55 protein-coding genes (2 of these 55 only partly in view) are annotated in these 56,031 nt (G+C 59.6%); 34 read left to right on the forward strand and 21 right to left on the reverse strand.

Annotated elements, in window-relative coordinates:
* From ACP2AV_RS11230 to ACP2AV_RS11240, 3 genes are all read left to right on the forward strand, one after another.
* Positions 1 to 418, forward strand: partial view of a Phasin gene (locus ACP2AV_RS11230; RefSeq protein ID WP_426372810.1) — the 3' portion only. It extends 32 nt beyond the left edge of the window; 418 of the gene's 450 nt are visible here — the last part of the coding sequence; its start codon lies off the left edge, out of view; the stop codon is at positions 416 to 418.
* Between the two features lie 156 nt (positions 419 to 574).
* A complete protein-coding gene (gene phaR, locus ACP2AV_RS11235; RefSeq protein ID WP_426372812.1) occupies positions 575 to 1,129 on the forward strand; it encodes a polyhydroxyalkanoate synthesis repressor PhaR in 555 nt (184 codons plus the stop codon).
* Positions 1,130 to 1,156: 27 nt separating this feature from the next.
* Complete coding sequence (locus ACP2AV_RS11240) at positions 1,157 to 2,119, forward strand: LysR family transcriptional regulator (protein ID WP_426372813.1); 963 nt, start codon at positions 1,157 to 1,159, stop codon at positions 2,117 to 2,119.
* Between the two features lie 55 nt (positions 2,120 to 2,174).
* On the opposite strand, the gene ACP2AV_RS11245 is transcribed toward ACP2AV_RS11240, so the two are convergent.
* The 6 genes from ACP2AV_RS11245 to ACP2AV_RS11270 form a co-directional block, all read right to left on the reverse strand.
* Complete coding sequence (locus tag ACP2AV_RS11245) at positions 2,175 to 3,365, reverse strand: DegT/DnrJ/EryC1/StrS family aminotransferase (protein ID WP_426372814.1); 1,191 nt, start codon at positions 3,363 to 3,365, stop codon at positions 2,175 to 2,177.
* A 93-nt stretch (positions 3,366 to 3,458) separates the two neighbouring features.
* Positions 3,459 to 4,727: an NAD(P)/FAD-dependent oxidoreductase gene (locus tag ACP2AV_RS11250; protein WP_426372873.1), complete on the reverse strand. Its 1,269-nt coding sequence runs from the start codon at positions 4,725 to 4,727 to the stop codon at positions 3,459 to 3,461.
* Positions 4,727 to 6,082 carry a glutamine synthetase family protein gene (locus ACP2AV_RS11255; protein ID WP_426372815.1) on the reverse strand — a complete coding sequence of 452 codons (1,356 nt, stop codon included), beginning with the start codon at positions 6,080 to 6,082 and terminating at the stop codon, positions 4,727 to 4,729. Before ACP2AV_RS11255 ends, ACP2AV_RS11250 begins: the two co-directional genes overlap by 1 nt.
* Positions 6,079 to 6,786, reverse strand: a complete 708-nt coding sequence (locus tag ACP2AV_RS11260; protein WP_426372816.1) for a type 1 glutamine amidotransferase — start codon at positions 6,784 to 6,786, stop codon at positions 6,079 to 6,081. The genes ACP2AV_RS11255 and ACP2AV_RS11260 overlap by 4 nt, the downstream gene beginning before the upstream one ends.
* Positions 6,787 to 6,847: 61 nt before the next feature.
* Entirely contained in the window at positions 6,848 to 7,288 is a 441-nt protein-coding gene (locus ACP2AV_RS11265; protein WP_426372817.1) for a TerB family tellurite resistance protein, read from the reverse strand.
* 61 nt (positions 7,289 to 7,349) lie between these two features.
* Positions 7,350 to 7,955: a LysE family translocator gene (locus ACP2AV_RS11270; RefSeq protein WP_426372818.1), complete on the reverse strand. Its 606-nt coding sequence runs from the start codon at positions 7,953 to 7,955 to the stop codon at positions 7,350 to 7,352.
* 72 nt (positions 7,956 to 8,027) lie between these two features.
* On the opposite strand from ACP2AV_RS11270, the gene ACP2AV_RS11275 reads away from it, so the two are divergent.
* Positions 8,028 to 8,480 carry an Lrp/AsnC family transcriptional regulator gene (locus tag ACP2AV_RS11275; RefSeq protein WP_426372819.1) on the forward strand — a complete coding sequence of 151 codons (453 nt, stop codon included), beginning with the start codon at positions 8,028 to 8,030 and terminating at the stop codon, positions 8,478 to 8,480.
* Between the two features lie 108 nt (positions 8,481 to 8,588).
* On the opposite strand, the gene ACP2AV_RS11280 is transcribed toward ACP2AV_RS11275, so the two are convergent.
* A complete protein-coding gene (locus tag ACP2AV_RS11280; RefSeq protein WP_426372820.1) occupies positions 8,589 to 10,232 on the reverse strand; it encodes a CTP synthase in 1,644 nt (547 codons plus the stop codon).
* Between the two features lie 168 nt (positions 10,233 to 10,400).
* Entirely contained in the window at positions 10,401 to 10,754 is a 354-nt protein-coding gene (gene secG, locus ACP2AV_RS11285) for a preprotein translocase subunit SecG (RefSeq protein WP_426372821.1), read from the reverse strand.
* A 171-nt stretch (positions 10,755 to 10,925) separates the two neighbouring features.
* Here secG and ACP2AV_RS11290 point away from each other — a divergent pair, with 171 nt between their 5' ends.
* Both ACP2AV_RS11290 and ACP2AV_RS11295 read left to right on the forward strand, forming a co-directional pair.
* Positions 10,926 to 12,221 carry an adenylosuccinate synthase gene (locus tag ACP2AV_RS11290; protein WP_426372822.1) on the forward strand — a complete coding sequence of 432 codons (1,296 nt, stop codon included), beginning with the start codon at positions 10,926 to 10,928 and terminating at the stop codon, positions 12,219 to 12,221.
* Complete coding sequence (locus ACP2AV_RS11295; RefSeq protein WP_426372824.1) at positions 12,221 to 12,445, forward strand: DUF2842 domain-containing protein; 225 nt, start codon at positions 12,221 to 12,223, stop codon at positions 12,443 to 12,445. Before ACP2AV_RS11290 ends, ACP2AV_RS11295 begins: the two co-directional genes overlap by 1 nt.
* Before the next feature lie 61 nt (positions 12,446 to 12,506).
* Here ACP2AV_RS11295 and ACP2AV_RS11300 read toward each other — a convergent pair whose 3' ends face one another.
* The gene (locus tag ACP2AV_RS11300; protein WP_426372825.1) at positions 12,507 to 14,843 is read right to left on the reverse strand and encodes a hypothetical protein; all 2,337 of its coding nucleotides are present in this window, start codon (positions 14,841 to 14,843) and stop codon (positions 12,507 to 12,509) included.
* Between the two features lie 135 nt (positions 14,844 to 14,978).
* Between ACP2AV_RS11300 and ACP2AV_RS11305 the strand changes: the two genes are divergently transcribed.
* A complete protein-coding gene (locus tag ACP2AV_RS11305; protein ID WP_426372827.1) occupies positions 14,979 to 15,644 on the forward strand; it encodes a thiamine diphosphokinase in 666 nt (221 codons plus the stop codon).
* On the opposite strand, the gene ACP2AV_RS11310 is transcribed toward ACP2AV_RS11305, so the two are convergent.
* Positions 15,641 to 16,006, reverse strand: a complete 366-nt coding sequence (locus ACP2AV_RS11310) for a YbaN family protein (RefSeq protein WP_426372828.1) — start codon at positions 16,004 to 16,006, stop codon at positions 15,641 to 15,643. The two genes, ACP2AV_RS11305 and ACP2AV_RS11310, sit on opposite strands and share 4 nt — an antisense overlap.
* 445 nt (positions 16,007 to 16,451) lie before the next feature.
* Here ACP2AV_RS11310 and rpiA point away from each other — a divergent pair, with 445 nt between their 5' ends.
* The 6 genes from rpiA to ACP2AV_RS11340 all read left to right on the forward strand — a co-directional run bounded on the left by rpiA (position 16,452) and on the right by ACP2AV_RS11340 (position 22,585).
* Positions 16,452 to 17,237 (forward strand): ribose-5-phosphate isomerase RpiA, encoded by a 786-nt coding sequence (gene rpiA / locus ACP2AV_RS11315; protein ID WP_426372829.1) that lies wholly within the window; start codon positions 16,452 to 16,454, stop codon positions 17,235 to 17,237.
* 22 nt (positions 17,238 to 17,259) lie between these two features.
* Positions 17,260 to 18,618, forward strand: a complete 1,359-nt coding sequence (gorA, locus tag ACP2AV_RS11320) for a glutathione-disulfide reductase (protein ID WP_426372830.1) — start codon at positions 17,260 to 17,262, stop codon at positions 18,616 to 18,618.
* Positions 18,619 to 18,687: 69 nt separating this feature from the next.
* Positions 18,688 to 19,836, forward strand: coding sequence for an FtsH protease activity modulator HflK (hflK, locus tag ACP2AV_RS11325; RefSeq protein ID WP_426372832.1), 1,149 nt, complete (start codon positions 18,688 to 18,690; stop codon positions 19,834 to 19,836).
* On the forward strand, positions 19,836 to 20,711 hold the full coding sequence (hflC, locus tag ACP2AV_RS11330) for a protease modulator HflC (RefSeq protein ID WP_426372833.1): 876 nt from the start codon (positions 19,836 to 19,838) through the stop codon (positions 20,709 to 20,711). Before hflK ends, hflC begins: the two co-directional genes overlap by 1 nt.
* 1 nt (position 20,712) lies before the next feature.
* Positions 20,713 to 20,910, forward strand: a complete 198-nt coding sequence (locus ACP2AV_RS11335) for a DUF2065 family protein (RefSeq protein ID WP_426372834.1) — start codon at positions 20,713 to 20,715, stop codon at positions 20,908 to 20,910.
* Between the two features lie 259 nt (positions 20,911 to 21,169).
* On the forward strand, positions 21,170 to 22,585 hold the full coding sequence (locus tag ACP2AV_RS11340; protein ID WP_426372874.1) for a DegQ family serine endoprotease: 1,416 nt from the start codon (positions 21,170 to 21,172) through the stop codon (positions 22,583 to 22,585).
* A 90-nt stretch (positions 22,586 to 22,675) separates the two neighbouring features.
* Here ACP2AV_RS11340 and purU read toward each other — a convergent pair whose 3' ends face one another.
* The 3 genes from purU to ACP2AV_RS11355 form a co-directional block, all read right to left on the reverse strand.
* Positions 22,676 to 23,563 (reverse strand): formyltetrahydrofolate deformylase, encoded by an 888-nt coding sequence (gene purU / locus ACP2AV_RS11345; protein ID WP_426372836.1) that lies wholly within the window; start codon positions 23,561 to 23,563, stop codon positions 22,676 to 22,678.
* Positions 23,564 to 23,664: 101 nt separating this feature from the next.
* Complete coding sequence (locus ACP2AV_RS11350; RefSeq protein ID WP_426372837.1) at positions 23,665 to 24,447, reverse strand: FG-GAP repeat domain-containing protein; 783 nt, start codon at positions 24,445 to 24,447, stop codon at positions 23,665 to 23,667.
* Positions 24,447 to 24,770: a 2Fe-2S iron-sulfur cluster-binding protein gene (locus ACP2AV_RS11355; protein WP_426372838.1), complete on the reverse strand. Its 324-nt coding sequence runs from the start codon at positions 24,768 to 24,770 to the stop codon at positions 24,447 to 24,449. The genes ACP2AV_RS11350 and ACP2AV_RS11355 overlap by 1 nt, the downstream gene beginning before the upstream one ends.
* Before the next feature lie 114 nt (positions 24,771 to 24,884).
* Between ACP2AV_RS11355 and ACP2AV_RS11360 the strand changes: the two genes are divergently transcribed.
* Positions 24,885 to 25,235, forward strand: a complete 351-nt coding sequence (locus ACP2AV_RS11360) for an OB-fold nucleic acid binding domain-containing protein (protein WP_426372839.1) — start codon at positions 24,885 to 24,887, stop codon at positions 25,233 to 25,235.
* 87 nt (positions 25,236 to 25,322) lie between these two features.
* Here the strand turns inward: ACP2AV_RS11360 and purD are convergent, their stop codons facing one another.
* Complete coding sequence (gene purD / locus ACP2AV_RS11365; RefSeq protein ID WP_426372840.1) at positions 25,323 to 26,585, reverse strand: phosphoribosylamine--glycine ligase; 1,263 nt, start codon at positions 26,583 to 26,585, stop codon at positions 25,323 to 25,325.
* Between the two features lie 567 nt (positions 26,586 to 27,152).
* Here purD and ACP2AV_RS11370 point away from each other — a divergent pair.
* Together ACP2AV_RS11370 and xseA are read left to right on the forward strand one after the other, a co-directional pair.
* Positions 27,153 to 27,638: a hypothetical protein gene (locus ACP2AV_RS11370; protein ID WP_426372841.1), complete on the forward strand. Its 486-nt coding sequence runs from the start codon at positions 27,153 to 27,155 to the stop codon at positions 27,636 to 27,638.
* A gap of 50 nt (positions 27,639 to 27,688) precedes the next feature.
* A complete protein-coding gene (gene xseA / locus ACP2AV_RS11375; RefSeq protein ID WP_426372842.1) occupies positions 27,689 to 29,206 on the forward strand; it encodes an exodeoxyribonuclease VII large subunit in 1,518 nt (505 codons plus the stop codon).
* A gap of 4 nt (positions 29,207 to 29,210) precedes the next feature.
* On the opposite strand, the gene ACP2AV_RS11380 is transcribed toward xseA, so the two are convergent.
* Positions 29,211 to 29,582: a hypothetical protein gene (locus ACP2AV_RS11380; protein WP_426372843.1), complete on the reverse strand. Its 372-nt coding sequence runs from the start codon at positions 29,580 to 29,582 to the stop codon at positions 29,211 to 29,213.
* Between the two features lie 88 nt (positions 29,583 to 29,670).
* Positions 29,671 to 30,705 (reverse strand): alkane 1-monooxygenase, encoded by a 1,035-nt coding sequence (locus ACP2AV_RS11385; RefSeq protein WP_426372844.1) that lies wholly within the window; start codon positions 30,703 to 30,705, stop codon positions 29,671 to 29,673.
* Between the two features lie 122 nt (positions 30,706 to 30,827).
* Between ACP2AV_RS11385 and ftsY the strand changes: the two genes are divergently transcribed.
* Genes ftsY through ACP2AV_RS11405 form a run of 4 tightly spaced genes read left to right on the forward strand, consistent with a single transcriptional unit; the run spans position 30,828 to position 34,403 of the window.
* Entirely contained in the window at positions 30,828 to 32,186 is a 1,359-nt protein-coding gene (gene ftsY, locus ACP2AV_RS11390) for a signal recognition particle-docking protein FtsY (protein WP_426372845.1), read from the forward strand.
* A 6-nt stretch (positions 32,187 to 32,192) separates the two neighbouring features.
* Positions 32,193 to 33,095, forward strand: a complete 903-nt coding sequence (locus ACP2AV_RS11395; protein ID WP_426372846.1) for an EamA family transporter — start codon at positions 32,193 to 32,195, stop codon at positions 33,093 to 33,095.
* A gap of 1 nt (position 33,096) precedes the next feature.
* The gene (locus tag ACP2AV_RS11400) at positions 33,097 to 33,711 is read left to right on the forward strand and encodes an inner membrane-spanning protein YciB (protein ID WP_426372847.1); all 615 of its coding nucleotides are present in this window, start codon (positions 33,097 to 33,099) and stop codon (positions 33,709 to 33,711) included.
* A gap of 53 nt (positions 33,712 to 33,764) precedes the next feature.
* Positions 33,765 to 34,403, forward strand: a complete 639-nt coding sequence (locus ACP2AV_RS11405; protein ID WP_426372848.1) for a hypothetical protein — start codon at positions 33,765 to 33,767, stop codon at positions 34,401 to 34,403.
* A 10-nt stretch (positions 34,404 to 34,413) separates the two neighbouring features.
* Here ACP2AV_RS11405 and ACP2AV_RS11410 read toward each other — a convergent pair whose 3' ends face one another.
* From ACP2AV_RS11410 to ACP2AV_RS11430, 5 genes are all read right to left on the reverse strand, one after another.
* Positions 34,414 to 35,115, reverse strand: a complete 702-nt coding sequence (locus ACP2AV_RS11410; RefSeq protein ID WP_426372849.1) for a glutathione S-transferase N-terminal domain-containing protein — start codon at positions 35,113 to 35,115, stop codon at positions 34,414 to 34,416.
* Between the two features lie 24 nt (positions 35,116 to 35,139).
* Positions 35,140 to 36,051, reverse strand: a complete 912-nt coding sequence (locus ACP2AV_RS11415; RefSeq protein WP_426372851.1) for an alpha/beta fold hydrolase — start codon at positions 36,049 to 36,051, stop codon at positions 35,140 to 35,142.
* 598 nt (positions 36,052 to 36,649) lie between these two features.
* The gene (locus ACP2AV_RS11420) at positions 36,650 to 37,138 is read right to left on the reverse strand and encodes a luciferase family protein (RefSeq protein WP_426372852.1); all 489 of its coding nucleotides are present in this window, start codon (positions 37,136 to 37,138) and stop codon (positions 36,650 to 36,652) included.
* A gap of 176 nt (positions 37,139 to 37,314) precedes the next feature.
* Positions 37,315 to 38,127 (reverse strand): DODA-type extradiol aromatic ring-opening family dioxygenase, encoded by an 813-nt coding sequence (locus ACP2AV_RS11425; protein WP_426372853.1) that lies wholly within the window; start codon positions 38,125 to 38,127, stop codon positions 37,315 to 37,317.
* 54 nt (positions 38,128 to 38,181) lie between these two features.
* Positions 38,182 to 38,481 (reverse strand): hypothetical protein, encoded by a 300-nt coding sequence (locus ACP2AV_RS11430; RefSeq protein ID WP_426372854.1) that lies wholly within the window; start codon positions 38,479 to 38,481, stop codon positions 38,182 to 38,184.
* Between the two features lie 122 nt (positions 38,482 to 38,603).
* Between ACP2AV_RS11430 and ACP2AV_RS11435 the strand changes: the two genes are divergently transcribed.
* The 14 genes from ACP2AV_RS11435 to ACP2AV_RS11500 all read left to right on the forward strand — a co-directional run.
* Positions 38,604 to 38,954 carry a winged helix-turn-helix transcriptional regulator gene (locus ACP2AV_RS11435; RefSeq protein WP_426372855.1) on the forward strand — a complete coding sequence of 117 codons (351 nt, stop codon included), beginning with the start codon at positions 38,604 to 38,606 and terminating at the stop codon, positions 38,952 to 38,954.
* 91 nt (positions 38,955 to 39,045) lie between these two features.
* Positions 39,046 to 39,651 (forward strand): TetR/AcrR family transcriptional regulator, encoded by a 606-nt coding sequence (locus tag ACP2AV_RS11440; RefSeq protein ID WP_426372856.1) that lies wholly within the window; start codon positions 39,046 to 39,048, stop codon positions 39,649 to 39,651.
* Between the two features lie 666 nt (positions 39,652 to 40,317).
* Positions 40,318 to 41,451, forward strand: a complete 1,134-nt coding sequence (locus ACP2AV_RS11445; RefSeq protein ID WP_426372857.1) for an efflux RND transporter periplasmic adaptor subunit — start codon at positions 40,318 to 40,320, stop codon at positions 41,449 to 41,451.
* Positions 41,452 to 41,484: 33 nt separating this feature from the next.
* Positions 41,485 to 44,574 (forward strand): efflux RND transporter permease subunit, encoded by a 3,090-nt coding sequence (locus ACP2AV_RS11450; RefSeq protein ID WP_426372858.1) that lies wholly within the window; start codon positions 41,485 to 41,487, stop codon positions 44,572 to 44,574.
* A gap of 208 nt (positions 44,575 to 44,782) precedes the next feature.
* Positions 44,783 to 45,997, forward strand: coding sequence for a CaiB/BaiF CoA transferase family protein (locus tag ACP2AV_RS11455; protein ID WP_426372859.1), 1,215 nt, complete (start codon positions 44,783 to 44,785; stop codon positions 45,995 to 45,997).
* An 8-nt stretch (positions 45,998 to 46,005) separates the two neighbouring features.
* Positions 46,006 to 47,160, forward strand: a complete 1,155-nt coding sequence (locus tag ACP2AV_RS11460; protein ID WP_426372860.1) for an acyl-CoA dehydrogenase family protein — start codon at positions 46,006 to 46,008, stop codon at positions 47,158 to 47,160.
* Positions 47,161 to 47,285: 125 nt separating this feature from the next.
* On the forward strand, positions 47,286 to 48,140 hold the full coding sequence (locus tag ACP2AV_RS11465; protein WP_426372861.1) for an SDR family oxidoreductase: 855 nt from the start codon (positions 47,286 to 47,288) through the stop codon (positions 48,138 to 48,140).
* A gap of 38 nt (positions 48,141 to 48,178) precedes the next feature.
* Complete coding sequence (locus ACP2AV_RS11470; protein WP_426372862.1) at positions 48,179 to 48,985, forward strand: ABC transporter ATP-binding protein; 807 nt, start codon at positions 48,179 to 48,181, stop codon at positions 48,983 to 48,985.
* Entirely contained in the window at positions 48,978 to 50,897 is a 1,920-nt protein-coding gene (locus ACP2AV_RS11475; RefSeq protein ID WP_426372863.1) for an AMP-dependent synthetase/ligase, read from the forward strand. The genes ACP2AV_RS11470 and ACP2AV_RS11475 overlap by 8 nt, the downstream gene beginning before the upstream one ends.
* On the forward strand, positions 50,898 to 51,785 hold the full coding sequence (locus tag ACP2AV_RS11480) for a branched-chain amino acid ABC transporter permease (protein WP_426372864.1): 888 nt from the start codon (positions 50,898 to 50,900) through the stop codon (positions 51,783 to 51,785).
* 3 nt (positions 51,786 to 51,788) lie between these two features.
* Positions 51,789 to 52,862: a branched-chain amino acid ABC transporter permease gene (locus ACP2AV_RS11485; protein WP_426372865.1), complete on the forward strand. Its 1,074-nt coding sequence runs from the start codon at positions 51,789 to 51,791 to the stop codon at positions 52,860 to 52,862.
* A 12-nt stretch (positions 52,863 to 52,874) separates the two neighbouring features.
* Positions 52,875 to 53,687 (forward strand): ABC transporter ATP-binding protein, encoded by an 813-nt coding sequence (locus ACP2AV_RS11490; RefSeq protein ID WP_426372866.1) that lies wholly within the window; start codon positions 52,875 to 52,877, stop codon positions 53,685 to 53,687.
* A 40-nt stretch (positions 53,688 to 53,727) separates the two neighbouring features.
* Positions 53,728 to 54,966: an ABC transporter substrate-binding protein gene (locus tag ACP2AV_RS11495; RefSeq protein ID WP_426372867.1), complete on the forward strand. Its 1,239-nt coding sequence runs from the start codon at positions 53,728 to 53,730 to the stop codon at positions 54,964 to 54,966.
* 97 nt (positions 54,967 to 55,063) lie between these two features.
* On the forward strand, positions 55,064 to 56,031 hold the 5' portion of the coding sequence (locus ACP2AV_RS11500; RefSeq protein WP_426372868.1) for an ABC transporter substrate-binding protein. The gene runs 283 nt beyond the window's last position; only the first 968 of its 1,251 coding nucleotides appear in the window; it begins with the start codon at positions 55,064 to 55,066; its stop codon lies off the right edge, out of view.

Raw genomic sequence — 56,031 nt, forward strand, 5'->3', positions numbered from 1 at the left:
GAAAGACATGATGGGCGCTTTCCCTGTTGACATGAGCGCCATGCAGGAAGCGTTCAAGACGCAGGCTTCCTTCGGTGAAAAAATGTCAAAAGTCGCTCTGGAAGCTGCTGATAAATCGGCAGAAATTTCCGGAAAGTGGACTAAAGAAACGCTTGCTAAGATGGAAGACCTGACCAAGGTCAAGGCCGAGCCGACCGATTACACCAAAGCCATGACCGACTTTGCTTCGGCCCAGGCTGAAATCGTGACCGAAAAATTGGCTGCTTTTGCCGACGTTGCCAAGACGGTTCAGATGGAAACCATCGAACTGATGATGGCTGCTGGCAAAGATGTGGGCGAAGACATGACCGCTGCGGTCAAGAAATCGACTGCAGATATGACGGCTGCCGCCAAAAAGGCCACTGCCGCTGCCAAATAAGGCACGTAATTTGAGAGCATCGGTGTCCTCCTCCCTGCCGATGTGATCGCGAAAGAGCGGGCAATTCCAGCCCGCTCTTTCTTTTTTTCCGGCGCTGGCATAGGCTTTTCTGCAGCCGCTAACATTCGCGGCCCAGGGGAAAAAGGGAGGTCGAAGATGGCCGAAACAAACACGCCGCTTCTGATCAAGAGATATGCCAGCCGGCGTCTCTACAACACCGAGACGAGCGATTACGTCACGCTTGAAGATATTGCCGCTTTCATTCGCGAAGGCCGCGATGTTCAGATCGTTGATCTGAAGTCGGGTGATGACCTGACCCGCCAGTATCTACTTCAAATCATTGCCGAACATGAAAGCCGCAATTCCGAGAGCATTCTGCCCCTGGGTGTGCTGACGGACTTGGTGCGGTCATACACGTCCGAGGTTCAATCGGTGATGCCACAGTTCCTGTCTGCATCGTTCGACATGTTTCGCGAGAGCCAGGAAAAAATGATCGAGAACCTTGCAGGCGTCCCGGGGATAGATGCAATGCGCGTGCAGCAAGAAGCGTTCCTGAAGGCCATGACCGGCGGCATGCCGGCGATGAAAAATTGGAGCGCACCGACAATGGAAGAAGGCCATGCGCCTGAAACCGAAAGCGCCGAAGATCTGCAACAGATCAAGAAACAGCTTTCGGATCTGCAGGACAAATTGTCAAAGCTGGACAAGTAAACGGATCGGCGGCAAGGGGGCGGACGCATGGCGGATACATCCGGCCGCATTTCCCTGTGGGGGGTCGAGGTATTCCTGGCGACCGCCGAGGAAAAGAGCGTATCGGCTGCCGCACGCCGATTGGGTGCAAGCCCGTCAGCGATCTCGCAACAGATTTCAGGGTTGGAGGCCGCGCTGGGGGCCGAGTTGATGAACCGCCGCGAGCGCCCACTGACGCTGACGGCCGCCGGGGAAATCCTGCGTCGTCGCGGACAGATCATCGTGAACGAGGCCGCACAGATCAGGGCCGAACTGGGCGCGAATGACTTGTCGTCACTGACGCGAATGCGTCTGGGCATGATCGAGGATTTCGACGCAGATGTGTCGCCGCGTTTACTGCAAGAGTTGTCACAGAGTTTTGGGCGAACGGTGTTCCTGCTGGAAACCGGGCCGTCTCACCGGCTGTTGGATGCCTTGGACACGCGCGCATTGGATGTGGTGGTTGCGGCAGATATGGGGGCGTCTGCCGACTGGATGGAAGTTCATTCCCTGCTACGCGAGCCGTTCGTGGCAGCTGCGCCGCGCGGGGTCATCGACCCGGCGGCGGCGCTCGAAAGTTTGTCCAAGTTACCGCTGATCCAGTACACCCCGCGCCATCATATGGGACGGGTCATTGCCGATCATTTGGCGCGACAAAACCTGACGATGGCGCACCGGTTCGAATTGGACAGCTACCATGCGATCACGGCGATGGTGGCCAGCGGGCGCGGCTGGACGATCCTGACCCCGCTTGGGGTGGGGTATGCCAAACGGTTCATAGACGATATCGATGTGCTCCCTTTGCCCTTTGCGCCACTTGAGCGTACGATATCCTTGTCGGCGCGTCGGGATGTCTTGGGTGACATGCCCAGTCAGACAGCCCAGAGATTGCGCGCGCTCCTGCAGGAACATGTGGTCGATCCGATGGTCGCGCGCCACACATGGTTAGAGGGTGAGTTGCGCGTGTTGTGACGCAAGGGGCCGGCCCCTCGCGCCTCCGGGCTTCCTATTGACCTAGAAAAAGGGCTCAGGTGCCGTAGGCGCGCGCGGGCCCTTTGACATCTTCGGCCGCGGCCAGAAGCGCCGCCGCGATGAAATCCAGGTCGGGTGTCGTAAGCCGGGCAGGCAAACGCGTGTCGCAGGCTTTTTCCAGCATCGCGCGGGTCAGCGGCAAATCGGGCGTGGACCCGAGGAATTGCCAATTCCAGAACGCCCGGGCGTTATCTTCGGACAAGCCGAATACCTGTATGGCAACACCACGCGCCTTGGCCGCCTTTTGGAATGCTCTGGCTTCGGCCTGGGAAAAACCCTCGAGGTTGAACTGCAAGCTGTCGGGCGCGCGTTCTTCGGGGGGCAGCTTGTCTGGCACAATGAACCACGGGCTGTCATTCAAACGGGCCGCCACATAGTCGTGGTTGGCGCGGCCATCGCGCACACGGCGGGGCAATTCAGCCAGCTGAGGTCGCACTATGGCGGCGGACATGTTGCCCAAACGCTGATTGTAGAGCGGCAGTTTGTTTTGCCAGAACCGAAAGCGGTCCTGAACATGGCCGTGTTTCTTCCAGTTATGTTCGTAAGCGCCAGACATGATGATGGCCTTGGCGATGATTTCGTCGTCATCGGTGATCAGGATTCCACCCTCACCGGCGTTCAGCAGTTTGTAGCTTTGGAAACTGAAGCATCCGATCTTGCCGATCGTCCCGATGTTCGTGCCATGCCACTGCGTGCCGAGCGAATGGGCCGCATCTTCGATCACCGGTATGTTTCGGTCGTTTGCCAAGGCCATGATCGCATCCATGTCCGACGTATGCCCGCGCATGTGACTGATGATGATCGCCTGGATGTCATCGGTCAGTTTGGCTTCGAAATCGGCCATGTCGATGCGGTAATTGTCGGCGACTTCAACCAGTACGGGGATGCAGTCGGCGTGAACGACTGACGAAGGGACAGCGGCGAATGTGAATGCTGGGATCAGCACCTTTGCATCGCGCGGCAGGCCAAGTGCCTTCAGGGACAGGAACAGTGCCGCAGAACAGGACGAGACGGCAAGCGCATATTTGGCGCCAATCATGGCGGCGAATTCTTGTTCCAATAGCGTGACTGGTGCGTTTTCAGAGGTGTAGCGAAACAAATCGCCCGAGTTGAGCAATCGTTCGATTTCAGCGCGGGCGCCTTCGGGGATTGGTTCTGCGTCGTAAACATTGGGCGCTGCTGACATGTTTCACCTTTTCCAAAGTCTCTTTTAAGGAAACCTGTAAATTAGGCGCATTCAAATGCCAAAGGGTTTTTCGTTTCAATCTTGTAACAGCGCCTAGATGCCGAGGCGGTCGCGCATGCTGTACCACCACACGGCAAGGCCCAGCAGAGCAGGCGCAACCGGCCCTCCGGGGAATGGTGCCACTGGCAGGCGTGCCATCGTATCGAAATCCGTGACCTGGCCGCGAATGGCGTCTGCCATGATGCGCCCTGCCAGCGTGGCAATGGCGATCCCGTGGCCAGAAAACCCCGATGCACTAAGAATGTTCGGTGCAGGGCGCGCAAAATGGGGCAGCCGAGAGGCAGTGATGGCCAGGGTGCCCCCCCAGGCGTGTGTGATTGGTACCTGCGCAAGATGTGGATAGATGCGCGTCATGTTGCGGCGCACTTTTGTGGCGATGTCCTTTGGAAATCGTGCGCCATAGCTTTCGCCGCCACCAAAGATCAGACGGTTGTCAGGGCTCAGGCGCCAATAATTAACCACAAAGCGAGAATCATATGCGGCAAGACCACCTGTGAGGATCTGATCAGGATCGTCCAGCGGCGCGGTGGCGACCATGTAATTGTTGATCGGCAAAACATGGCGTGCAACCGGTTTGCAAAGATCACCAAGATATCCGTTGGTGGCCAGAATAACATTGTCCGCCTTGATCGGATAGCCGCCCGCACGCAGGGGATCAAGGCTGGCGCGCGAGGTTTCGAATATGCGCGCGCCGGCGGCGGTGGCCGCGCGTGCCAGACCCTGCGCGTAGCGCAGCGGATGCAAGTGCCCGGCACCATGATCGATCGACCCGCCGAAAAAGGCGTTCGACGGAATGTGGCCATGGATCGCATCCCGTGAGAGAACTTCGATGCGGTCGTACCCATACCGGTCGGCCAAATGCGCAGCGTGGGTGGCGGCGGAGCGCTGTTCCCGCGACGAGGACGCAGCAAAGGCCAGGCCTGCCCGCCATTGCACGTCCATCGCGTGGCGTTCGATCAGCGACAGGACCAGGGCCTTTGCCTCTTCGGCCAAATCCCATAGCCGGGCGGCATCAGCGGGGGCGAGCTGCTCCAATTCTTCCTGATCCAGCCGCTGCCCCGAATGCACCTGACCGCCGTTGCGCCCCGAGGCGCCGTGGCCGACGCGGGCGGCCTCGACCACCACCACATCCAGACCGGCCTGCGCCAGATGGAGCGCCGCCGACAATCCCGTATACCCCGCGCCGACGACGCAAACGTCACACGTCAGCGGCGCTGAGACCGCCGGGTGATCGGTTTTTGAAGCGGTTTCGGCATACCAGCTGGCCGGATGCGGCGCTGTCAGAAGGTCGGCCCAGCCCATCAGACATTCAAGAGCAGGTGCTCGCGCTCCCACGGGCTGATGACTTGCAGGAATTCTTTGTTTTCAAGCGCTTTTACGGCCGAATAGACCTCGCAAAATTCCTGTCCTATCACCGCGCGCAGGGCGTCGTCTGCGCCCAGCGTAACCAAAGCGTCAGCCAATGTATTGGGAACTTCATCCAGCGACGCATAGGCATCCCCCACGAAGGCCGGGCGGGGCGGGCGTTTTTCCTGCAGGCCCAGATAGCCGCAAGCCAGTGAGGCCGCGATGCCCAGGTAGGGGTTCACATCCATGCCCGGCAGACGGTTTTCGATGCGCCGGGCGTCCGGGCTGGACACGGGCACGCGCAGGCCCGTCGTGCGATTGTCACGGCCCCATTCGGTGTTGATCGGAGCAGCGAAGTCGCGCACGTAGCGCCTGTAGCTGTTCACGTAAGGCGCAAACAGCGCGATGGCGCCGGGGATGTGGTTTTGAAGACCGGCAATGAAATGATGAAACGTCTCGGTTTCGCTACCGTCATCTGACGAAAAGATGTTCTTGCCCGTGTCCTTGTCGACAAGCGAATGATGAATATGCATCGCTGATCCAGGTTCGTCCTGGATCGGCTTGGCCATGAACGTGGCAAAACAGTTGTGGCGCAGCGCGGCCTCGCGGATCAGGCGCTTGAAGAAAAAGATTTCATCTGCAAGCTTGACCGGATCGCCGTGGCGCAGATTGATTTCGATTTGCCCGGCGCCACCTTCTTGCAAAATTCCGTCGATCTCAAACCCTTGGGCTTCGGCAAAATCGTATATGTCATCGATCACGGGGCCATACTCATCGACCGCACTCAGCGAATAGGCCTGCCGTGCAGCTGCGGGGCGGCCCGTGCGCCCGATGGGCGGGATGACCGGTTGGTTCGGGTCGATATTCGGCGCGACCAGAAAGAATTCCATCTCGGGGGCGACGACCGGGACCAGCCCCATGTCGTCGAACAGGGCGACGACACGCTTGAGGACATTGCGCGGCGCGGTCGGAATGGGCTGGCCGTTTTGATCGATGATGTCGTGAATGACCTGCAATGTGACATCCGCTGTCCAAGGCGCGGCGGTGGCCGTGCTCAGATCGGGTAACAGGACCATGTCGGGTTCGGTGAATTCGAAATCATCTGTGGATAGCCAATCGCCGGTGATGGTCTGCAAAAAGATTGAGTTCGGCAGGTAAAAACGATCCTGTTTGAAGAACTTTGCCGCCGGCATTGCTTTGCCGCGCGCGATCCCCGAGAAATCCGCGACGATGCATTCCACCTCGTCCAGGCGGCGTCCGTCCAGGTAGGTTTGGGCGGCTTCGGGCAGTTGGGCTAGCAACTCGCTCATGTCATGTCCTTGGTCAGGGGCGTGGGCTTTGCGGCCAGCACGCGGGCGATAATATCGCCAAGCTGCAAATCGTCGACCGGGTCGGCGGCGGTGGACCGGGCGTCTTCGATCACCTTGCGGGGGTAGGCGGGATCATCCCCGCGCGCCGCCAGATAGGCCGTGATGACAGCGGGCGAGAATTCGGGATGCGGTTGGACGGTCAGAACATTGGTCCCGTACACCAAAGCCGCATGGCGTGTGAATCCCGACGCGGCCACGGTACGGGCCATGGGCGGCTTGTCGATGACCTGATCGTGATGAAAGGCGTTTAGGCGCAGATTGCCGATATTTTCAAAAGCATAGTTGCGCGCCCCAATCGCCCAGCCCCCGGCGAACTTTTCCACCCGTCCCCCCATGGCTTGCGCAATAATCTGATGGCCAAAACAAATACCGACCATCGGCAATCCAGCATCAAATATCGCGCGAATCAGCGCCTCTAGCGGGGGGATGAAAGCGTGATCTTCATAGACGCCATGGCGCGATCCAGTGATCAGCCATGCGTCGGCTGCGTCAGGTCCGTCCGGAAACTCTCCTGCTTCGACATCCCAGGTTGTGAAACGAAACCCGTGCCCGCCCAACAGGCGGTGAAACATATCATCGAATTCGCCCTGACTTTCGGCGACGGCCCGGGGCGGATGGCCGCATTCAAGAATGCCGACGTGCATGGAACACCAAAGTTATCAATGCTCGGACGCTAGTGCGCAGGCGCGACTGTGGCAAGAGGGATCAGCTGCCCGCTTCGACACGTTGGCGGGCCAAGGCGCTGTCGCGATCATTGATGCCAAGCAGGTTGGCAGCCAAACGCATCAGCTGGTCTTCGTTTTTGTCGCGCGCGCCATCTGCAAGAACGACCTGCCACATGGCTTCCAGAACGCCGGTGCGATCCGCCAGCGGAACCGCGTCTTTGATTGCGCGGGTAAAGCGCACCGTGTCCGGGGCTTCCGCTTCGAACGCCTCAGCTTCGACGCGCAGTTCCGCGGCCTGATGCTGGGACAATTGATAGCGTGCGGCGAGTGTATGTTCGATCTGCGCGATTTCGTCGGCGTCATAGTGGCCGTCCGATTTTGCAATGCGCACCAACAAGGCCGCCAGGGCCAGACGCGCGTCAGTGTCGGGCAGCGGGGCGGACCCGGGATTGGTCAGGCGGTTGAGCAATGAGGCAAACATGGCAGATCATATAGTCTGCCTTGTGCCCAGAGCCAAGTGCGACCGTGAAGCTGAGAACGACCTAAGTCATCAGCGTCGGAACGAGCGACCCAACCAGCAGCAATGCCATCGCCCCATTGAAAACGCGCAAGCGGGTGCGACTGCTCAGAAGACGACGGATTTGCGTTCCCATCAGGACCCAGGTGGATATGCACGGCAAGTTGACCGCGCCGAACGTCAGGGCGATCAGGATGATCGCCGCAAGCGAACGGTCGGCTGCATAGAGCGTTATCGCCGTCAGGGCCATGGTCCAGGCTTTCGGGTTCACCCACTGAAAGGCCGCAGCTTGCAGAAACGTGAATGGGCGCGTGGTGGCAGATACCGTGTCAGGCGGGGCGGCGTTCGCGATTTTCCACGCCAACCAAAGCAGATAGGCGACGGACGCAACCGTCAGAACCCGGTGCAACACAGGGAAGGCATCGAACAACTGCATCAATCCCAGCCCGACCAGAGCGACCATTGCGGTAAAGCCGATGGCGACCCCCATCATATGGGGCAGGGTCCGTCGGTATCCGAAATTGGCCCCGGAAGCCATCAACATCAGATTGTTCGGCCCCGGCGTGATCGACGAGACGAAGGCAAAGGCCATAAGAGAAGGCAAAGTTGACAGGGCGAACAAGCTTATCATGGCCGCATTATATGCGGTCTCACGCGCAATGTTGTTGTCAAAAGATGATGAAAGGGGCAAAAGATGCAATTAATGGCCGATATTGATCAAATTGACGAAAAAATATTGCGCGAACTCTCGCGCAGCGGCCGGATGTCCAATTTGGACCTATCCGATCGTGTGGGGCTGTCGCCCTCGGCCTGTCTGCGCCGTGTGCAGGAACTGGAGCGGACCGGGGTCATTCGCGGGTATCGCGCAATTCTGGACGGCGAACGTTTGGGGCATGGGTTTGTCGCATACATAACGGTCGGCCTGTCAGTGCATACGAAAGAGGTTCAATTGGGGTTTGAGCGCGCGATGGCGCGCGCATCCGAAGTTCGCGAATGCCACAATGTCACAGGCGCCTTCGAATACCTGTTGCGCGTCGAAACCGCTGATTTGCGCGACTATAAAAGGTTCCACACTGAGATTTTGGGAACCCAGCCGAATGTCAATTCCATTACCAGCTATATCGTGATGGGCAGCCCAAAGGACCAACGCGCCTGACCGGTCTTTTCACCTATCAGACGGAAACCCGGTCGGCACGCGTTCATATGCCCACCGAAACGCCGCCGCCGAAATGGTGTCGCAGGTTCCGGCGCGCTGGCTTCTGGCTCAGACGAGGCGCTCAACCTCTTTTGCCGCACGCACGAAATCAGCGAATAGCGGGTGCGGATCGAAGGGTTTGGATTTCAATTCCGGGTGGAACTGGACGCCGATGAACCACGGATGATCGGGGTATTCCACGATCTCGGGCAGGCGGCCGTCGGGCGACATGCCGCTGAACTTCAGCCCGCACGCTTCCAGTTGGTCACGATATTTCACATCGACCTCGTATCGGTGGCGGTGGCGTTCTTCGATGGTGGTCGTCCCGTAAGCGGCCGCCACCTTTGATCCTTCGGCCAATTCGGCCGTGTAGGCGCCCAGCCGCATCGTCCCGCCCTTGTCGTCGTCGACCTTTCTGGCCACCGTATGATTGCCTTTAACCCATTCCTTGAGGTGGTAAACAACAGGTTCGAAACGCTTTTTACCGGACTCGTGGTCGAATTCCTCGGACCCGGCGGTTGTCATTCCGGCCAGATTGCGTGCGGCCTCCACCACGGCCATCTGCATGCCCAGACAAATCCCAAGATAGGGGATTTTGCGTTCACGCGCGAATTGCGCTGCCTTGATCTTGCCTTCGGTCCCGCGTTCGCCAAACCCGCCGGGCACCAAGATTGCGTGAAAGCCTTCGAGGTAGGGCGCGGGATCTTCTTTCTCGAAAATTTCGGCGTCGACCCATTCGACATTGACCTTGACACGGTTGGCCATGCCGCCATGCATCAAAGCTTCTTTGATCGATTTATACGCGTCCGCGAGTTGGACGTATTTGCCGACAATGGCGATGTTCACGTCGCCTTCGGCGTTGAAGATGCGATCCTGCACATCGGCCCAGCGGGCCAGGTTCGGCTTGGGCGCCGGGGCAATGCCAAAGGCGTCCAAGACAGCCTGGTCCAACCCTTCGCGGTGATAGGCCATAGGGGCTTCGTAGATCGATTTGAGATCGGGAGCAGCAATCACGGCGTCCTTACGGACGTTACAGAACAAGGCGATCTTAGCGCGCTCTTTGTCAGGGATCGGCTGTTCCGAGCGGCAAACCAAGACGTCCGGCTGCAACCCGATCGAGCGCAGTTCCTTTACGCTGTGCTGGGTGGGCTTGGTCTTTAGCTCGCCGCTGGCCGCAATCCACGGCAACAGCGTGAGATGCATGAAAATGCACTGACCGCGTGGCTTGTCCTGTGCGAACTGGCGGATCGCTTCAAAGAACGGCAGCCCTTCGATATCGCCGACCGTACCGCCGATTTCACATAGCATGAAATCAACTTCGTCATCGCCAATGTCGATGAACTCTTTGATTTCATTGGTGACATGCGGAACCACTTGGATCGTTTTGCCCAGGTAGTCGCCGCGCCGCTCTTTTTCCAGGACGTTGGAATAGACCCGCCCCGAGCTGACCGAATCCGTCATCCGTGCAGGCACGCCGGTAAAACGTTCGTAGTGGCCAAGGTCCAAATCGGTCTCGGCGCCATCGTCAGTGACGAAGACTTCGCCGTGTTCGAACGGGCTCATCGTGCCGGGATCGACGTTCAGGTACGGGTCCAGTTTGCGCAGACGCACGGTGTACCCGCGGGCTTGCAGCAAAGCACCCAAAGCTGCCGAAGCCAGCCCTTTGCCAAGCGAAGAGACAACGCCGCCGGTGATGAAAACGTAACGAGCCATGATGGGCGGGGTCCCCCGTGAAATCTTAAAAAATGATCAGGTCACGGACCGAAAAATCCGTATCATCACGGGATTTGAGAGCTAACAGATTCGCTGCCCGCGCGCAACCAAACCTCAACATCCTGCGGGGCTCTCCCCGCAGTTAACTATTTGTAGTGAGTCATTTCGTCAGTCGGCGCGGGGCGGGATCAAAGCGCCATCGTCGGCCGAGGGCGGCAGCAGACTGTCAGCCGATGGAACAGCCGGTGTGTCAGCCGCCGGCGCATCGCCGACCCGGTCTATGACCGAGGATGAACCGCTCTTGTCTGCCGCTATCACGTTCAGTGTGATTGACGTCACGATGAAGGCAATCGCGAAAAGCCAGGTCAATTTCCCCAGTGCCGTCGCGGCGCCGCGCCCTGTCATTGCGTCGCCACCGCCGCCGCCCATACCCAACCCACCGCCTTCCGAGCGTTGAAGCAACACGATGCCGATCAGGCAAAGCGCAAGGATCAGGTGTATGACAAGGACGACGTTTTCCATGGACGGGTGCCTTTGACTGCGTTCGATGGCGGTATCTAGGCAATCGAGGCGCGCGCTGCAACCCCGAAGGCCGATCCGGGCAGACTTCACGCCGTTCAGAAAATTTGTGGTTTCGCGACTCTGCTTGGGCCGGTATACCGGCGCGGGTTTGCACCAAAGATAGGAACCATCATGGCCAATGTTGTCGTTGTCGGCGCCCAGTGGGGTGACGAGGGAAAAGGCAAGATCGTGGACTGGCTGAGCGAACGCGCCGACGTCATCGCTCGGTTTCAGGGTGGGCATAACGCCGGCCACACCCTGGTCATAGATGGCGAAGTCTTCAAATTGCACGCGCTGCCCTCGGGGGTTGTGCGCGGCGGCAAACTGTCGGTGATCGGCAATGGTGTGGTGCTCGACCCGTGGCACCTGCTGGCTGAGATCGACACGATCCGCAAACAGGGCGTCGAAATCACGCCTGACACGCTGATGATCGCGGAAAACACGCCGCTGATCCTGCCCATCCACGGAGAGTTGGACCGCGCGCGCGAAGAGGCGGCTTCGGCAGGCACCAAGATCGGGACCACAGGGCGGGGAATTGGCCCCTGTTACGAAGATAAGGTGGGCCGGCGGGCCATCCGCATCGCCGATCTGGCCGATGTGGCGACGTTGGAGGCACGGGTCGACCGGGCGTTGCAGCACCACAATCCGCTGCGCAAGGGGCTTGGGTTTGATGCCGTTGATCGCGACGATCTGATCGCCCAGCTCAAGGAAATCGCGCCCAGGATTCTGAAATATGCCGGGCCCGTCTGGAAAGTCATGAGCGACAAGCGCAAGGCTGGCAAACGCATCTTGTTCGAAGGCGCGCAAGGGGCGCTGCTGGATATCGACTTTGGCACCTACCCCTTTGTGACCTCTTCAAACGTGATTGCGGGGCAGGCCGCCACCGGCGTTGGCATTGGTCCGGGCGCGATCGATTACGTGCTGGGCATTGTCAAAGCCTACACAACCCGTGTCGGGGAAGGCCCTTTCCCGAGCGAGCTGGATGATGCAGATGGTCAGCGACTGGGTGAGCGCGGGCACGAATTCGGCACGACGACGGGCCGCAAACGGCGCTGCGGCTGGTTCGATGCCGCTTTGGTTCGACAGACCTGCGCCACCTCGGGTGTCAATGGTATCTGCCTGACCAAGCTGGATGTTCTGGATGGGTTCGAGACGCTGAAAATCTGTGTTGGCTACGATCTGGACGGCCGTCGGTTGGATTATCTGCCGACAGCTGCGGACGAACAGGCCCGTTGCACACCGATCTACGAAGAAATGCCAGGCTGGTCGGAGAGCACCGAAGGCGCGCGCACGTGGAACGCATTGCCTGCCAATGCGATCAAATACGTCCGCCACATCGAAGAGTTGATCGATTGCCCGGTCGCCTTGCTCTCGACCTCGCCCGAGCGGGACGACACAATCCTTGTCACCGACCCGTTTGCGGACTGATGGCGCTGTCGTATAAAGCGCGTCGCCGCTGGGCGTTGGTCATCCTGCTGGTGGGCCTGCCGATCTATATCGTCGTTGCGATCAAAGTGATTTCGCTGTTCGAACGTCCGTCGATCTTGTTGGAACTGGCGATTTATGTCGGCCTCGGGATCCTCTGGGCCCTGCCATTTCGCGCCATTTTCAAAGGCGTTGGGCAACAGGATCCAGACGAAGACGCCAAATGAAAAAAGGGCCGCGCAAGCGTACCTTGGCGCGGCCCTTTTCCGGCGATTGGCGTGACTGCAGTTATTCGCCTGCGAAGCGTTCTTCGGGCTTGAACCGTGTGTTATCGGCCACGACGAACTGCCCACGCTTGAGCTTCTTGATCTTGCCAGTCCGCAGCAGCGTTCCAAAAGACCGCAGACCGTCTTCGCGGGTGTAGCCTTCGTCCGCCTTCAGATCGGCAACCGTTTTCATGATCTGCGGTCGCGAGAAATGCGGCTGCCCTTCGACATAGGACGCGTAGGCGGCCGCAGCTTCCAGCAGGTCGGTCAGGTTCTCAGCGCCAACTTTGTCGGCGTAATCGGCAAAGCTGGCAGCATCTGCCACGGCTGTTTCCGACACTGCTGCCTGATCCAGATCGTCCTCGTAGTCGTTTTGCAGAACGAGATTTCCGGTGGATACGCGGCGCGGGCGCACCGGGCTGACGGGCGCAGCGGGTTCGTCCATGTCGGTGACATCTACGCGCTGTTCGCTGACCAGCATCAGCGGTGCCAAGCGACGTTCAGTTTTTTTGGCAGAAGCGGTTGGCCGGCTGGGCTGCACCACACGCGCCAGATCGTCAGCGAACCGCGACTTGACGCTTTCTTCCGAGCCCTGTTCGATAGCATCGTCGTCGGACCGGCGCGCCATGACTGCCGCTTTGAGATGTTGGATCGCAGAACGACGACGTGACCCTTCCGTATTGGAAAAGGCGCGATCGGTTTCTTCCATCAGTCGACCGACATTGCCGGTTTCATCGATCGGGTTTTCTTCGAGCAGTTTGGACCGGGCCACGCGATCTTCTTTGGCAAGACGCTCCGAAGGATCGTCAACGCCGCTCGCCGCGGCCAATTGCGCGATGAGATCGCTTTCCTCGTCAGCAGGTAGCGTGCCTTCGCCGAGCATTTCGGCGATTTGATCGCTGGCATCCCCGTCGCGACCGTCTTCTGGGGCGGCCAATTCGGGCATGTCTGCCCGGCGCATTTTCACAATGCGCGCACGCGCGCGGCTGACAAAGTCCGTCGCGACAGCATGAGAGGCGGTTTCCAGCGGGTCCGCCGGATCAGCGGCTTCTTGTTGGGGGGCTTCATCCGCTACTTCGGCGTGTTCCTGCGTGTCCAGGTCAGCGGTCGCATCACCCTCGGCGTCGATGGCAGATGTTTTCACATCGGCCCCGATATTGTGCATGTCTTCTTGTGCGATTGTGTCGATCAGCGTGTCGACAGAGATTTCTGCACCTGCGTCGCCCGCAGTGTCCTGCGCTTTGTCATCGCGCATCATGGCGGGTTCGGACAATTCGCTGGCAAGTGCGGCGAGATCGATTTCTTCGCCGTCGTCCATATCTTCAACATAGACGTCCTGTGCGGATGCGCCCGCATGCGCGATAACCGCATCGTCGAGGGCGTCGTCCTCTTCGGCCCCAATCGCATCATCTGCAGCGACGAAATCCGCTTCTGCTACGTCATCGTCTTCTACTTCGCCGTCGTCTGCGTTCAGCCTTGTGTCCAAATGTTCCGGGTCGGCCGCGACATCGAAGGTGTCGCTTTCAGTGGGCGAGGCTTCGGCCGAAATCGCGTTTTCCAGCGCAATGTCCAATTCCTCGGCCGCTTGTTCAGAGGCATTTTCATTGAAAACCTCTTGCGTGGGGGCGTCGGTTTGGTCTTCGTCGCTGAAATACTCTGACGCGCTGTCTTCTTCGTCATCGAAATAGTCTGCGGCGGTGTCGGCATCTTCATCGTCGAACATGGCCGCCAAGGCGTCATCTGGGCTGTCTACGGCATGTTCGTCTTCGGAATATGCCTGTTCGGGTGCGCTGGCGGACACGACTGCGCGAATGCGCGAAAGTTTGGCGGCGATGCTGCCATCGCTCAGTGCATCGCCTTGGGGCGCGTCGTCGATGATTTGCGTCTCAGCGTCAAAGAAAAGTTCGGGGTTGGCCGTGGTTTCCTCAGGCGGTTCCTGGGTTTGTGCAGACGCGTCAGGCTGGATTTGTTCTGCGGTTTTTGGAGCGGCCGCCGTCGGGGCAGCATCAGTTGCATCGCTTTGCGTCTTGTCGGCAGGTCCGCTTTGTGCGGCCGTGGCAAGCGCGGCAACGGAAGCGGCTGGCGCGCGCGTGTCGGCTTCGGGTTCCATCTGCCGCAGGTAGACAGCATTGTCCTGGACGCGCGATTCCACGCGGCGCTGAATTTCCTTTTCTGCGATCCGGTGCAACATCTCTGCGTCCGGCGTGGGCGGTTCGGCACCGAAGTACCGGTCTTCCGCCGCCAAATCGCGGAAATACTCCGAGATCGACTTCATCGTCGAAAACGGGTCGTCAAACCCTTCCAGGGTACATGAAAATGTCCCGTATGAGACGGTGAGAATCTTGCTCGTGCCTACCATCTTCTTTTCGCTTTCTCCCCCGATCCAGCAACATCTGGTTTACCATGTGCTGGTTCGCAAATAAGAACAAAACCGCGGAAATTGCGGTATTTTTTCCGGGCAGGAATGTGGCGCGTTTCCATTTTGGGGACATTCATGCACAATTTCGACATAATTCGACACTTTTTGGCGCCCGTAACGCTCATTGGCGCCGGGGAAGCTTGTCACAATGTGATTACTGAATGCTTGATCCACGCGAAAAACGTTGTGGCAGCAGACGGGGGCGCGCGCATCGCCCTGTCCGCCGGGGTGATTCCCGACGCTGTAATCGGTGATTTCGACTCGATTTCAGCGGCAGATATGGCGCAAATCCCTGCGGATCGATTGTTTCGCATTCCAGAACAAGACAGCACGGACTTCGACAAGTGCTTGGCGCGGATCAAAGCGCCGCTGATCCTGGCTGCGGGGTTCCTGGGTGCGCGCAGTGACCATGCGTTGGCCGCGTTCAATACGTTGGTTCGCGCGCAGGCGATGGTGATCCTTGTCGGGCCCCACGATGTGGCGCTGCATCTGCGCGGTGGGCGGCGGTATTGTTTCAATTTGGTGGATGGCGCGCGTGTGTCGCTGTTTCCCATGATGCCTGTCTGCGGAACTAGCAACGGATTGGCTTGGCCGATCGACGGCATCAAGTTTGCCCCCGGCGGGCGGATCGGCACGTCGAACAGGGCGGACGGGCCGGTGGAAATCGCGATGGATGGGGATGGGATGATTGCGCTCTTTGACTTTTCCGATCTGCACCGGGTGCTGACGGCATTGGGCTAGGGGCGGGCGCCCGACGGCCGGGTCAGCACAAACAGGGCCGCGCCGCCCAGGCATAGCCCCTGGATGACGAGCAGGATCGGCTTGAGCCCCATTGCCAACGACAGGGCGAAAACCGCAATCATCGCGCCAACCCCGAGCGCCTTGGCCCTCGGAGCAATGGCGCCCTCTTCTTCCCATTTGCGGATTGGGGGGCCCAGATGCCCATGATCGATCAGCCAGATCCGGGCGCGAGGCGAGCCTTTGGAAAAGCAAAACGCCGCCAAGATCAAAAGCGGGGTGGTCGGCAACAGCGGTAACACGATGCCGATCACGCCAATCGCGACCGACAGCCAGCCTGCCGCCATGTAAAAATGCCTGCTCATATCTGTCTCATATACGATCTGCATTTCCAAAACACTGCCCGAAACGCCGGATAGGCCCAAATCGCGTCCAGTGTATCAGGCGGCAAAGCCGTATTGCGGTGGAACGTGGGGCAGTGATCGACTGTCGCAGGACAAAGCCGATGCTTGGGTGGCTTTGTCCGGTGGTGGGTTGAAATCGCGGCCGTGGCCTTGGAACCCGGCAACCAGGGTCGCGCGGGACCGCAGGGGGCTGTGATCTGCCAGTATCCTGCCCACGATTGTCGCACGCAACATGCCCGCACACCGCGCAGCCTGTTTCGGCGTCAGGATGGGTCCGGTGGGGTCATGATGCAAGATAGGGTGAGCGCGGGCATTGTAAAAGTCTTGGAAACATGACCCGTTTTGCGCTCGCACGCCACGGCGATCTTTCCTATAACCACGCTCACATCTGCTCAGGAGCCTCGCCATGTCGCAAAACCTTTCCCCCATCGACACTGCCAAATTCGTGTCCGCCAAGCGCGCGGTCGAATTCGTCGAGGACGGGATGAAACTGGGGCTGGGCACCGGATCGACCGCCGCATGGATGGTGCGTTGCCTGGGCGAGCGTGTCCGTGAAGAGGGGCTGCAAGTCAGCGGGGTGCCAACATCGACCCGCACCGCTGAATTGGCCCGCCAGCAAGGGATCAAGGTGATCAGTTTGGACGAGGCCAAGTGGCTGGACCTGACGATCGACGGGGCCGATGAATTTGACCCCGAGCAGAACCTGATCAAGGGTGGCGGCGGGGCGCTGCTGCAGGAAAAAATTGTCGCAACGGCCAGCGACCGGATGCTTGTGATCACGGATGCCAGCAAACAGGTCGACTGTCTCGGTGCCTTTCCGCTGCCGATCGAAGTGATCCCATTTGGCTGGCAGACCACCAAGATGTTGGTGGAAGAGTTGCTGGGATCAATGGATGTCCTGGGGCATTCGGCCAGTCTACGCATGAATGGTGACAGCGCCTTTGTGACCGACGAAGGCAATCACATCCTGGATCTGCACCTGCATCGTATCGGCAACGCGCGCCAATTGGCGATGGTGCTCAACCAAGTGCCGGGCGTGGTCGAAAACGGGTTGTTCATTGACGTCTGTGACGTGGTTGTGATCGGCCACGGGGATGGCAAGGTTGAAACGCGTGACATAAATGCGGGAACGACGGAAGAAGAACAAATTGATCTGATCGAGAGCAACAACATTTTTTCCGATCTCGATTAGCGCACACAGAGGGGAACACGACATGGCCTTTGACTATGATCTCTTCGTTATCGGCGGTGGATCGGGCGGCGTGCGCGCGGCACGGATCACTGCAGCCGACGGCCACAAGGTGGCGCTGGCCGAAGAATTCCGCATGGGCGGGACCTGCGTCATCCGCGGCTGCGTTCCCAAAAAGCTGATGGTGTTCGCATCGGGCTATGCGCGCAGCATGGCCGAGGCCAAACAATACGGCTGGGACGTGCGCGTGGGGAAATTTTCCTACGCCGACTTCCAATCGAAACTGAAAAAAGAGCTGGAGCGTCTGGAAGGCATCTATACCAAGAACGCCGAAGGCGCCGGGGTCGAAATTTTTCACCAGCGCGCCGTGGTCAAGGGACCGCATGAGGTCGAGCTGGCTGATGGCTCGGTGAAATCGGCCAAGCATATTCTTGTGGCGACTGGCGGCACGCCCTTCGTTCCGGACACGTTCGAAGGGCACGAACTGGCCATCACATCGAACGACGTGTTCGACATCAAGAAGCAGCCCAAAAGCATTCTGATCGTTGGCGGCGGGTACATCGCCTGCGAATTTGCCGGTATCTTTAACGGTCTGGGCATTGAAACGATCCAATACTACCGCGGCGCGCAAATTCTGCGCGGGTTCGACGATGAATCGCGCGGCATGATTTCCGAGGCAATGATCGCGCGCGGCGTTTCCCTGCACGTGGGTCGCGATGTCGAACGGCTGGAAAAGCGCGACGACCAGATTTTCGTCAAGGCCACTGACGGGCATGAATGCGTGGTTGACCATGTGCTCTATGCCACAGGGCGCAAACCCAACACCAAGGGCTTGGGCCTGGAAGACGCCGGCGTCAAACTGGGCCGCTGGGGCAAGGTTGAGGTCGACGAGTATTCGCAAACCAATATCCCGTCGATCTATGCGGTGGGCGACGTGACCGACCGGGTCAACCTGACCCCTGTCGCGATCCGCGAAGCCGTGGCTTTTCACGAAACCGTCTTCAAGGGCAACCCGACCAAGCCCGATCACACGCTGATTCCGACGGCGGTATTCACCCAGCCCGAATACGGCACCATCGGCATGACCGAAGAACAGGCCCGCGACGATCGCCCGATCCAGGTCTATACGGCCGCCTTCCGTCCGATGCAGAATGCCTTTATCGGCAACGACGAACGCGTGCTCTTCAAGCTCATCGTTTGCGCCGAAAGCCGCAAAGTGCTGGGTGCGCATATCATCGCGCCCGGCGCGGGCGAAATGATCCAGGTTCTGGGCGTGGCCATAAAGATGGGCGCGACCAAGGAAGATTTCGACGCCACGATGGCGGTGCACCCCACCATGGCCGAGGAAATCGTATTGATGAAGGAACCGGTGCGAAAGGCTTGAACCTCAACGCGTTTATGCCCATTTCTACCGGAAACACAAAGCCAGGCGACCAGAAAGGAACCAATACCTATGGCCAGCAACAATGGCGGCCCCTGGGGGGGAGGCGGCGGAGGCCGCAGACCCGGGGATGACGAAAACCAGGGTCAGCGCCCCAATGGCGGCGGCAACCAGCCCCCGCAGATCCCCGAGATCGACGAGATCATGAACAAGGGCCGCGAACAATTGCGTGTGCTGATGGGTGGCAAGGGCGGTGATCGCCGTGGCACCGGCGGCGGCAATGGCGGCGGTGGTCCGAAATTCAACCGCTCAACCCTCGGGTTGGGGGTCTTGGCCTTGTTTGCCCTGTGGGCGTTCAATTCGTTCTATACCGTGCGGCCAGAAGAGCAGTCGGTTGAACTGTTCCTGGGCGAATTTTCGTCCGTGGGTCAGCCGGGTCTGAATTTCGCGCCATGGCCTGTTGTCACCTATGAAAAGGTGCTGGTCACCAATGAACGGACTGAAGACATCGGCGTTGCGACCACGTCGACCAGTCAGGCCGGTCTGATGTTGACGACGGATGAAAACATCGTGGATATCGACTTTCAGGTTGTCTGGAACATCAGCGACCCGGCGCAATTCCTATTCAACCTGCGCGACCCACAGGCGACGATCCGCGCTGTGTCGGAATCGGCCATGCGCGAAATCATCGCCGCCAGTGAACTGGCGCCGATCCTGAACCGTGATCGTGGTTTGATCGCGTCGACAGCGCAGACCCTGATCCAAAGCACACTCGACAGCTACGATGCAGGCATGAATGTGGTGCGGGTCAACCTCGACAAGGCCGACCCGCCGCGCGAAGTGATTGATGCGTTCCGCGAAGTGCAGGCGGCCGAGCAGCAGCGCGACCGTCTGCAACGCCAGGCAGACGCTTACGCCAACCGCGTTTTGGCTGGCGCCCGTGGTGAAGCGGCCCAGATTTTGGAAGAAGCCGAAGCATATCGCGCCAGCGTTGTGAACGAAGCCGAAGGTGAAGCCAGCCGTTTCCTTGCGGTTCTTGCGGAATATAAGCAAGCCCCGGAAGTGACGCGCAAACGCCTTTATCTTGAAACGATGGAGCAGGTGTTCGGGGGGGTCGACAAGATCATCCTGGATGAAGGGGCCGAAAGCAGACAGGGCGTTGTGCCCTACCTGCCGCTGAACGAGCTGCGCCGAAGCACCGACACCGGAGGGTCTAACTGATGCGTACCGTATCCGTCCTGGCGATTGCCGTTATCGTCGCCATCATCGTGGCCTTGTCTTCGATCTTCATTGTCGATGAACGTGAAAAAGCACTGGTCCTTCAATTTGGACAGATCAAGGCCGTCAAAGAAGAGCCGGGCCTGGGCTTCAAGATCCCATTGATCCAGGAGGTCGTGAAATACGATGACCGTATCTTGTCGCTGGACACCGCCGAAATCGAAGTGACGCCGTCCGATGGACGCCGCTTGGTGGTTGACGCCTTTGCGCGCTTCCGCGTCGCAGACGTGGTGCAGTTCCGCCAAGCCGTCGGGGCTGGGGGTATACGCGCTGCTGAAAGCCGGCTGGATTCGATCCTGAACGCGCAGATCCGCGAGGTTCTGGGTGAAACGGATGTCACGTCCAACACGATCCTGTCGTCCGACAGGGCTGCTCTGATGACCCGGATTCGCGATCAGGCCCGGGCCCGGGCCCTGCCGCTGGGGGTCGAAGTGGTCGATGTGCGTCTGAAACAGACGAACCTGCCGCAGCAGAACCTTGGCGCCACGTTCGACCGGATGCGGGCCGAGCGTGAACGCGAAGCCGCCGACGAAATCGCGCGCGGTGAAGAAGCAGCCCAGAGGGTACGCGCCCAAGCAGACCGGACGGTGACCGAACTGGTGTCCGAAGCGAACAAGAACGCCGATATCACGCGCGGTGAATCTGATGCCGAACGCAACCGGATTTTTGCCGAAGCGTTTACACAAGACCCCGAGTTCTTTGAATTCTACCGGTCGCTGACAGCGTATCAACGCGGTCTGCAAGGGTCGAACACGTCGATGGTGATTTCGCCTGACAGCGAATTCTTCGACTACCTGAAATCGGATCAGGGGCGATAACATGGCGCTTCTGATCCTGGGATTGGGATTGGTGCTTGTGATCGAGGGGCTGGCGTTCGCGCTGGCCCCTTCGCGTTTGGAAGACGTAGTTCGGGCGATTGCCGATATGCCAATCGGCACGCGCCGGGCCATAGGTCTGGGCGCCATGGCGTTGGGGCTGGGCCTGTTGATCGCGGCCCGTTCGATGGGCGCATTTTGATCATCACGCCCGTGTCACGTCCATTTGAGCCGGCGCGATAGGGTTTGCGTTGTGCCCCGGGGTTCCTATCTTATTGTCAGACACGGCTGAAAATGGCTGGTCCGGCAGCGCGATCCGAGGCAATTTGTTCACGGCACCGGGCTATCTGCAGACGGGCGGGACCCGAGACCTCAGAGGAGAATTGAGTGTGAAACACCAGCAAATCGCAACGATAGAACCACAGACCCTGCAACGCGGCCCCGTGCGCCTGTTCATGGTCATGAGCATCGGTGTGATCCTGAGCCTTGCGCAGGCCACTATGGGCTATGCACGCGGCGCGCCGGACAGTTTTGCCGATCTGGCCGATCAGGTCAGCCCGGCTGTGGTCAACATCACCACCGCCACAATGGTCGCGGCGCCCACCGGCCCCAACCTTCCCAATTTTCCCGAAGGTTCGCCCTTTGAGGATTTCTTCCGTGACCTGTTGCCCCCCGGACAAGGTGACGGCAACGGCGATCAGCGCCGCAACCGCCGAAGCCAGGCGCTCGGTTCAGGGTTTGTGATTTCCGAAGACGGGTACATCGTGACGAACAACCACGTCATCGATGGCGCCGACGAGATCGAGATCGAGTTCTTTTCAGGCGAGACACTGGATGCCGAATTGGTCGGCACCGACCCAAAAACCGATATCGCGTTGCTGAAGGTCACCAGCGATGAGCCCTTGGCCTTCGTCCAGTTTGGTGACAGCGAAGCGGCCCGCGTCGGTGACTGGGTCATGGCAATGGGCAACCCGTTGGGCCAGGGGTTCTCGGTCTCTGCCGGGATCGTGTCGGCGCGGGGCCGTGCGCTATCGGGCACGTATGACGATTACATCCAGACCGATGCCGCCATCAACCGCGGCAATTCGGGCGGGCCACTGTTCAATATGGACGGACAGGTTATCGGGGTGAACACGGCGATTCTGTCACCCAATGGCGGATCGATCGGGATCGGCTTTGCCATGTCTTCGCGCGTCGTCACCACCGTGGTCGAGCAGCTCAAGGAATTCGGTGAAACCCGCCGGGGCTGGTTGGGCGTGCGTATTCAGGATGTCACTGACGATGTCGCCGAAGCGATGGGGCTGGCCAGTGCTGCCGGTGCCCTGGTCACGGATGTACCGGAAGGGCCTGCCGCCGAGGCTGGCATTCAAGCGGGCGATCTGATCGTCAAATTCGACGGGCGCGAGGTGGAAAATGTCCGCGAGCTGGTGCGCCAGGTCGGTAACACCTCTGTTGGCAAATCGGTGCGCGTGGTGGTCCTGCGCGACGGCAAGACCATGACGCTGAACGTCACGCTTGCGCGCCGCGAAGAGGCGGAAAACCAACCCATCCCGACCTCGGCCCCGGCCGGTCAACCGATGGAAAAAGAGGTGCTGGGCTTGACCCTGTCGCCCATGACGGACGATCTGCGCGAGCAGCTTGGCCTGAGCGGAAGCGTCGACGGGCTGGTGGTGCGAAATGTGGCCGAAGATGCCCAAGCCTATGAAAAAGGGCTGCGGGCGGGTGACGTCATCACCGAAGCGGGCCAGCAAAAGGTCGCCAGCGTGGATGATCTTGAAGACAGGATCGACGACGCGAAGGACGCGGGCCGCAATTCGCTTTTGTTGTTGGTCAACCGGTCAGGTGACCCACGCTTCGTGGCGCTGAGCATCGACTGACCCTGTCCACACGACCTGTCAAATGGAATGGGCTGCCCTTGGGCAGCCCATGCTGTTTTGTTCACAACGATTGATCGGCGCGCCGCCGGATCAGCCCATCCGCTCTGACGCATACCCACCGGGCGAGGCGGGAAATACCACGGTCTTGGTGCCATTCAGGAACACCCTGTGGTGGATGTGGGCATGGATCGCGCGCGAGAAGACCTGCGCTTCAACGTCTCGCCCCAAGGACACGTAATCGGCAGGCGATTGGGCGTGGGTGACACGCACGGTGTCCTGTTCGATGATCGGCCCTTCATCCAGATCGGCCGTCACGTAATGCGCCGTCGCCCCGATCAACTTCACGCCGCGTTGGAACGCCTGTTTGTAAGGGTTGGCCCCCTTGAACGATGGCAGGAACGAATGGTGGATGTTGATGATCCGGCCGGACATTTTCCGGCACATGTTGTCGGACAGAATTTGCATGTAGCGGGCCAGTACGATCAACTCGGCGCCGGTGTCTTCGACCACCTGCATGATGGCGGCTTCGGCCTCGGGCTTGTTCTGCGGTGTGACCTTGATGTGGTGGAAGGGGATGTCGTGATTCACGACGAGCTTCTGGTAATCCATGTGGTTGGAAATCACCGCCACGATGTCGATCGGCAGCGCGCCGATCCGCCAGCGGTAGAGCAGATCATTCAGGCAGTGCCCGAACCGGCTGACCATGATCACCACTTTCATCTTTGTGCTTTCGTCGTGGATGGCCCAGGCCATCGCGAACTGTTCGGCCACGGGGGCGAACCCCTGCACCAGCGCCGCGTCATCCAGCCCTTTTTCCGACACGAAGCTGACGCGCATGAAGAACTGATCGGTTTCGGGATCGTCGAACTGCGCGCTGTCGGTGATGTTGCAGCCCATATCGGCCAGTTTGGTCGAGATCGCGGCCACGATCCCGCGGCGCGAGGGGCAATTGACGGTCAAGACATGGCTGGTGGTCACGGGGTGGTCTCCTGTTGCTGCAGCCTCTTACAGCGCGCGCGCGGGCATTTCCAGCCGGTTCCAGCGGGTTGCACGGTGGGATCGTCAGCCTTTTGTCGCGATCAGCGCTGGCACGCAAGGTAGGGGGCAAAGCTGGTGCGATCCACATAGGGCCCTACGGCGCGCGTTTGCAGCCCGTCCCGTGTCAGACGCGTTTGCATGACCGACCGCCAGTTTTCATCTGCCGTGTAAATCACCGGACCTTTGCCGCAGTTGGTGACACCGCCCTGAATGAAGGCATCGCCAATGCGGTGGTTGGTCAGGCCCGTCAGGTTGTCGACCTCGCTCAGGATTGGGCCGCTGTCAGTTTGGGTGTACGACACAACCCGCAGCGTCTTGGCCAGGTGCGGTTGCTCTACATAGGCGATGTCAATGCGCCCGTCGGCATCGAAATCTGCAATCCCGACAGGGGCCAGCCAGCGATTGGTCTGCCCGATGGGGCGCGTGCTGGCCAGGTCCGCGTTGGCCAGATCATACACAGTCAGAGACGCCCCATCGCCCGGACTGCTGACAATAGTCACGATATCCGGCAATCCATCGCCCGACACATCGACGATCCGAGGGGCGATGTCTTCGAAGATCAGGGGGACGGGGATGCCGATTGACGCTACCGGGCCCGGCAAGTTGAGGGCCGATTGCCCAATGGCGGTGGCCGACAGCCCAAGGCTGGTCCATTCTTGCGTATTGCCCAACACGTTGTGGCCATAGGCCCGGTCGCGCTGCTGTGCGCCATAGCAGACACGGGTCAGGTATATGCCGTCGCCCTGCGTGCAGCCCCTGTCCTGCGCCGCCAGCGCGCCAGGCAGCGCGACCGCCAGCGCAAGGGCCCGCGCTAATGTGCGCATCAGATCTGTTTTTCAGGCAACTGCACGACCAGCCCGTCCAGATCGTCGGTCACCTTGAGCTGACAGGTCAGGCGCGAACGTACGGGATCGGGTTCATAGGCAAAGTCGAGCATGTCTTCTTCCATGGGATCCTTGGCGGGCAGTTTCTCCACCCATGCCGGATCGACGTAGACATGGCAGGTCGAACAGGCGCAGGCCCCGCCGCAATCCGCGTCGATGCCCGGAACGCCATTGTCGCGCGCGCCTTCCATGACGGTCAGGCCATTGGCCACGTCGATTTCATGCTTGGTTCCGTTGTGCTCAATATAGGTAATCTTGGCCATGGGTGCCTCGGTATCAATTCGCTCGTGCAGGCACATAGGCCATTGTGGCCGAATTTGCCAGTGTTGCGATGGGGGCTTGTGCATACGGCAAGGTGTTCATACTTTGTTCCCCAAATGGTGACCCTTTCCCCGCATGACTGGCCGCGCCCGCCGCAGGCCATTCCGCATGTGCTGCTGGATCGCCCGCCGCAGGGCGCGCGGGTGACCGTGGCAGGGTTGGTGTTGGTGCGTCAGCGGCCCGGCACGGCCAAGGGGGTGATCTTCATCACGCTTGAGGATGAGACGGGGATTGCCAACGTGGTGGTCTGGCGCGCGCTCTACGAACGGTTCCGGCGCGCGGTGATCGCCGGGCGGATGCTGCGTGTCACCGGCAAGCTGGAGCGCCAGAACGAAGTGACCCATGTGATCGCCGAACAGATCGAAGACATATCCTGGATGCTCGACAGTCTGGTCGAAGACCCGTAACCCGGCAGAGCGCCTGCGGCGCACTGGATGAGCGCCTTGCGGCGCGGATCGGGGCGGCGTCGTGTGGCGGGCTGGCGGCAGGGCCCTTTATAGGGCGCGCCAGCCAATATCGGTGCGGTAGAAGCCCTCGGGCCAATCGATCCGACTGGTCATGTCATAAGCACGATCGCGGGCCTCTTGCAGCGTAGCGCCGCGCGCCGTGACATTCAGCACCCGGCCGCCGGTGGCGACGATCTTGCCATCCCGCTCGGATGTGCCGGCATGAAAGACCATGTGCGCGCTGTCTTCGGGCAGATCTGACAGGCCCCTGATTTCCGTCCCTTTTTCGTAAGCGCCCGGATAGCCCTTGGCGGCCATGACCACGGTCATCGCGTGATCGTCGGCCCAATTCACGCGTGCCTCATGCAGGCGGCCTTCGGCGCAGGCCAACAGGTGGTCAAGTACCTGCGCACCAAGGCGCAGCATCAAGACCTGGCATTCGGGGTCGCCGAACCGGGCATTGTATTCCACAAGCCGCGGTTGGCCGTTCTTGATCATGAACCCCGCGTACAGCACGCCCTGATAGGGTGTGCCGCGTTTGGCCATTTCAGCCACCGTAGGTTTTACGATTTCGTCCAGCGCCTTTTGGGTGACTGTATCCGTCATGATCGGCGCGGGCGAATAGGCGCCCATCCCGCCGGTGTTGGGGCCTTCATCGCCGTCATAGGCGCGCTTGTGATCCTGCGCCGTACCCAGTGGCAGAACATTTTCGCCGTCGCTGAGCACGAAGAAACTGGCTTCTTCGCCCTCCATGAATTCCTCGATCACCACTTCGGCCCCGGCGCTGCCAAATTCGCCGGCGAACATGTCGTCGATGGCGCCAAGCGCGGTGGCCATATCCATGGCCACGATCACGCCCTTGCCGGCGGCCAGGCCATCTGCCTTGATGACGATGGGCGCGCCTTGGTCTTGCACATAGGCGCGGGCGTCTTCGGCGGTGTCAAAGCGGGCATAGCTGGCGGTTGGCGCGCCGCAGGCATCGCAGATTTCCTTGGTGAACCCTTTGGATGCTTCAAGCTGCGCCGCGGCCTGGCTGGGGCCGAAGGTCAGCACGCCCGCGTCGCGCAATCGGTCAGCCACGCCGGCCGCCAATGGCGCTTCTGGACCGATGATGACAAAGCTGATCGCATTGGCCTCGCAGAACTGGACCACCGCGTCACCGTTCAAAATGTCCAAACTGGCGCACTCGGCGATTTTGGCGATGCCTGCGTTGCCGGGGGCCACGATCAGCTTGTCGCACTTGGGGTTTTGCATGACCGCCCACGCCAGCGCATGTTCGCGCCCGCCGCCGCCGAGGATCAGGATATTCATGGTCTCGCCCCTTTTTCGCCGAAGTCATCGGGCAGGGTCTAGGATGCCGGAAAGACAAGGGCAAGCGCGATGAGCGAGCAAACGCAGATCAAAACGTGGCAGAGTGCCTCTGTCCCCTGGGCCAAGGCCCGGTTGGCCCATAGTCCCGGCGCGGGTGGAAGGGCGCATATTGGCGGCGCCCGCGAAAGGTGTGCCTGCCCAAAGCTACCGCGCGCGAGGGTTCTGTGATGTCCCGCCGGTGCTGGACCCTGATTGCGTCCATCGGCGCAGGCGTTTGCTGGGGGCTTGGGGGGCGGAATTTTCTGGCGATACCGCCGGGCATGATCGGCGTTGGCGGTTTCTTCATCAAGTTCAGTCAACATCCCGGCAGCAATCGGTCGAAAAGAACCGCGTTTGGCGAATGGTGAACGGATTGGACGAATTGGGACTAGGACGGGGCGCGCGCCTGGATTTGCAACTGGGGGCGGGCCTGTGACGCGCGCGAGCAGGCCAAGCGCGCCAGAGCATTGGCGGCGAATCCGAACCGCGCAGTTGCCCGGCGAAGGGACCATACCGTTTCATCAGCGATTGGCCCAATTCTGCGGCATCCCGGACAAAAAGGCCAAGACGCTAGAGCTGGAATATCGCCGATTCCTATATCTGTCGGCGCGGGTGAGCCAGCGAATCGAACCGGACGCGTTGGTGCGAATGGCCTGGACCTTGCACGCGCGCCATCCCGAATACACCGCTTTTTGTCGCGATACGCTTGGCATTGATCTGCCCCATCGACCGATGCCGCAAGGCGCGGCCTTTGGCGCGGCCCGCTTGCGGGCGCGCGACCAGTATGCCGCCGAGTTTGGCGCGCCGCCCCCGGCCTCGTTCTGGGGCGGATGCGGTGCGCGTTTGCCCGGCAAGCTGGACTTGGGCGTTACTGCAGCCCTTTTTGTTTTTGGCAGCTTGATCATATCTTTGGCAGGTTCGCCCTGGCCCTATCTGGGCGGGGCAATCGTGCTGGGCACCGCGGTCCATGCGGTTTTTGTCGGCGCCCGGGCCCTGCGGCGCCAACGCGCCTGACTGGTCCGGACCCTCTGGCCTATTGCAGTACCCGTGGATAGGGTGCGCCCATGAGCGAGCTTTTAGATGATGGCCCGACGGGCAACACCCCTGAATTTTCGGTCTCCGACCTCTCGGGCGCGGTCAAGCGTCTGATTGAAGGGGAATTCGCCCATGTCCGCGTGCGCGGCGAAGTTGGGCGCACAATGCTGGCGCGAACAGGCCACATGTATTTCGACCTCAAGGACGACAAGGCGGTGATCGGCTGCGTCAGCTGGAAAGGGCAGGTGGCCAAAATGGCGCATCGCCCCGAAGAGGGGATGGAGGTCATCGCCACGGGCCGGATGACCACCTATGGCCCGCAGTCCAAATACCAGTTGAACGTCGAACGCATCGAACCGGCAGGGGCGGGCGCGCTGATGGCCATGCTGGAAGCGCGCAAGAAGGCGCTTCAGGCCGAAGGGCTGTTTGCCGCCGACCGCAAGCAGCCGCTGCCGTACCTGCCCGAAGTGATCGGGGTGATCACATCACCCAGTGGGGCGGTGATCCGGGATATCCTGCACCGTCTGCGCGACCGGTTTCCGCGCACGGTTCTGATCTGGCCGGTCGCGGTTCAGGGTCAGGCCTGCGCGCCAGAGGTTGCGCGGGCAATCGCGGGTTTCAACGCGCTGACGCCCGGCGGCGCTTTGCCCCGGCCCGATCTGTTGATCGTGGCGCGCGGGGGCGGGTCGGTCGAAGACCTGTGGGGCTTCAACGAAGAAGCTGTGGCGCGGGCGGCTGCGGCATCGGAAATCCCGCTGATCTCGGCCGTGGGTCACGAAACCGACACCACTTTGATCGATTACGTGTCAGACCGGCGCGCGCCTACGCCGACGGCGGCGGCTGAAATCGCCGTCCCGGTGCGCGCTGAACTTTTGGCCTGGACTGTCGAGCAGGGCGCGCGGCTGAGCCGGGCGCTGACCGATGGGGTCGCGCGACGGCGCCAACGGCTGGGCGATCTGTCACGTGGCTTGCCGCGGGTGGACACGCTGCTGGATAATCCGCGCCAGCGTCTGGACCGGGCTGACGAACGGTTGCGCGCCGCGCTGGCTGCGCGGGTCCAACGCGAACGCTTGCGATTGGGCGAAGCCAGCGCCGGTCTGCGACCAGCGGCGATGCAAGGGCGGATCGATCGCCAGAAAGATCGTCTGAGCGGGGCGGCAGCACGGCTCGATCCGGCGCGTCTGTCGCAATTGCATCAGCGGCAGGCTGACCGGTATGGCGCAATGGCGCAGAATTTATCGCGGGTAGCCACCGGGCGGCAAGACCGTCTGCGCGACCGGCTGGAGGCCCTGGAGCGGATGCGCCAGTCGCTGGGGTATGTCAAAACGCTCGAACGGGGCTATGCCGTGGTGCGGGTCGGTGACCAGGTGATCACCACGCAAGCGGAGGCGGCGCGCCGCGCGCGGCTCGACATCGAATTTTCAGACGGGCGGTTGCCGGTCATCCCCGAAAGCGGCACGCCGCCAACGTCAGGCGGGCCAACGGCAGCGAAACCGCGCAAGCCCAAGACGCCGAAGGATACGCCCGATCAGGGCAGCTTGTTCTAAACGCTCACGATCCCCACAACGGCCCTTCGCATTCCAGCGGCTTGTCGCGCGGCACGGCGCGGTAGTCAGCTGGATCGTCGTCGCCGACGAAACGGGCGGTCATCGCGGCCCCATCGGCCTGGAACCGCCAGCATTGAGGCGTCAGGTACTCTTCATAAACGAAGCAGATGTCGTCATTTCGTGGGCGCCAATAGCCGAACTTGCACTCTTCGCCGGCAAAGGCCCAGTGCACATTGTAGCCGGTCAGGTAGGTTTCGGTGCCATAGAATACACCGTTCTTGAAGTAATCGAAAGACTTGCCCACGACATGGGCCTGAAACGCGTCCCCCGAAAGGGGCGGGGCCGCGTGGGACGCAAACGGGGCGCCCCATGTCATGGTGACCGCCAGCACGAGCGCTATCGTTTTGAGCTTTCTATGTTCGATTGGATTCGCCTCGCATTTCCATCATGTTGGATTCGATTTGTCAGGGGCCGGTCAAAGTCTGGGCGCGCGCGACACGCGGGTCCATCACGCGCCGCCAAACCGGAGGGATCAGGGCTAGCGTCGCCATGGCCGGAAGTGATTTGGGCAGCAGCGGCGCATCGTCGGGCAGGCCAAGCTGCGGATAGGGCGTCGATGGGCGGGCATGATGATCGGAATGGCGCGGCGCGGCCAGCATCATAAGTGTGGTGAACCAGTGCGGCGCGTTCCAAGAATGACGCGGCCCGACTGGTTCTGGCTTGCCCGAAGGCAGCATGGCCCGGCGCAACCCATAGTGCTGAACATAGTCCGACAGCAGCAGCTGTGATTGGGCATGCCCGCACAGCCCCACATAGGCCAGCAGCACCGCTGGCCCGCAAAACGCGGCCAACAGGATCAACGCCAGCGCGCCGCCGACGTAGAGCGCATAGGGGTTGTGCCATCCGCTGCGGCCCGCGCGCACCTGGCGTGTGCGTTCGGCGCGCAACCCTTCGCGGAACGATCCGATCCAGGCGCGCGGGACCCAGGCGTAATAGCTCTGGCCCATGCGCGCGGAATTGGGATCCGCCGCGGTGGCGACATGGACATGATGCACCAGTGGATGCGCCGAGGTGTGATGCCCGAATAGCAGCGAGATATAGACCCACTTGCCCAGAGCGTGCAGCATGCGCGATCCGCGGTGAATCAGCTCATGCGCGTTGGCGTTGGAGACCTGACCCAAGAACAGGCCAAAGGCGAAAAAGGCAGCGATGCGTTCGGGCCGCGTCAGACCGGTTTCGCCTGCCACAGCCCAGGCGCCCAGGGCCAGTAGCGCAAAATGGGAAAGGGCCAGGATGACGGATAGCCTGTCGGCCCAAGCGGTGGTCGTTTCTGGTTCGGCCTGTCCGGGCAGTGCGGTGAATTCGTCGGCCAGAAACGACAGCGTCGTGATGTAGATCAGCGCTGCCCAAATCCACCCGCCACCAAAGAGTGCGCCGAGGGCCAGAAGCGGCACCATGGCCAGGCTGGCCAATGCAAAAAGTGGGACACGGTAGAACATAGCTTGCAGTCTAAGCAGCGGCGCGGGCGGCGAAAACCGCAAACTGCCGCGCCTGCGCAAACGTGAATGTGGACTTCCATCGGCTGGGCTTTGCGCTTAAGTGACAAGCACTGGAGGCATGCATGGCATTTTTCACAAAGCTCAAGGACCGGCTGTTCAAATCCTCGTCGAAACTTGAAGAGGGGCTCGAGGCCATCGTCAGCGATGGCGGGACGGAAGAAGAGGTCGAGGCGCTCACCCCGAAAGACGCGCCCGACGCTGGCATTGACACCGACGTGCCGCAGGATGTTCCTGAGCCTGAGCCTGAGCCTGAGCCTGAGCCTGAGCCTGAGCCTGAGCCTGAGCCTGAGCCTGAGCCTGAGCCTGAGCCTGAGCCAATTCCCACCCCGGTCACCCCGTCGCCCGCGCCGACCGAAGTGCCTGGCACGGCCCCGCCCGAGGTGCCGCAGCCCGAAGTGCCTGCTGAATTGCCCTCTGAGGCACCGGCTGAAGCGCCGACCCAGCCGCCACAGGAAATCCCTGTCGAGCGGCCCACCGAATTGCCCACCGAAATGCCCGTTAAAGACGCCATTGCAAGCGTCGCCACGCCTGCTACCAAGCCCGGCTTGCTGGGGCGGCTGTTGCGCCGGGACCAGAAAACCGTTGTACGTCGCGAATTGGACGACGACATGCTCGAACAGCTCGAAGAGCTGCTGATCCAAGCCGACATGGGTGTCGATACCGCGCTGCGCGTGACGGCCAACATGGCCGAAGGCCGGTTTGGCAAAAAGCTGTCAGTGACCGAGATCAAAGACCTTCTGGCCGCCGAGATCGCCCGTGTGTTGGAGCCGGTGGCCAAGCCGATGCCCATTTTCCCCAAGACCCCGCAAGTGGTGCTGGTGGTCGGCGTGAACGGTTCGGGCAAGACAACGACGATCGGCAAACTGGCCAGCCAGTTCAAAGCGGCAGGCAAGTCGGTTGTGATCGCGGCGGGCGATACATTCCGCGCGGCCGCCGTCGAGCAGCTCCAGGTCTGGGGCGAACGGGCAGGCGTGCCGGTGATGACAGCGCCCGAGGGCAGCGACCCGGCCAGCCTGGCGTTCGATGCGATGGAACGGGCCGAGCGCGAGGGCGCGGATCTGCTCATGATCGACACAGCCGGGCGCTTGCAGAACCGGCAGGATTTGATGGAAGAGCTGGCCAAGATCGTGCGTGTCATTCGCAAAAAAGACGAATCAGCCCCGCATAATACGTTGCTGGTGCTGGACGCAACGACGGGGCAGAACGCAGTGACGCAGGTGGAAATGTTCCAAAAGCTGGCCGATGTGTCGGGTCTGGTCATGACCAAATTGGATGGCACGGCCAAAGGCGGCGTGCTGGTGGCGCTGGCGGACAAATTCGGTCTGCCGATCCATGCTATCGGGGTGGGCGAACAGATCGACGACTTGCAGCCGTTTGATCCACAGGATTTTGCCAATGCCCTGACCGGCCGCGACGGCTGACCGGATATGAGCGAATGGCTCATGGCGTTGGAAGGCACCCCGGACGGGCATGACCTTGCTCTGTGGTTGGCGCTGGTGGCGGCGTTCCTGCACGCGTTGTTCGGCGCACTGCAAAAGGGGCGCCACGACCCGTGGTTATCGCGCGGCGCGATCGACGCGTCTTATTCGTTGATGGCGATGCCATTCGCGCTGTTCGTCGTGCCATGGCCCGAGCCGCACATGTGGCCGATTTTTGCCGGCGCCATCGTGCTTCACTTTGCCTACAAAATTGCCCAAGGCGTTACCTACAGCCTTGGCGCCTTTACGGTTGTGTACCCGGTCGTGCGCGGCACGGCGCCTCTTTTCGCAGTGATCGGGGCAGGGCTGGTTTTTGGTGAGCGGTTCTCGCTGCTGCAGTGGCTGGGTGTGGGAGTTCTGTTGGCGGGGACCTACGGGCTGGCCGTCTATAACCTGCGCACCATTCGTTTGCAGCGCGAGACCCTGGTGCCTGCCCTGGTCTGGGCCGTGGTCACCGGCATGTTCGTCGCCGCCTATACCACCTATGACGCCTACGGTATTCGCGCCACCGCGAACCCGTTCACCTTTCTTGCGTGGTTCTTTTTTACCGACGGGCTGATCCTGCCATGGTTGGTCGCGCTGCGCTGGCGTCGCATGTCGGACAGACCGGCGCTTGGGCCGCTGGCCGCGCGCGGGATCCTGGGCGGGGTGACCGCCTTTGCCTCGTTTGGTGCGATCATGATGGCCACGCGGCTGGACAGCGTAGGCGAAGCGGCGGTTTTGCGCGAAACCTCGACAGTTTTTGCCGCGCTCATTGGGTGGGTGGTCTTGAATGAACGGGTCGGGCCACGCAGATTGACACTAATGACGATGATCGCGTTGGGCGCGGTCATCGTGGAGTTTGGAGGATAGTGTGACCGACACGCCTGAAAAGCCCATCTCGGCCGGCCTGAAATCAGCCTTGGAACTGGGGCCGCTGCTTCTGTTTTTCGCCGGCTACATGCTGCTGAAAGACCGCGAATTCACCATCGGCGCGGAAACCTATTCCGGGTTCATCGTGATCACGGCCGCGTTTATTCCATTGCTTGTCGCTTCGACACTGATCTTGTGGCGCCTGTCGGGAAAACTGAGCCCCATGCAAATTTTGACCCTGGTGTTGGTGATCGGCATGGGGGGGTTGTCAGTCTGGTTGAACGATGAGCGGTTCTTCAAGATGAAACCCACCATCCTTTATGTGTTCTTTGGCGCGGTGCTGGGATTCGGGTTGACGCGTGGGGAAAGCTACCTTCGGGTTGTAATGGAAGGGCTGATGCCACTTCAGCACGAAGGGTGGCTGATCCTGACCCGCCGGTTCATGGCGTTCTTTTTCGCCTTGGCCGTAGCTAACGAATTGATCTGGAGAAATTTTTCCACGGAACTTTGGGTCAACTTCAAGATTTTCGGCCTGACTATCGCGATGTTCGCGTTTTTCCTTAGTCAGAACAGACTGTTTTCTGCATACGCGGCAGAAGACGAAAATGGCGTATAACAGCCACCTTTCTGCCCGAAATCGTGGTTAACTTTAGCGTCATGAAAAGGATCATGACACTCTATTGGCAGGCTCTCGGGCATTACATGCCGTCCATCTGCGGACGTAAGATTGTCGGGCTGACTCTGTTCGCATGCGTCTTTCTAGGCGCGCAAACAGATATCGGGATCGAATCCTCGGGGGGGATTCATCCTTTGGTTGCCGCAACCACCGTGTATATCCTGTTCATGACCTACGCGAACCTGAGCCGGGTCAAGGGCCTCGTGCTTCGGTTGGAACGGACGATGCGCGATGCCATACTGGCGACAATCGCAGTGTTTGCGGGTGTCTCGGCGGGTGCGCTGATCCTTACCAATTCGGAACTTCTGGCAATGCGCTATTTCACCATGGCCAGCATCGCCTATGCAGTGGTGTACGCCTATGGCTTTGTGAATCGCACCATGTTGACCGATTATCTCAGTTGGCCCTGGAGCGGGCTGACACTGGGCGTGCGGCGCGCCGGGATCATCATGGCTTTGACCTATGTGCTCAGTGCCATTCTGTCTGAATACATGATCGCGAATGGGTCAGTAGGGGCGTGGGCGCTTATGCGATTGGCTTGGCCGGTCGCAGCCCTGCGACTGGGCCATGCCCTGATCGTTGCCGACCAGCTATGGCTGCGCCGAACATCTGCCGCGGTGACGACCGCCTGATCCTACCGCGCTATCGTTTGAACAGGACGTCTTGCGCGGCCTTGTCCTTTGCCAGGTCGCTGCGGTTATCGGCGGCCAGCGCACGTCCCTTTTGAACGGCGGGGCGGGCACCCACGGTGTCCAGCCAGCGTTTCATGTTTGGTTTGTCTTCGAGGGTCTGTTGCTGACCTTCCCACAGACAGGCCCAGGGCCAGATCGCCATGTCGGCAATCGTGAAATCGCGACCGGCGACATATTCATTGTCCGCCAGTTGGCGGTCCAACACACCGTAGAGCCGCGCGACCTCATTGCGGTAGCGATCCTGCGCGTAGGGCAAATCGTTTGGCGGGTCCATCGCCGGGGCGTATTTCAAGAAATGATGCGCCTGGCCGGCCATGGGGCCCAGCCCGCCCATCTGCCACATCAGCCATTGGTCCACCGCGATGCGATCGCGTTCGTTGGGGCCGCAGAATTGCCCCGTCTTGCGCGCCAGGTACTGCAGGATTGCGCCGCTTTCAAAGATGGAAACCGGCGCGCCATCCGGCCCGTCCGGGTCAATAATGGCGGGCATGCGATTGTTGGGCGCGATCCTTAGGAAATCTGGCGCAAACTGCTCGCCCGCCGCGATGTTGACCAGGTGCACGTTGTAGGGAAGGGCCATTTCCTCCAGCGCGATAGAGATTTTCCAGCCATTCGGTGTTGGCCAATAGAACAGATCGATAGGGTGCGTCATTTGAAAGCCTCCTTTGCAATGCGATCAGAATGACGGTTTGCGCAGGATCGGCAAGGGGGGGATGCGCCGGGCACGCGGTATCAGCCGGGACCAACGTCGTTCGGTCTGGTCGGGCAGGTGGCAGGCAAGTAGCGCCAGAGGCAAGCGCGCAGGTTCGCGCAAGAAGGCACTATAGAACTTGAACAGGCCCGGGCGCAGATAGGCCGACCAGTGGCAAATGCGGCGATCACTTGCCCCGATCACGAACCCCATGTCGCGCAAAAGGTCCAGTGTCGTTGGGCAGTCGATCTGGACATCCAGCCAGCGCGGGTCGGGCCGCGGCAGGCCCGCGCCCAGCGTGCGCACCGATGATCCGGGACGCACCAAGGTTTCATACGCCGCATCGAAAAGATCATTTTCGCGGCTGGTGACATTCAACACATCGATCCCACGTGCGCCCGGCGCGCCCAAAGCGGCCTGTGCGGCGTCCTGCATTTCAGCGGCCGCCAACAGAACCATGCGCCCGATGCGCCCGCTGCGAATTTCCGACAATGCAGACAAGGCCACCCGGGTGCCCAACGAATGTGCAACGATATGGACGGGCCGGTCGATCTGGTCGATCAGGCCGGCCAGCGCCTGGCCCGCCCCGATTGCAGCGCGGCGGGCGGACCAGATCGTGCCGCGCGCCTCCCATCCAAGGGCAATGCAGAGCCCTTCGTCGGGGTCCGACTTGCCAAACCCCAAATGTCGCGGCCAGCTGATCGCTTTGCGGCACCGTGATGTTGGCGACAGAGACAGAATATGTTCGTGGGGGGTGGTCGGGCCTGAAGGTGAAAATTTGTAGCCGTGGATCAGTACGATTACCGGTGCTCCGGCTGGAATGGCGCTCAGCGTGCCGCCTAAATCGGCGTCGAGGGTGGCGACATCGCCTTGGACATTTGCGCGGATCAGCGGCATTGGGGTGGCTCCCACAACATCTTGTGGTTGGGTGGTAGCCCGAGCATACGACACCGGCGTGAAGTCCCGGTTACAGCACCGTGACGGGTCAACCAACAAATCGTAAACCGGCCCGTCCGGTGGTGTACAAATTTGCTCGCCAAAATGGTTGGTAACCCGGGCAGAGGCTTTTCATACCGGCCGCAAAAGCTTTATTAAACAGTCACTTGAACGGAGCCGTTGATTACAGCGCCGCTACAGATTTGGGCAGCCATCAGAAGGTTGTCGTGGGCTGACCAGCCTGCCGCAGCCGGCGGCCATCCCGGACATCCATCGGTACAGAGATCGGTACAGAGATCGGTACAGAGAAATGGCCGGGCCACGGGTGACAGCGATCGTACTTGGATCCCTGGATCGAAAACCTGCAAAGGCATCTTCGCACTCAGCAACAGCGACATGACACCAGTGCGCTAACCGATTTATCCCACAGACCTCAGCGCTTTCCTACGGGTTCTACCCAGCTGGATACATTCGCGGAACCAGGCCGCATGTCCCGTCACCCGTGCTGCCGCGCCGCACGAAAGATGCACGACGGCAGCGCACCTTGACGGCGCGGACACTAAATTACCAAGTCCGCGACGCGACCGAGTTTGCCGCAGGCGAAATCATAAGACAGTTGCAAAAGGCCAAGAGCGGTTTCGATTTCCGCACTGTCCCTTGGGGCGTAGACCATGACCGCAGTTTTGGGGATCATACCGGCCGAGGCCATTGGATGCGGCTCGGCCCAGCCCAGTTCGATGATCCGTGGCACGGCATCCTCGGGCAGCATCATATGCATGCTACCGTCTTGCGGTGGGTGAATGTGGGCGAATTCACTGCCGATCATGAAAGCCTCGCGGCAAGCGCATCCATGCCCGTGTTCAAGGCAGAGCGCCTCGGCACCGGGCACCGAAATTCGTGACGGCTGGCGGGTGACAAAGGGAAAGTCAAAGGCGCGGTCCTTGAACGCCCGATAGGCCGCAGCATCAGGGTTCTGGCTGACCTGTGTGTGCGGGGCACACGGCGTCGTGACGGGCGTTGGTCCACTGCGTGGCGGAATTTTCAACATGTTGGTGCATCCTTCATCTGGCAATCCTTGGTCGGTCAGGTCGGGAATTCTGTTCGTTAAACAGTGGCGAGCCGACTACGGCTTTTCCTTGGTCCGGCTTTCCACGCCGCATGTCGCGGCGTGGCCCCTTGCCCGGTGTTGTTGGACATGGCGCCTATCACCGTCACACCCGCCAATCACCCGAAGCGAAACGCGCTTTCAACGGCGCCGAGAACCCGATCTTCCAAGGTTTTCTCGCCGATATCAAAGCCCGCTGCGCCTGCCACGACATGCAGCGGGATCAGGTGCTCTTCGCGTGGGTGCGCATCACGCCCCCCCGGCGCCTCTGACCAGCGCGCCAGCCTGCGGTTGCGTTCATCGGGATCGGGGCAGGTCACTGCCTCGGCCAGCCAGGTGTCGAACTCTGTGCCTGCGGTGTCGCCGCGCGGCCCGCCGCGCATGCTCTGCATCATTACGCCCATGTTGTGATAGGTGTTGCCGCTGCCGATAATCAGCACCCCTTCGTCGCGCAGGGGGGCAAGGGCCTGACCCAGTGCGATATGGCGTTCGGGGTCTAGATCACTGGCCAGCGACAGCTGAACACAAGGAATGTCGGCATCGGGAAAGGCGACCTTGAGCGGTACAAAGATTCCGTGATCAAAACCGCGCGTGGTATCCTTGGCCACGGCAAGCCCGGCGTCGCGGATCAAGTCGTGAACGCGGTCCGACAGCGCCGGATCGCCGGGGGCCGGCCAGGTTAGTTCATAGGTGTGCGGGGGAAACCCGCCATAGTCGAACAGCAGGGGCGGGGCGGCGTTGTGTTGCACGGTGAATGCGGGTTCCTCCCAGTGGCCCGAAATCACCAGAAGCGCTTTCGGACGCTCGGGCAGCGTGTCGGGCAGGCTTTGCAGGTACTTGCGGTGCCGGTCCCATTCGTCAGGTGGGTTCCAGTCCATGAAAAAGCAGGGGCCGCCCCCATGCGGAATGAAATGAGTTGGCATGCGGGTCATGTCAGATGGTCCTTCCTGTTTCTTGTGAATTGCGGGCGATGAACCGCAAAACGTTCAGCGCGCTAACCCGTTGGATGTAGTGTCTAGCCAAGGTTGTGCCATGAGGCGACTAGACGGCGCGGACGCGGTTTTGAGACGCCGATGAGACGACATGCGCGCCCAAGGCCACCCGAATTGGTGGCCAGCCAAGATCGTCAGAGCGGCAAGCGGCCAAGTCAGGTCGCCAAGCCCGCTTTCGGGCATGCGCGCCAGCATCGGATTGGCCGCGATGCCGGAAATCGCCCCTTCAAGGCAGACCAAACCTGCGAAACCTGTCGCAATCCAATACGTGGTATTTACGGCCCAGTCGCTCATGCCACATCTCCTTGTCCGCCAGAAAAACCTGAGCGTTGTTCGCTTTTCGAGGAATAGTTGAGCTATTACGCAAAACAAAGTAGGAACGGAAAAGTAACTACGACGCGAGAGAGGGGATACCGATGAACAAGACCCCACCACAGTGCCCGATGGATTCGATCCTGCGTCTGCTCATGGGGCCGTGGACAACCTACATAATCTGGGTCCTCAGCGATCAGGGGCCGAAAAGGTTCGGGGCGCTGAAACGTGCCGTGCCAGGCATATCGACACGCATGCTGACCGAACGTCTGCGGATGCTTCAGGGCGCCGGCGTTATCTGGCGCGAACAGGCCGAAACGATCCCGCCCGCCGTCACTTATGGCCTGACCGCGCGGGGCGAAGAGCTGCGAAACGTACTGGATACGCTGGGAGATGTCGCGCAAAGATGGAAGGCAGAGGGGGTCTTTGAAGATGACGTCATACCCACCGTTTGAATGTGTCAAATCGGCAAGACTGCAGGTGTGTCAGTTTTGAGTGGGCCACATTGCGCGCCACCGCACATGCGATATCACATTTGCGAACAGAGTGATCGCCGTGAGGGATAGCAAGATTGCCGAGGTGCTGAACGGAGCCAGGGCAGTCTTTCTGAGATGCGGCTATGAAGGTGCCAGCGTAGATGCGATCGCCGAAGAGGCCAAGGTCTCAAAAGCGACGCTGTATGCCCATTCGCCAAGCAAGGACAGACTGTTTCTGAACGTCGTTCAAGTTGAATGTGACAGGCTCTCGGCCGAAATTTCCCGCCCGCTTTCAAGCGTCGATGATCCGCGAGCGATCCTTGACGAGCTTTCGCGGCGTATGATCACTTTGGTCATGGATGACGACTACATTCGCCTGTTGCGTAGCTGCATCGGCGCGGTTCCGATCCTGCCCGAGGCGGGCGAAATTTACATGGAAGCCGGTCCAAGACGGGCCACCAGGATCGTCGGTGAAGTCCTTCGTGGTCTGCACGAGGCGAGATCACTGAATGTGGACTCGGCTTATAAAGCCGCAAGCCAGTTTATTCATCTCTCGGTCTCTGGCGTCATTGTGCCGCAACTGTTGGCCGTCGATCAGCCGATCGACGCGGCGGAGCATTCGAAAAGGGCGGTGGACGTGTTTCTGGGTGCCTATTCGGTGGGCAGCAACGGTTAAAGCTAAGGGTTTAGGCAAACGATAGGCACTTCTTTTCGGCACGGATCAGGCCGACGCCTTGACGGTCATTGCGACGCAACCTATCTGTCGCCCGAGCTTTTCCGAACCGGACGGTACAGTAATGACAAAGCGGATGCATCTAGCTGGGTCCACAAACGACACGCGTGGGTTGCAGGATGCGGCGCGCGCGGTTGCATTGCGTGGGCGCAGCGGCAAGATGATCACTGACGCGGTTGCCAAAAATGCGTCGCTCGGCAAGGGCGGCGTGCCTGGCAAACCTCTGATGAATAAGGTGCTGCTTTGCGCAGGGCCGGGCCAACGTCAGGGCCCAAGAAAGTCAGTCGCCAAGCGCCGGGCCCCGAATTTCGCGCGTGGAATTTTCGGCACGTTTTTGAACGCGCAAGTGATGGAAGATGCGCTGTCTTGGTCGGTTTTTTCAGGCGTCGAACCAGATCCCAAACCGCGCGCTCCGCTTCGGACTGAACCAACCGGCACCTTCAAGCGTACCCTATCCGACAGACAAGACGCTTCGGCTGCCATGATTTCCGATGGGGCGATACACGAGACGCAGGGCCAAGCCACTTCTGAGCCTTTCGCATGGCGGCTCGGGTGTCATGGAACGCGTCATCGAATGATTGAGGACTATGATCGATGAATTCGAATAAAATGACCCGAATATGGAAGCGGCTTGCGTCGGTCCTGGCCGTCGCGGTTGTGGCGGCCTTGGCCGCGCCGTTCCTTCCAACCCTGCTGGCTGATGTCATGGCCCAGACGGCAACGGATGGCGCGCAAGTTGAAGGCGACACGATGGTTGCGGAGGATCTCGATCAGCCGGTCACGGTTGAAGTGACCCGCGCGCTGAGCCGCGTCGTCAATGAATCGCGCACCGTTGCTGGTCGCGTCGAACCTGCCCGAGCGGTGGACCTTGCGTTTCAGGTCCCGGGTCAGCTCATTCGTCTGGACGTTGAGCCGGGCGACATGATTTCCAAGGGTGACGTGATCGCAGAACTCGACCGGGTGGATTTCGAACTGGCCGTCGATCGGTCACAGGCATCCTACGATCTTGCAAATTCCGAGCTTAAGCGCGCGGCAAGCCTTGCCGAGCGGGGGGTCGCAGCCGATGCGCGGCTGGATAGCGCGCGCGCCCAGTTCGCACAGGCTGATGTCGCTCGGCGTGAGGCCGAGCGGCGCTTGTCCCAAACCCAGATCGTGGCACCCTTCGATGCGATCGTGGCGCGGACCTTCGCCGATGAATACGTCAACGTCACTTCGGCCGCGCCGATCGTGCGGTTGCAGGATGTCAGCGAGATGCGGATCATGATTTCCCTGCCCGAGGAACTGGCCTCGGTCGCGCGATCCGAGCCCGATGCTTTTGAAATCGTTGCGCGTTTCCCCGCAGTGCCTGGATATACCGCCCCCCTGGAGCTTCGCTCGTTTTCGACCGATGCCGACCCCACGGCGCAGACCTACGACTTAGAGTTTGCGATCACGGGTGATACCGATCCGCGCCTTCTGCCCGGGATGACCGCTGATGTGCGGATCTCGACCGCGACAGAGAAAGACCGCCCGCAATCGGTGATCGTTCCGGTTTCCGCCGTCGACACCGTCAGCCGGACCGACCCGTCCATCTGGGTGTACGAGGAAACGTCTGGCCAGGTCGCGCGCAGGACAGTTCGGCTGGGCCTTCCGGTTAATGACGAGATCATGGTTCTGGACGGGCTTCAGGGCGACGAATTGGTTGTGTCTGGCGGCTGGTGGCGGCTCAGAGACAATCAGGCGGTCACGGTTTCCGGGCTTTGACCCCGTAATTTTTGGCAGGACACGGTTGGCTCCATGGCACTCAGCATCTCGCGTGCAAGCATCAAACGCCCAGTGGCGGTCTGGCTTGCTATCATCTTTTGTATGGTTGGCGGTTATTGGGGGCTGAACACGGTTGGCCGCCTTGAAGACCCGAGCTTCACCCTCAAGACTGCGCTTGTCTTTGTGCCTTATCCCGGCGCCACGGCGGTCGAGGTCGAAGAAGAGGTCGCCGACGTCGTCGAAAATGCGCTGCAGCAGATGAAGCAGCTTGACCGGGTGGAATCGAAATCCATGCCGGGCATGGCGCAGATTACCGTCGAAATCGAGATGACCTATGGCCCGGATGAGATTCCACAGGTCTGGGATGAAATGCGCCGCCGTCTCAGCGATTTGGAGGGCGATCTTCCATCAGGCGCACTTGCGCCCATCATCAACGATGATTTCGGCGACGTGTATGGCATGTTCTATGCGGTAACGACCGAAGGTCTGAGCCCGTCTGAACAGCGGGACCTGGCCACGACGCTTCGGCTTGGGCTGGTTACCGTCGACGGGGTCGCCAAGGTTGAGGTTCAGGGGCTGACCGAAGAGGTGATCAACATCTCGATCCCGTCTTCCCGCCTTACGGAACTTGGTCTGCCGCCGAACCAGATTCTTGGGATTCTCGCCGACGAAAACCAGGTGTTCTCGAATGGCGAGATTACCGAGGGCCCGGCCCGCATCAGCCTGTCGGTTCCACCGGGCTATGTGAGTGCCGAAGGTATCGAAGACCTTCGGCTCGGCGTGGCAGGCGAAGTCGGGCAGGTCGCGATCTATGACATCGCCCGCGTGACTCGTGAAAAGGCCGAACAGCCCACCCACGTTGTCCGCCAGAACGGAAAATCGGCGTTCACCCTTGGCGTTTCGGCACTGACAGATCGAAACGTGGTCGAGGTCGGCGGGGCGGTTTCGGCGCGGCTGGAGCAGCTCAAGGCTGATCTGCCGGATGGTGTCGAAATCATTCCGATTTACGAACAGCACGTCGTTGTTGACGAAGCTGTATCAAGCTTTCTCAGCAGTCTGGGGCAATCCGTGGTGATCGTCATCGCCGCGCTGATGCTGACCATGGGTTGGCGCGCGGGCCTGGTCGTGGGGGCGACGCTTGGGCTGACTGTCTTTTCGACGCTGTTCTTCATGTCGGTCTTCGGCATCGCCATGGAACGGATCAGTCTTGGTGCATTGATCATTGCGATGGGCATGCTCGTCGATAATGCCATTGTGATCACCGAGGGGATGGTGATCGGTATGGCGCGCGGAAAATCTGCAGAAGACGCGGCCGCCGAAACAGAAACCTCTACGTCGATTCCTCTGCTCGGGGCCACCGTCATCGGGATCATGGCCTTTTCCGGTATCGGCCTGTCGCCCGACGCGACCGGCGAATTCCTGTTTTCGCTTTTCGCGGTGATCGCGATCTCGCTTCTGATGAGCTGGGCGCTGGCCGTCACGGTTACGCCCTATCTTGGCAAGCTGCTGCTTCGGGCCCCCAAAGTGGCCTCGGACGACCCCTACAAAGGGGCATTTTACGGCGTTTATCGCGGGTTTCTCAAGATGGCCCTGCGTTCCCGGGCGCTGGTCGTTGTGATCATCGTGGGGATCACGGTCTGGTCCGTGTTTGCCTTCGGGCAGGTCAAACAGGCGTTTTTCCCTGTTTCGAATACACCGATCTTCTACGTTCAGGTCCAAATGCCTCAGGGGACCGACATCAACGTCACCGACGCGGAAATGAAGCGACTTGAAAAGATGCTTCTGGCAGAGGACAGCGTCACAGATGTGACCACCCTTGTCGGGCGCGGCGCGAGCCGTTTCATGCTGACCTATAACCCCGAGCAGGCCGACCCCAGCTATGGTCAGCTGATCGTTCGGGTGACGGACGCCGAGGCGATCCCCTCAATCGCGTATCGCCTGAACCGTGAACTGCCTGCCGAATTCCCGCACGCTCTTATCCGCGTCGAAGAGATCGTGTTCGGGCCGCCGGCCGGTGCCGACGTCGCGGTTCGTTTTTCGGGGTCTGATCCGGTCATTCTTCGCCAACTTGCGGATGATGCGATGAGCATTTTCGTCGAGGCCGGTACAATCACCAATCCACGTACCAATTGGCGGCAGCGCGAGATCATCATTGAACCTATCGTTGATGAGTCCCGCATGCGTCTGGCCGGTGCCACACGTGGTGCGATCGCAGACACGATCAGATACGGCACCTCTGGCATGCGTGTGGGTGAGTTGCGCGAGGACGATGAGGTGATTCCGATAAACCTCCGCCTTCCTGAAGGCGACCGCGACGGGGTCGAACGTCTTCGTGACCTGTCGGTATGGTCCGATGGGGCCGGGGCCTATGTTCCCATGGCCAACCTTGTGGAACGTTTTGAAACCCGCCTTGTCGAAGCGCTCATCCACCGGCGAGACCGCGAACGGACGATCGCAGCCTATGGCGGTTCACGCAGTGACCTGACCGCGGATGAAGCGTTCCGAAGTGTCCGGGCCGACATCGAAGCGATCCCGCTGCCCGACGGCTATAAGATGGAATGGGGCGGCGAATATGAAAGTGCGCAGATGGCTCAGGAAAGTCTTGGCAAGCAATTGCCCCTTGGCTTTCTCGTCATGCTGACGATTTCGATTTTGATGTTCAACAAGATCCGCCAGCCGCTCATCCTCTGGCTTGTTGTCCCGATGTCGGTGACGGGCATGGTTCTGGGTCTGCTGTTCACAGGGTTGCCCTTCACCTTTACGGCTCTGCTGGGCTTCCTGTCTCTGTCGGGCATGTTGATGAAGAACGCCATCGTTCTGGTTGAAGAGATCGACTTGCAACGCTCAGAGGGTGTTCCGGATTACAAGGCCGTCATAGATGGATCGGTCAGCCGTCTGCGCCCTGTGGTCCTTGCAGCGGGTACGACGATCTTTGGGATGGTCCCCCTTCTGCCGGATGCCTTCTTTGCGTCAATGGCGGTGACGATCATGGGCGGGCTCGCATTTGCGTCGGTTCTGACGCTTGTTGCTGTGCCTGTGCTTTATGCGCTTCTGTTTCGGATTCGCACACCAAAGTCGAAGACGGACGGAAAAGGGGCGCAGACCGATATGGCGTCTGCCTGACGCTTGCGCTGACGCCACCCAATCGTCCGCGTTTGGTGAAAACGTGGTGGGCGTACCTGCGGGGCGCCCACAGATGCCTTCGCCCCGATTTTCAACAAGACGATTGTCGGCAGGGCAGGCCATCTCACTTCTTCATCTGAAGTGTTGAGGTTTGCCAGCCCCACCGCTAGTAATCTAACAATTGTTAGATTATTGGCGAAGAGAGCAGATGACCGGACCCCTACATCAACTGAAAATCATTGAACTTGGACATGTAATTGCCGCGCCACTGTCGACAGCCTTACTCTCGGATTTCGGCGCGGATGTCATCAAGATCGAGTCACCCAACCGGACCGACATGATGCGAGACCTCGGCCCCAAAGCCGAGGATGGGGTTGGCGTCTGGTGGAAAACCCTGGGCCGAAACAAGAAAATTCTGAGCTTGAATTGGAAATCGGACGACGGGCGGGACATCCTGCGCAAGCTGGTTGAAAGCGCAGATGTGCTTGTCGAGAATTTCCGGCCCGGCGTTCTTGAACGTGCGGGTGTGGGGCCAGATACCCTGCATGAGTGGAACCCGGATCTTATTATTCTGCGCATTTCGGGGTACGGGCAGGACGGTCCGATGCGGGACGTGCCGGCCTTTGGACGCGCGGCGGAAGCCTTTAGCGGCCTGGCGCATCTGACCGGTTTCGACGATGGGCCACCGATGCACCCAGGATTTCCCGCCGCCGATGGCACGACCGGATTGATGGGTGCCTTGGGTATCATGCTTGCGCTCTTTGCCCGTGAAAAGGGAACGGCGCGTGGTCAGGTCGTCGATCTGGCAGTGTTCGAGGCGTTGTTGCGGTTGATGGACTATCCTGTTCCGGCCTTGACGGGAGCAAACCATTCGCCGCGCCGCAACGGGCTGCGTCAGCCGATGGATTTTGCCCCCGGGGGCATGTTCCGCACGTCCGACGGCGTGTGGTTGACCGTCTCGGCAGGCAGTGCGGAAACCGCGCAACGCCTTCTGCGGGCGGTTGGCGGGGATGCACTGGCCGACGATCCGCGTTTTGCGACCCTTGCCGAAATGTCGCAGCATATGTCCGTGGTTTTCGATGCAATAAACGATTTTGTCACCCAACATACATTGGCCGAGGTAGAGGCGGAATTTGCCCGTCATGATGCTGTTGCTTCGCGGGTACTGAGCGTCGAAGAGGTCACGACAAACGACCAGGTCCGCTATCGCGGCGACATCGTATCGGTCGAAGGCGAGCAGACGCAGGTTGTCGGGCCGGTCCCGCACATGAGCGCAACCCCGGGCGAACTTCGCTGGCTGGGCCGGGCGCCAGGCGCGGACACCCGCAGCATTCTACGCGACCTTGGAATTGACGATCAACAGATCGCAGCGCTCAGCGCGGCGGGGCTTGTGGGGCTCGATGGCGGGGAGAAGAAGCAGTGACATTTAGAATGACAGACGAGCAGACGGAAATTCGCGAACAGATCCTGCGCATTTGTTCGCAGTTCGGCGACGACTACTGGCTGGAGCGTGATCGCAACGGTGGTTTTCCCCATGAATTGCACCGGGCGATGGCCGATGGCGGGTGGCTTGGGATTGCCATGCCGGAAGCGGTCGGCGGCGCCGGCCTGGGAATTACCGAAGCCACCATAATGATGCAGGCGATTGCCGAATCCGGTGCCGGTGCCAGTGGGGCTTCGGCCATCCACATGAATATTTTCGGGCTCAATCCGGTCGTGAAGTTCGGGACAGATGAACAGCGTGCCCGCATATTGTCCCCCCTTATTGCTGGAGATGAAAAGGCCTGTTTCGCCGTGACCGAGCCGACGACCGGCCTTGATACGACCAAACTGAAAACCACGGCTGTGCGGCAAGGGGATCGCTATGTCGTGCATGGCCAGAAAGTCTGGATTTCAACGGCGCAGGTGGCGCACAAGATGCTGCTTCTGGCAAGAACGACACCGCTAGAAGAGGTGACCGACCCGACCGAAGGGTTAAGCTTGTTTTATACGGACCTCGACCGAGATTTCGTGGATGTCCGCGAGATCGAGAAAATGGGCCGCAAGGCGGTCGATTCGAATGAGGTCTTCATCGATGGATTGCCGATCCCGATGGAAGACCTGATCGGAGAAGAGGGCAAAGGATTTCGACAGATTTTGCACGGCTTGAACCCGGAACGCATCCTTGTGGCCGGCGAATGCATCGGAATTGCACGAAACGCTTTGACGCGGGCGGCGCAATACGCCAATGAACGTGTTGTGTTCGGCAGACCAATCGGTCAAAATCAGGGCGTTCAGCATCCGCTGGCGCAAGCTTGGGCACGGGTAGAGGCGGCCAATCTTATGGTCATGCACGCCGCTGCCCTTTACGATGCCGGAGATCCTTGCGGGGTCGAGGCGAACGCGGCCAAGCTGCTGGCTGCAGATGCGGCGGTGGAGGCAACCGAAGCCGCGCAAATGACATTTGGGGGATTCGGGTACGCCAAGGAATATCATGTTGAACGACTAGTAAGAGAAGCGCTTCTTTTTCGCATTGTGCCGGTGACGCCGCAGATGCTCTTGTCCTTCATAGGTGAAAAAGCTCTCGGGCTTCCAAAGTCTTACTGATAGAATTAGTGAAATGACGTTACGGCCATTCCGGCCTTGATTAATTTTCTAACGGCCGTTAGATAGCCGAAATAACTCCGAATGGGGGCAAATAACTCCGAATGGGGGCAAAGGGAGGAGGCGTCATGGATGAGACGCAATTCGGGTCTTCGCGAGAAGACCTGTTAAAACGCTCAACCGTTTTTTCGAGCGATTTGTTCGCTGGAAAAACCGTTGTAGTTACCGGCGCGGGTGGTGGCTTGGGGTTGGCGATTGCAACCCTCTTCGCCAGACTCGGCGCCAATCTGGCAATCAATGGACGCAACGAAGAAAAGCTGGCCTCGGCCAAGGAATTTCTCGAAAGTCTGGGCGGCAAGGTTTTTGCCATGCCCATGACCATTCGCGATCCTGAGCAGGTCGAGAATTTCGTCAGTGCGGTAAACCAGGAATTCGGGTCCATAGACGTTTTGGTGAATAATGCAGGGGGCCAGTTTCCGCAGGCCGCTCTGGATTTTTCCCCGAAGGGATGGAACGCAGTCATTGATACCAACCTGAATGGCACCTGGTGGATGATGCAATCCACCGCACGCCACTGGGTTGAGAACAAGCAACCAGGTTCCGTAGTAAATATTGTAGCTGACATTTGGCGTGGTATGCCCGGTATCGCGCATACCTGTGCGGCTCGGGCTGGGGTGATCTATCTGTCCAAGTCAGTCGCCGTAGAGTGGGCGCCGCACGGCATCCGCGTGAACTGCGTGGCGCCAGGCTGCTGCGAAAGCAACGGTTTTGGAAATTACCCCGCAGAAGGCGCGGCAACCTTTCAGGATTCCAATCCGATGCGGCACGCCGGAGACGAATGGGACGTCGCCGAAGGGGTTGCCTATATGGCGGCCAATTCAGGAAAATTCGTAACCGGTGAAGTTTTGAACATCGACGGCGGGCAGCAATTGTGGGGGGACCCATGGCCGACAGGACGTCCGGATTATTTCCGGATCTCCTGATGAACGCTATGAACCTAAGTGGGGACGATAGGATCTAGATGACGACAAATAGTAAAACAGCAATCGGTTCCAGTGACGAAGCGATACTAGAGTGCAGCGGGGTCGAACGCCGGTTCGGTGGGATCGTCGCTGTCACAGGTGTGGATCTTGTCATTCGGCCGGGGGAAATTTTTGGCCTTGTCGGTCCAAATGGTAGTGGCAAGACAACGCTGACAAACGCAATTACGGGGTTTTATCCGCCGAACGAGGGCTCTGTCCGGTTGGCGGGAAATGACATCACCGGCACAGCACCTCACAAGGTTGCAAAGCTCGGGGTTGCCCGGACCTTCCAAAACCTTGCCCTGTTCAATGGCATGAGCGTGCTGGATAACATCCTTCTGGGGCGCCACATCCATATGAATCCGGGCGTTATGCGCACCGCACTTTATTGGTGGGCCGCACAGCGCGAAGAAATCGAAAACCGCAAAATCGTCGAGGAAGTGATCGAGTTTCTACAGCTTGAGAGCATCCGGCACGAACTGGTCGATGGTCTGCCGATCGGTCTGAAAAAGCGGGTCGAACTTGCGCGTGCTCTGGTGGCAGAACCGCAAATGCTCATTCTTGACGAGCCTATGGCAGGCATGAACCAGGAAGAAAAAGGGTATATGTCCCGCTTTATTCTGGATGCCCGGGCCGAACGCGGCGTCAGTGTGCTTTTGATCGAGCACCATATGGATGTGATCATCGGCATTTGCGACCGCATGCTAGCACTGAACTACGGGGAAATGATCGCCAGCGGCATTCCGAAAGAAGTGGTTAACGACCCCCGGGTCATCGAGGCTTATATCGGAGGCTCTCATGGTTGATGGGACGAAAAAGCAGTCTTTGACAGACAACACAATTGGCGCACTGCTGATGCTGAACGCCTCAAAACATGGGTCGGAAATTGCGCTCCGTGAAAAAGAACGCGGAATCTGGAAAGAAACGACCTGGGCTGAGTACGCCGAAGAGGTTGTAGCCTGCGCGGCCGGACTTGAAAAAATCGGCGTAAAGCCGGGAAAAGCGGTCCTTATTCTGGGCGATAACCGTGCGCGGCTTTATGGTGGGATGCTGGCAATTTCGATGCTCGGCGCCTTTGCAATGCCGGCCTATCCGGGCGCAACGCTCGATGAGCTCAAGCACTTTCTTGGCGAAGTCGAAATCGTTGCCGCTATCGCAGAAGATCAAGAACAAGTAGACAAGATCCTTGAGCTCAAGGAAGCGGGCGCGAAGGGCATTGACCACATCATCTATGATGAAGCGCGCGGCCTTGGATTCTATGAGATCGACGGTTTGATGTCTTGGGATCACCTGATCGAAGTCGGGACGCACGATCTGAATGAAGCTCCGGGTCGGCGCGACGAGATCTTGCATCGCTCAAAGCCTGAAGATCCAGCCATTTTCCTGCATTCGTCCGGTACGACGGGCAAGCCGAAAGGGATCGTTCTGAGTCAAAAGAACGTTTTCGCGGCCGCCAAGAATGGCCACGACGCAGGCGCATACGGAGAGGCTGAGGAAATTCTCGCTTATCTTCCAATGGCTTGGGTTGGGGATTACGCGATTACGGTGGCTGCCGCGCTGTTGTACCGCTTTACCGTGAACGTGCCAGAACGGCAGGAAACGGTCGTGCGGGATATGCGCGAAATCGCACCGACATTCTATTTGGCAGCGCCCCGTAGCTGGGACCAGATGCTGACAACGATCCAGGTCGGAATGGAGGATTCAACCCGTTTGAAGAAGTGGTTGTACCATTTCTTCATGGACCGGGCCATTGCCTCAGAAACACGCAAGCTGAACGGCAAGAGTGGCGGCGCATTGGAGCCCTTGGGCCGACTGCTGGGCGAGTTGCTCGTCTTCGGTCCGATCAAGGACCAGTTCGGTATGAGCCGTTTGAAGAACGCGTTTACTGGCGGTGAAGCCATCGGCGAAGACACCTTTGTGTTTTACCGCGCTTTGGGCATCAAGCTGCGTCAGTTCTACGGTCAGACCGAGATCAGCGCGATCAGTGCCATGCAATCACCGAACGAAGTGCGCTTGCACACCGTTGGTAAGCCGGCGCCGGGTGTTGAGGTCAAGATTGATGACAGCGGCGAGATTCTGTTGCGCTCGGACAGCGTGTTCGCTGGCTATTACAACAAGCCAGAAGCAAGTGCCGAGGCCCTCGAAGATGGTTGGCTGCGGACCGGTGACGCTGGATATCTTGAAGAAAACGGCCAACTGGTGGTTCTGGGGCGTGTGTCCGAGGTCATGTATACGGCCGGCGGCGAACGTTATGTTCCAAACTACATCGAGAACCGGTTGAAATTCAGCCCGTACATCAAGGACGCCGCTGTTGTTGGCGCCGGACTGGATGAACTGACCGCAATGGTCTGCGTGGATTTCGAAGCGGTCGGCCACTGGGCCGAGGTGAACGGTGTGCCTTACGTGTCCTATTCCGATCTGTCTCAGCGCGACGAGGTCGCGGCGCTGCTGCACGAGGCGTTCCAACGGGTCAACAAGGCCGTCACCGAGCCGTTGCGCCTGCAACGCTTTGTCAGCTTGCCGAAAGAATTCGACCCCGACGATGGAGAAATCACACGTACGCGAAAACTGCGCCGGAAAGTTGTGCAGGAACGCTACGCGGACGTCATCGCGGCGCTCTACGACGGTTCAAAAGAGGTTCATGTGAGCGCGCAGGTGACTTACGAGACCGGGGAAGTAGGGAAGGTCGAAAGAAGCCTTCCCATCAGGGAGGTATAAATGGATTGGGTCTTTCTATCTGAACTTGCGATCAATGGAGCCTTAACGGGCCTTTTGTATTCGCTCTTCGCCATCGGCCTGGTGCTGATTTACAAAGCCTCTTCGGTGCCGAATCTGGCGCAGGGCGGGCTGACAATGGTCGGGGCCTATGTGGTTCTTGCCCTTTCACATGACGCGGGTCTGCCGCTGTGGCTGGCCATTCCCCTTGCTGCGCTGATCATGTTCGGCCTGGGTTTTGGCATTGAACGCGTCGCTCTGCGCCGTCTTGCCGGTCGCCCTGTCGTCATGATCTTGATGCTGACGCTCGGCCTGGACATCTTCCTGCGGGGTACAACTCTTGCGATTTGGGGTGGGACATCCAGTTCGATGGAACTGGGCGTCAGCTATGAACCGCTGTTCCTGGGTGACATCTTCGTCAGCCGCATCCATCTTGTCGGTGCGAGCGTCGCAATCGGGCTCTTTGTTGCCTTCATGCTGTTTTTCCGCAGCCGGACCGGCATCAAATTGCGCGCGATTGCAGACGACTACATGGCGTCCTGGTCCGTCGGGATTTCGGTCGAACGCGGCGTTGGCTTGTCTTGGGCGCTGGCATCGGTTGTTGCTGTCGCTGCAGGCGTCATCTGGGGCGAAATTCAGGGCGTCGATCAGTCGCTGTCGCTGCTGCTTCTCAAGGGTTTGACGGTTGCCGTGCTCGGTGGTCTCGACAGTATCCTGGGGGCCGTGATCGCCGGGATTATCCTCGGCATTGTTGAAAATGTGGGCGCTGATTTCCTCGATCCGCTTGTCGGAGGGGGTAGCCGGGAGCTCATCGTCGCCGCCGTGCTTATTCTTACGGTCATGATCCGTCCGCACGGCCTGTTTGGTCGTCACGACATCGAAAGGGTATAACAGATGTTCTATAGACTTTCTGGTGTCCACCACGCCAACTACGTCTCGGACAGCCGTATCTTCAAGGTACCTGCTGACCGAAATCTGGCAGTATTCATCTTCGTGATCGGGCTTGCAGCGCCCTTCATCATTCCGTCGCTTTACCTGAACAGTTACATGCTTCCGTGGCTGATTTGGACAGCGGCAGCCCTTGGCCTGAACCTGGTAACGGGTTGGGCCGGCCAGCTTCACCTGGGGTATGCTGCGGTCATGGCCGTTGGGGCGTATTCGGCGATCCACGCCGCGCGCTTCGGGGTGCCATGGGAATTCGCCCTGATCATCGGCGGGTTGATGTCATCGGCAATCGGCAGCCTGTTCGCCTTTGCCGCGTTGCGGGTCAAAGGTCTCTATCTGGCGCTGACAACCCTTGCGATGCAGTTCGTGATGGACTGGGTGTTGACGCACTCGCCAGCAATTTCGGGCGGCTCACACGCGTCGCTCCAATCGCCGACACTGGCGCTACTTGGCCAGGATATCACCTCTGACGCCGGCTACTACTACGTCGCCTTCGGATGGTGCGTGTTGGTGACGATCTTTATGCTGAACCTCAAACGGACTGGGCTTGGACGTGCCTTGGTCGCCGTGCGGGAAAAAGACTTTGCTGCCGCGATCCTGGGCGTGAACAGTTTCTACTACAAGATCCTGGCCTTCGCGACGTCGTCCTTTATTGCCGGTGTAAGCGGTGCTCTGCTGGTCGCGACGTTCTTCTTCCTGGCTGCGCCAGAGCAGTTCTCGGTGAACGTTTCGATCCAGGTCCTGGCGATGGTGATCGTTGGCGGACTTGGCAGCGTTATCGGATCGTATTTCGGTGTCGCCTTGATCTTGCTTGTTCCCGGTTTGGTGAACAGTCTGGTCGTCGCGGGAAGTCAAGGGATGGGCATGCAGATCAATGTGGAAACTCTCGCCCATATCCCGAACGCGGTCTATGGCGCGCTGATCGTCATTATCCTTCTGATCGAACCACTGGGGCTTGGAAAGCTCTACGGCAACATTAGGGACTATCTGATGGTATGGCCCTTCGATCAGCTCAGAAAGTAAAGAGACATGCCGATGCAAGAAAAAGTTGAAGCCCAGCCCATTCTGTCAATGAACAGTGTCGAGGTGCTGTACGACAATGTGATGCTGGCGATCAAAGGTGTTTCGGTTCAGGTCCCAAAAGGCGAGATGATCGCACTCTTGGGCTCGAACGGAGCGGGAAAAAGCACCACACTGAAAGCGATCAGCGGTCTTTTGAAGGTCGAACGCGGACGCATCAGCCGAGGTGAAATAACGTTCCAGGGAACAGACATTACCGATATGGCTGCGCAAAAGCGGGTCGAAATGGGTATCTGTCATGTGATTGAAGGGCGACGCGTCTTTGAACACCTGACGCCGGATGAAAACCTGACTGCTGCTGCGCCGCGTGGAATGTCACGATCGACGCTGAATGCGGAAAAGGAAAAGATCTACGCCTATTTCCCGCGACTTGCCCAGCGGCGCAATTCGCAGGCAGGGTATCTGTCAGGTGGCGAGCAACAAATGCTCGCCATTGGACGGGCGTTGGTGACCCAGCCGAAACTGTTGATGCTCGACGAGCCAAGTCTTGGGCTTGCGCCTTTCCTGGTGGCAGAAATCTTTGGCATTTTGCAAAAGATCAATAAAGATGAAGGTCTGTCTGTTCTGTTGGTTGAGCAAAACGCGTTGGCTGCACTGGAAATCGTTTCGCAAGGGTACCTGATTGAAAACGGCCGCGTTGTCATGCACGGCACGGCCGAAGCTCTCAAATCCAACTCTGACATTCAGGAATTCTATCTGGGCGGCGGGGAAGGCACTGATTTCCACAACGTCAAGCATTACAGTCGCCGCAAGCGTTGGCTGAGCTAAAGACCAAAGAAGAAGAAAGAGAACGTTCAGGGAGGACGAAATGAAACTATTAGCCAAAGCGCTGGCCGTGGTGGCCACGGTAGGCGGAAGTATATCCGCCACCCAGGTCATGGCCGAGCCATTCAAAGTGGGTGTTTGTTACGACCTCAGCAAGGCATACACTTTTGCCTCGCCACAGGTGTCGCAGGCCGCAATGGACCTGGCCAAGCTGATCAATACCAAGGGCGGGATCGGTGGCGAGCCGGTTGAAGTGATCGTTCGCGATCACGGCAATGAACCGCAGCGCGGGATTGAATGTTACTCCAAGCTCAGCCGCGAGGGCGTCTTTGTCTTCGACACGTTGTCCACGCCGGTGTCACTGGCCATCCTGCCACGTGCGATGGAAGACGAACGCATTCTGATGCAATCTCTCGTCGGTCGTGGTGATGCGGTGGACGGGACTGTCTTCGACTGGGTCTATCCGGTTGGACCGACATACTGGGGGCAGGCCGCCAACGATGTCGCCTATATCAAACAGGTTCATGACGGCGATCTTTCTGGAGTGAAAATCGGGTTCGTCTATTTCGATTATCCCTTCGGTCAGGAACCGATCGAAATTCTCAAAACCCTGTCCGAAAAAGAAGGTTTTGAACTGGATCTTTATCCGGTGCCGCTGCCTGGCAGCGATCAGGCCGGTGTGTGGTCGAAAGTGCGCCGCGACAAGCCAGATCATGTGATTGTCTGGATGCTGGGCGGTGCGCATGTGGTCGCGTCGAAAGAGATGCAGCGTAATCGCATCCCGATGGAAAAGTACATTTCCGTCAATTGGCTGAACGAAGTCGATATCGAGAACATCGGCAATGAGGCGGCCAAGGGTATCAAGCGCGGCACCAATGTTGTGGGCGGCCCTGACGTGGCCTTGCGCCAGGAGATCATGACCGAGCTCTATGAAAAGGGAGAGGGTTCGGGTCCGATCGAGAAAACCCAGGACGTTTTCTACAACACCGGGTTGGCGATGTATTCGATCGTGTTCGAAGCAGCACGCAAGGCGGCTGAACTTGAGGGCCTGCCAATCACCCCGACGTCCTACAAAGCCGGTCTCGAGTCGCTCAAAGACTTTGATGCCAACGGGCTGATGGCGCCGATTACCGTGACTGCCGAAGATCACGGTGGCGGCGGAAAAACCCGCATCGAAATGTGGGACGGTGCAAAATGGGTGCCACAAACCGATTGGATCGCTGAATACAGCGATGTCGTGTGGGACGTGGTGAAGGAAAGTTCCTCCAAGTACACTCAATAGCAGGGCTGACAATAGCAAGGTCAGCGTCACGCGGGGCGTCGGCGCGCCCGTACATGGCAAAGGCGCCCCAAAGAACTATCAACGGGAGAAATACAAAATGAAGTTCAAACAGCAAATCAAAGCGGTGGCTCTTACAGCCGCTTTGGCAACATCCGCAACAATGGCGACAGCGCAGGACAAAGAGCCGATCCGGTTCGGACTGTGCTTCGACCTCAGCAAATCCTACACCTTCATCTCGCCCCAGGTGGCACAAGCGGCCCAGGATTTGGCCATGTACACCAACGAAAACGGTGGCATCGAAGGGCATCCGATTGAAATCATCGTCCGCGATCACGGCAACGAACCGCAGCGCGGCGTGGAATGCTATGAGCAGCTCAAGCGTGACGGTGTTTTCATTTTCAACTTCCTGTCCACGCCTGTCACGAACGCGGTCCTGCCGCGTGCGATGAAGGACGGAAACGTTCTGATGCAATCCTTCGTTGGCCGCGGCGACGCAGTTGACGGTGAAGTATTCGAATGGGTGTTCCCGGTCGGTCCGACCTACTGGCAGCAGGCTGCAAACGACGTTGCCTATATCAAAGAGCAAATGGGCGGCGATCTGTCCGAGGCAAAGATCGGCTTCGTTTATCTCGATTACCCCTTCGGCCAGGAGCCGATCGAAATCCTGAAAACACTTTCCGAAAAGGAAGGCTTCGAACTTGAACTCTATCCTGTGCCGCTGCCCGGTTCCGATCAGGCTGGCGCCTGGAGTAAGGTTCGTCGCGACAAGCCTGACTACATGATCAGCTGGCTGCTGGCTGGCGGACACGTCGTCGCCTCCAAGGAAATGCGCCGTAACCGCTTCCCGATTGATCGTTACCTGGCCGTGAACTGGCTGAACGAAGTCGACATCGCCAACATCGGCGCGGAAGATGCCAAAGGCATTCTTCGCGGCACCAACGTGGCCGGCGGCCAGGAAGTTCCGATCGTGAAAACGATGCTGGAAACCTACTATGCCAACGGCAAAGGCAGCGGACCTGAAAGCCTGGTTCGTGACGTGTACTACAACACCGGAATGGCGATTTA

It is taken from the genome of Aliiroseovarius sp. PTFE2010, assembly GCF_049943335.1.
Classification (GTDB): Bacteria; Pseudomonadota; Alphaproteobacteria; order Rhodobacterales; family Rhodobacteraceae; genus JBNFVY01.

Coding starts and splice junctions, on each gene's coding strand:
- hflC (WP_426372833.1), top strand. CDS start 19,836: ATGCGTACCGTATCCGTCCTGGCGATTGCCGTTATCGTCGCCATCATC.
- ACP2AV_RS11425 (WP_426372853.1), bottom strand. CDS start 38,127: ATGACCCGCATGCCAACTCATTTCATTCCGCATGGGGGCGGCCCCTGC.
- ACP2AV_RS11470 (WP_426372862.1), top strand. CDS start 48,179: ATGACGACAAATAGTAAAACAGCAATCGGTTCCAGTGACGAAGCGATA.
- ACP2AV_RS11260 (WP_426372816.1), bottom strand. CDS start 6,786: ATGCACGTCGGCATTCTTGAATGCGGCCATCCGCCCCGGGCCGTCGCC.
- phaR (WP_426372812.1), top strand. CDS start 575: ATGGCCGAAACAAACACGCCGCTTCTGATCAAGAGATATGCCAGCCGG.
- ACP2AV_RS11340 (WP_426372874.1), top strand. CDS start 21,170: ATGAGCATCGGTGTGATCCTGAGCCTTGCGCAGGCCACTATGGGCTAT.
- ACP2AV_RS11465 (WP_426372861.1), top strand. CDS start 47,286: ATGGATGAGACGCAATTCGGGTCTTCGCGAGAAGACCTGTTAAAACGC.
- ACP2AV_RS11415 (WP_426372851.1), bottom strand. CDS start 36,051: ATGCCGCTGATCCGCGCAAATGTCCAAGGCGATGTCGCCACCCTCGAC.
- ACP2AV_RS11355 (WP_426372838.1), bottom strand. CDS start 24,770: ATGGCCAAGATTACCTATATTGAGCACAACGGAACCAAGCATGAAATC.
- ACP2AV_RS11410 (WP_426372849.1), bottom strand. CDS start 35,115: ATGACGCACCCTATCGATCTGTTCTATTGGCCAACACCGAATGGCTGG.
- gorA (WP_426372830.1), top strand. CDS start 17,260: ATGGCCTTTGACTATGATCTCTTCGTTATCGGCGGTGGATCGGGCGGC.
- ACP2AV_RS11450 (WP_426372858.1), top strand. CDS start 41,485: ATGGCACTCAGCATCTCGCGTGCAAGCATCAAACGCCCAGTGGCGGTC.
- purD (WP_426372840.1), bottom strand. CDS start 26,585: ATGAATATCCTGATCCTCGGCGGCGGCGGGCGCGAACATGCGCTGGCG.
- ACP2AV_RS11490 (WP_426372866.1), top strand. CDS start 52,875: ATGCAAGAAAAAGTTGAAGCCCAGCCCATTCTGTCAATGAACAGTGTC.
- ACP2AV_RS11245 (WP_426372814.1), bottom strand. CDS start 3,365: ATGTCAGCAGCGCCCAATGTTTACGACGCAGAACCAATCCCCGAAGGC.
- ACP2AV_RS11310 (WP_426372828.1), bottom strand. CDS start 16,006: ATGAGCAGGCATTTTTACATGGCGGCAGGCTGGCTGTCGGTCGCGATT.
- ACP2AV_RS11250 (WP_426372873.1), bottom strand. CDS start 4,727: ATGGGCTGGGCCGACCTTCTGACAGCGCCGCATCCGGCCAGCTGGTAT.
- ACP2AV_RS11360 (WP_426372839.1), top strand. CDS start 24,885: ATGGTGACCCTTTCCCCGCATGACTGGCCGCGCCCGCCGCAGGCCATT.
- xseA (WP_426372842.1), top strand. CDS start 27,689: ATGAGCGAGCTTTTAGATGATGGCCCGACGGGCAACACCCCTGAATTT.
- ACP2AV_RS11305 (WP_426372827.1), top strand. CDS start 14,979: ATGCACAATTTCGACATAATTCGACACTTTTTGGCGCCCGTAACGCTC.
- ftsY (WP_426372845.1), top strand. CDS start 30,828: ATGGCATTTTTCACAAAGCTCAAGGACCGGCTGTTCAAATCCTCGTCG.
- ACP2AV_RS11290 (WP_426372822.1), top strand. CDS start 10,926: ATGGCCAATGTTGTCGTTGTCGGCGCCCAGTGGGGTGACGAGGGAAAA.
- ACP2AV_RS11430 (WP_426372854.1), bottom strand. CDS start 38,481: ATGAGCGACTGGGCCGTAAATACCACGTATTGGATTGCGACAGGTTTC.
- ACP2AV_RS11350 (WP_426372837.1), bottom strand. CDS start 24,447: ATGCGCACATTAGCGCGGGCCCTTGCGCTGGCGGTCGCGCTGCCTGGC.
- ACP2AV_RS11485 (WP_426372865.1), top strand. CDS start 51,789: ATGTTCTATAGACTTTCTGGTGTCCACCACGCCAACTACGTCTCGGAC.
- ACP2AV_RS11405 (WP_426372848.1), top strand. CDS start 33,765: ATGACACTCTATTGGCAGGCTCTCGGGCATTACATGCCGTCCATCTGC.
- ACP2AV_RS11275 (WP_426372819.1), top strand. CDS start 8,028: ATGGCCGATATTGATCAAATTGACGAAAAAATATTGCGCGAACTCTCG.
- ACP2AV_RS11300 (WP_426372825.1), bottom strand. CDS start 14,843: ATGGTAGGCACGAGCAAGATTCTCACCGTCTCATACGGGACATTTTCA.
- rpiA (WP_426372829.1), top strand. CDS start 16,452: ATGTCGCAAAACCTTTCCCCCATCGACACTGCCAAATTCGTGTCCGCC.
- ACP2AV_RS11270 (WP_426372818.1), bottom strand. CDS start 7,955: ATGATAAGCTTGTTCGCCCTGTCAACTTTGCCTTCTCTTATGGCCTTT.
- ACP2AV_RS11420 (WP_426372852.1), bottom strand. CDS start 37,138: ATGTTGAAAATTCCGCCACGCAGTGGACCAACGCCCGTCACGACGCCG.
- secG (WP_426372821.1), bottom strand. CDS start 10,754: ATGGAAAACGTCGTCCTTGTCATACACCTGATCCTTGCGCTTTGCCTG.
- ACP2AV_RS11445 (WP_426372857.1), top strand. CDS start 40,318: ATGACCCGAATATGGAAGCGGCTTGCGTCGGTCCTGGCCGTCGCGGTT.
- ACP2AV_RS11295 (WP_426372824.1), top strand. CDS start 12,221: ATGGCGCTGTCGTATAAAGCGCGTCGCCGCTGGGCGTTGGTCATCCTG.
- ACP2AV_RS11380 (WP_426372843.1), bottom strand. CDS start 29,582: ATGACATGGGGCGCCCCGTTTGCGTCCCACGCGGCCCCGCCCCTTTCG.
- ACP2AV_RS11335 (WP_426372834.1), top strand. CDS start 20,713: ATGGCGCTTCTGATCCTGGGATTGGGATTGGTGCTTGTGATCGAGGGG.
- ACP2AV_RS11395 (WP_426372846.1), top strand. CDS start 32,193: ATGAGCGAATGGCTCATGGCGTTGGAAGGCACCCCGGACGGGCATGAC.
- ACP2AV_RS11255 (WP_426372815.1), bottom strand. CDS start 6,082: ATGAGCGAGTTGCTAGCCCAACTGCCCGAAGCCGCCCAAACCTACCTG.
- ACP2AV_RS11460 (WP_426372860.1), top strand. CDS start 46,006: ATGACAGACGAGCAGACGGAAATTCGCGAACAGATCCTGCGCATTTGT.
- ACP2AV_RS11435 (WP_426372855.1), top strand. CDS start 38,604: ATGAACAAGACCCCACCACAGTGCCCGATGGATTCGATCCTGCGTCTG.
- hflK (WP_426372832.1), top strand. CDS start 18,688: ATGGCCAGCAACAATGGCGGCCCCTGGGGGGGAGGCGGCGGAGGCCGC.
- ACP2AV_RS11475 (WP_426372863.1), top strand. CDS start 48,978: ATGGTTGATGGGACGAAAAAGCAGTCTTTGACAGACAACACAATTGGC.
- ACP2AV_RS11265 (WP_426372817.1), bottom strand. CDS start 7,288: ATGTTTGCCTCATTGCTCAACCGCCTGACCAATCCCGGGTCCGCCCCG.
- ACP2AV_RS11480 (WP_426372864.1), top strand. CDS start 50,898: ATGGATTGGGTCTTTCTATCTGAACTTGCGATCAATGGAGCCTTAACG.
- ACP2AV_RS11280 (WP_426372820.1), bottom strand. CDS start 10,232: ATGGCTCGTTACGTTTTCATCACCGGCGGCGTTGTCTCTTCGCTTGGC.
- ACP2AV_RS11495 (WP_426372867.1), top strand. CDS start 53,728: ATGAAACTATTAGCCAAAGCGCTGGCCGTGGTGGCCACGGTAGGCGGA.
- ACP2AV_RS11240 (WP_426372813.1), top strand. CDS start 1,157: ATGGCGGATACATCCGGCCGCATTTCCCTGTGGGGGGTCGAGGTATTC.
- ACP2AV_RS11455 (WP_426372859.1), top strand. CDS start 44,783: ATGACCGGACCCCTACATCAACTGAAAATCATTGAACTTGGACATGTA.
- ACP2AV_RS11385 (WP_426372844.1), bottom strand. CDS start 30,705: ATGTTCTACCGTGTCCCACTTTTTGCATTGGCCAGCCTGGCCATGGTG.